The following is a 55749-nucleotide window of genomic DNA, read 5'->3' as shown; positions in this document are numbered from 1 at the left end:
ATCGCAACCGCCGGGCGGATTTTCTCGGGCTGATAGCGAAAACGCGCGATGAGTTGCGGCAGGTCTATGGAAGTCCCCGCGCACGTGAGCAGATGGCGATTGCCAAGGCCGCCACGATCGACAGGCTGCGGATGCGCTATCGGCAGATGCGCGACAAAAGCTGGGCCGGATACCGGGGATACGATGCCTGGTTCGATGCCCCTATCAACAATGCAAAGCTCGCCGCGACTGCCGTCTACGGTGAACAGGTTCCAGCGTTCCTTCATTTGTTCGATTTGTGTTCCGGCGATTATCCAAGGTTCTACGCTGCTGTTCGCCGGATCGCGGATTTGCGCGAACCTTCCCGTGCCGAAGCGCTCAAGGCCGCGGATACGTGCAATTGATTGAGCAAGCTCGGGACCTAGCGGTCTGGCGTCGCCTTGCTCGTCAACAGTGATGATCCAATGTCTGCGTCGAGCGCGAAGCGCTCGCAGCGCTCGCCGTCGAACACATCGATGAAGCTCTCGATGTGCTTGAAGCCGAGCTTCGCCAATATCCGCAGCGACGCGAAATTGCGCGCCGCTGCCTCGGCCGTCACCTGTTCAAGCGCCAGGGTTTCAAAGGCGTAGCGCAGGACTTCGCGCGCCGCCTCGCTGCCCATTCCGTGCCCCCAATGCGCGCGCGCCAGCACAAATCCCAATGCGGCTGCCTTGGCGTCGGTTGTGCCGAAGGACAGGGTTATCGTCCCGATCGCGTCCGATACTCCCGCCTGGTCTATGGACCACTGGATCGCCCTACCGTCGGCGAACCGCTGACGCGAGCGGGCCAACCATCGCTCGCCCGCTCCTATGTCGCTGGGAATGTGATCACCGGCAAGGGAGGCGGATTCGACATCCGTCGCGCGCGCAAACCATGCCGGGATATCCCGTTCGCTGGGCGCCCGAAGCATGAGCCTTGGTGTCATGAGTTTGGGAAATCGGACTGCTTCCATGAGGGCATTTTCGACCCGAGGCGGCGCCAATGCAACGGCGCGGGCAGGCCGCGTCCGCCAGCTGGAAATGACGGCCCCGCTTGCGTCCGGAACCAGCCATTCAGCCGCAACCAGCATGGTCGCGAAAGCGTACCGTTCCTATGGGACTTCGTAGAGTTCCAGCGGCAATCCATCTGGGTCGTTGAAGAAGGTAAACCGTTGATCTGTATATGGGTCGATGCGGATTGGCTCAACGGCGACGCCGGCGGCTTCCAGGCGCATGATCACGGGATCAAGATTGGCCACGGCAAATGCCAGATGCCTCAGGCCTGTCGCCTCTGGATAGGACGGCCTCGTCGCTGGGGCGGGGAAGGAGAACAATTCCAGCTGGACGGACCCGATCCGCAGATCGGCCTTCCATGACTGTCGCTCCTCCCGATAGACCTCCCGGATCAGATCGAGGCCGAGGAGTTCGACATAGAACCATCGCGACCGGTCGTAGTCGGTGCAGATGAGCGCGACGTGGTGAATGGCGTTCAGCATGTTGTGAACTCTAGCGAAGCTTGGATTTGAGGCCAAGGTCACCAGCGGGCACGAAGCACTTTGTTATGTCGCCACTCAAAGATACAGTACGGCAGCTTCCAGGCTTGGCGGGGATCGGCGGACGGCGACCATGCGGCGCATTGCTGACCGGCAGATTTTGAGCCGTCAACTTTCCTGGCGCGCCGCGAAATTAGTAGCATTTCACGCTGGTTTCACGACACGTATGGAATACGGTCCAAGGGACGGGGAGAACCGGAATGAACGCTCATCGCGGCACGACTACCGCCGGGCTGGCCGTGTCGGGCGGTGTTCAAGGCATCGCCGGCATTGTCGATCCGCGTCAGGTGCAGTTTCGCAACTTTGGCAATGTTGCCGGCGCGGACGAAGCCAAGCTCTATCATGGCCTGGAGACGCCTTGGGCCACTCAGTGCCTGTTTGCCAAGCTGCTGCGCAGGATGAGTGCGGCATCCGCCGGAGGTGGCAATAAAACCAACGAGCGGATTCCGGCAGGATACACCTATCTTGCCCAGTTCGCCGCACACGACATTATCCGCAATTCCTCGCTCAGTCCCTTGTTGGCGGCCCACGAGGCAGAGCGCCGCAACGAACGCGAGGAGGCGCTCCTGCTCGACGTGCTTTACGGCGGCGGACCGTTCTCGGACCCTGGTTTGTATGTAGTGGCCAAGCCCGGTGAAGTTGTCAGGTCGCTTATGCGTACCGGGCCAATGGCACCGCCGTCACCCAACGCCATGGCGATGCCCGCGGGCGCCTGCCCCTTTGCCATACGCGACTTGCCACGCTTTCAGCAGGCCGATCTGAGCGATGGATTCGAAAGCGGTCGGACGGATGTCTTGGTCGCAGACCAGCGTAGCGACGACAACGCCAACATTGCGCAAATGACGGCGCTTTTCCTGCATCTGCACAATGCCGTGGCCGGTGCACTGAGCAGCAGCGGAATACCCAAAAAAGACGTCGAACTGCCGGCAGGTGCGTATCTTTTCGACCGGACACGCCGCGTCACGACGGCGATCTACCGGAATGTGCTGCAAAATGATTTGCTGCCGCGCCTTATCGCCAAGCCGATATGGGACCTCTACAACGCGAACGGGTTCAGACCACTGGTCGACATGCCGCAAGGTGTCCCGATTGAGTTTTCCCACGCGGCATACCGCTTGGGCCATTCCATGGTCAGGCTTTCCTATGTCTTCAATGACCAGCATCCGGAAGGCGAAGGGCTGGAAAACGTGTTGCTCAACCGCTCCTCATCACGCCCGCATAGATTCCCGGTCTCCGAACACTGGATCGCCGATTGGTCGCATTTCTTCCAGATCGCCGGCTCGACGCCGCAGTTCAGTCGGCGTATCGGACCAACGGTCAACGAAGTGCTGCTGAGTGCCTACAGCATGCCGATCCTGTGCGTCGGCCCCGATTCAAAGCCACTTGACCCCGCCACGGCGGGTCTGTTGAGCGAGGCAGACAGGGCTGCACTACCCGATCCGAATGCGTCGGGACTTTTGTTCAGCGATTTGGTCCGAGGAACCATTGGTGGCCTGCTCAGGCTCGATGCCTTGATCGAACAATTGCCTCAGGCCGCTCTCGCGACCGCGCCGTTACTCGGCGATGCCGGGAAGCGTGACCAGGCTATTCGATCCTGGCTTCAAGGTTCGACCGTTGCCTTCACCGCGGCCGAGGCGACTGAGCTGGCAGAAAATCCGCCGTTGCTGTTCTGGCTGTTGTTGGAGGCCGCGATCGAACAGGACGGGCTGTGTTTCGGTACCATCGGATCGGTGATTGTAGGGGATGTCTTCATGGCAAGGTTCGCGGCCTCGCGCGCCATGATCGAAGACGACCCAATTACGCAAGACCTCGTCGCCAGACTGTTTCCCACCGGCATCCCGCGAACAATGGCCGACCTGATCCTTTTCGTCGCCAGCGCGCTCAATCTGGGCGACGCCTGGCCCCGGTTTATCACCCCGCCTACAACTCCTGGAGCTTAACCATGGCTGACCCCGTCGACAATCTGGACGCCTTTCCCGAACCGATCCAAACCCTAAACTTCGAGGCGACCGGCCGCAAGGTGGTGCAATGGGCACAGGATCCCAGCACGCGTCCGCGCGACTTGGCCGAGTTCAAGGCGCAACTCGATGGACTCGTCGTCGTGCCGGACCGCTACAAGGAAATCCAGATCGTGCAGGGATACGACCACGTCTTCTTCCTGCGGTTACCGCCCAACAATCAAGTGACGCAATCGCAAAAGAAGCTCCAGGCCGAACAAGGTGGCATGGCCGACTATGGCATTCCGGAATTCTATTTCGATGCCATTCTCGAAAAGGTGCCGTTCAACCGCGACAGTTTCTTCTACTCACGCATTGCGGACTACACCATTCGGGGCTGCCGATAGAACGGGCTCTGGCAAAGGCATATGGCTGACGACAATGCCGGCCCCGGCCAGCCCTTGGCGCAGTGCCTCGAGGGCATCTGGACTGTAGATCGGAAAGCTGTCCATGAGCCATGTGCCGACGTTGCCCGGCTCCGGTGACTCATTTCCAAACCACGTCGTCTTCAGCTGCGCTAAAAATCGGTCGGCCTCTTCATGCGCCGCTTTCTCGTTGCCGAGCAAGGCGAGCGCCGCAGCCTTCCAGCCGCCGATGTACGACACACTATCGGCGGCGCGCTCGGCCGCTTCGACGCAACCGGCATAGTCGCCAAGCAGGAACCGCACGCCCACCTGATAGCTCCATTGCAGGCGTGAAACGCCGAGTCCGGTCTGCAGCGCCAGAGTGGCAATACGCCGCGCGTTCTCGCGATCATCGCAATAGGCAAGCCCGAGAGACGCGGAGACCAAGGTCCAGGGGTCGTTGCCATTGAGTTCGCAGGCCAGAAGGAAGCTGATGGCTGCCTGCTGCGGGATGCCGTTCATGGCGTAGGACCACGCCAGATGCAGTTGGCTTCGGGAATCGATCGGATCGATCTGGGTCGCCTGCTTGGCAAACGTCAGCGCTTCGGCGTGGCGTTCGCGTCGCCGGCCGATGCCGGGGAAGATCAAATGCCGTGAATTGATGATGCCGGCCAACCCGGCGTAGGCGGCAGCGAACCGTGGTGACTCTGCGATGATTGATCTGAACAGAGCCTCGGCCCTCTCCTCTGACTCCGGGCGCCATTGAAAGATCAGCTCCTGCGCCCTCAGCCAGCGGTCGAACTGCTCCAGCGACAGGTCCGGTATGCTGGCGATCTGAACCAGCCGTTCGGACGACATGCTGACGCCCAGCGCGACGGCGATGCGGCGGATGAGCCTCTGCTGGGTCTGGTACCACTGGCTGTTTTCGATGACAAACTGCTCACTCCAGATGTAGCGCCCCGATGCAAGCTGCTTAAGCGTCATGCTGAGACGCAATGTCGGCCCGTCGATAAATCCGGTCGCCTCGATGCAATAGGCATTCTCGGTGAAGCGGGGGGGATGCCCTTCCCATTCCATTACCGCCCAGTCGCGGAATCGCACCAGGGACGCGACCAGTTCACTGCGGAAGATTTGCACGGCGTTGCGCGCGCGGACGGAACCGCTCACCAATTCGAACTCCCGCACGAACAGCAGCACGCCGGCGGCGGGCTCTTGCAGCCGTTGCGCCTGGGACCCGAACGCCTCGGCGGCGATTGCGGTCACCGCCCCCCTGTCCGTGGCCCCGATCGTACCAAGCTTGATGTCACTGACCAGTGCCTGCGTGGCGGCTGAAGGTTCGCTGTCGAACTCTGTTTCAAGCAGGTCCCAAAGCCCCTTATAGGCCCTCAAGGCCGTTGCTTGGTCGCCCATCCGAGCCGACGCTTCCATGACTGCGCGGCACCCGATCTCGTTGGTCGGATCGAGATTGAGCAGGGCTTGTCCGGCTCGCTTTAGCGCTGGCCAGTCTGCCGCAGCCTTCGCCATCGCTTCCAGACACGAGATAAATTCATCCTGAAGGCATTGCCGCTGGACGAGGACCCAATTCCGAAACGAGGGGTCGATGTCGTCCAGGCCATTGAGAAAGCTTTCGGCGACACGCTGCCTCTCCAGAAGGATGGGCGGAATCCTTCCAGCTTTCAGATCGTGCCTGATCTCACTCACATCCACTGTGACGAGCGACTGCTTCAGCGTCACGTTGAGCCGGTCTCCGAGGAAGACCCCTTCGACTTCAGCCAGGCAGGTCTTGAGATCGACTACGGTTTGCCTGAGCGAGGCCCTCGCTCGTGCCTCGTCCGATTCACTCCAGAGCAAACCGCAGATGCGCTCGCGGGTTTCAAAACCATGAGGGCTGAGTGCAAGATAGGCAAGGACGGCACGCGATTTGCGGTTTCTCACGGCGATGTCTCGCCCAGATTGGCTCAGCGCTACCTTGTCAAGCGTCGTGACACGGATCAGCGGCGCAGTCCTCGTTGGGGAGTTGTGCCCGATCATCGTTGTCCCGCAACTGCCTCCGTCTACATAAGATCGGCGCGGCCGCTCGGGCCGGCCTGGTCAATGAGGGAACGAAGCCGACGCGACTGGAACGGCGACGGAAGAGGTTGCAGCCCTGGGACGAAGACTTTGGCGACGGGAATGTCAAACATCGGCGTGGTCAGATCTGCTGCGTATATGTGGTATTGCTTTTTAAGCATTTCGCCAACCAAGGATACGAAATTCAAGCCCTTTTCGGCATTTTTGTGCATCAGCAGGCTACTGGACAGGTGTGAGATGAGGTCCGTGTCGATTGCGCCAGGGGTCTCGGGGCGCTCCTCCTGCCGGCTGTCGACCTCGTCGAGCCTCTCAACTCCCTGTTCTGCGCGTTTCATTGCCGCCACATCGAGAGCCAATTCCATCTGGCACATTTCCAGCAGCGCCGCCCTCAGGGCGTTGCCCGCGTCCAGCCTGCAAGCCAGCCCGACTACCAGGCCGCGACCATCCGCGTCGAAGGATAGCGCCGCGATTACAGGCGCGGGAAACTCACCCGATATGTCGAGAAACTGGGTGCATCTGCCGAGCTTCTCCTGCCTTATCCGCGCAAGCAGATCGAGCACGCCCGCGCCGGCAAGCGCTTCCAGTCCAATCAACCGGCCGCCGCGCCTGCTGCGCCACCAGGCGGCAGCCGCATCTCGCTCGATTGCTTCCAGCAGCGCCGAGGTCAGGGCAGCTTCGTGGGTTATCCCTGCGGCGCATCCGCAACTGGTCACCCAGGCGCTCCGGTTGGCGCTGCGAATGAAAAGTGTCTCGGGCAAATAGCCCTGCCGACCGTCGTCCAGCCGGCGCACGGGCACCCATCGGTCACTTTCACCGAAACCGGACTGCACCCGGAAATCATCGAGGTGTTCAGCCAGCCGAACGTCCTGCCAATGGCTTACACCATCTACCATCGTGCGGTTCATCGTCCCGTGCGGCACTTGCCATTCGCTATGATATTCGATGCCCTCGCCGATGCAGGCCTCGAATGCGCGCCCCGGGGTGAGGCCGACACCACTGAAGCTGGCAGAAGCGGGTGAGGCCGAATCTCCCCAACTGCGGTGTACCTGCGCACCAAAGAAGTGCAGCCCCGGTGCGTAGCGGGCGTGCAAGCGGAACAGATTGCCAAAGTTTGCCGCAGCTGAGAGTAGTCCTTGGCGGTTATTTGTCGCTATCAAGCCGGGATCTGTATCACCAGAGTCAAGGTAGCCGAGCGCACCGAGCAACCCGCGTGCCATTGCAGCCTGTTCAGGCGCTAGATCTTGCGGCCGTGAACAAAATCGCGCTGCCAGTTCAAACGCGTTTGCGGCGGTCAATCCACAATCCTCGCTGTTGAAGAAACCCTTTCCCTATTGTCTGCCACTTTCGCCCTACGATCTTGATCGGGTCAACAAAACGTTGCGTGCGAGGCGACCCAAGCTCGGCAAAGACACGGAGCTAAAGATGGCCGTCATCTCACGCTGATTTCACGCTAGCTGGGATAATGGTTGTTTCCGAGACGTCATCTCGACTGCCCCGGAGCTGAACGACCCGAACCGGACCCATCGAGACGATGGAAGATCGGCGCCAATTCATTTTCCTCCCGGGAGCGGCGCCGCGGGGCCATGACCGGATGGGGCCGGTCTGTGCCTCGCGGCCCACTGGGAAGGGCGAAGCGGCTTCGTCGACACAAGGCCATTCTGGGTTTCCTCCCGGGAGCGGCGCCGCGGGGCCATACCGGATGGGGCCGGTCTGTGCCTCGCGGCCCACTCGGAAGGGCGAATTGGCTTCTTCGACACAAGTCCATCCTCGGATCAAGAAATTCGACAACACAGGAGATCAAAAATGGCAGCGCATGGCACCCCGCCCCGTGGCATTGATGCGACACGATCGCCGTTGTTCGAAGGCCGCTTCGGTCGCATGTTCCGAAATCTGGCACCCGCAACGTTCGGGGCAAACGACCAGGACAACCGACGCAACCTCAAGGCGCTCGGCGCCGCCATGTCTGCTGACATTGACGAGCCGAAAGATGGGCTCGATGCCGAGGAAAGCGGGATTCCTGCCCTCTATACCTATTTTGGCCAGTTCGTTGACCACGACATCACATTCGATCCCGTCAGCACCTTGCGTAAATCGCTGGATCCCGATGGGCTCGTGGATTTCCGCACGCCGAGCTTTAATCTGGATAATGTCTACGGCCGGGGTCCAGCCGACCAGCCTTACATGTATACGAAAGAAGGCCGCTTCCGCCACGGCGATGCAATGACAGGGGCCGGTGGCCAGCCCGGCCACGATCTGCCGCGCTTCGCCGGACGAGCGATCATCGGCGACCCCCGCAACGATGAAAACAGTCTGGTGTCGCAGCTGCAAGGGCTGATGCTCAACGTGCACAACCGGATGGTCGATGACAATCCGGGCCTGGGTTTTGAAGCGGTCCAGCAGCTCGTCCGCTTCCACTACCAGTATGTGGTCGTGAATGACTTCCTCTCCAGGATCGTTTCGCAACCGATCCTAGACGCACTTAAGACGGACGGCCGCTTCGATCAAAAGCGATTGCGGTACTTCCACTGGCGCAACTTGCCGTTCATGCCAGTAGAGTTTTCGGTCGCCGCCTACAGACTTGGCCATTCGATGGTAAGGCCCGGTTATCGGCTGAACGACGACAAGCTGCTGCCGATCTTCCCACGCGCCGGCAAGCCGCATGAGGAGGCGCTTACCGGCTTCCAGACGATGAAGCCGGGTCGCGCTCTGGACTGGGGTCGATTTATCGACATTGACAAGCGCGCAGGTGGATCGGATCCCGAGACTGGAGATCCTGCCAATGTGCGTCGGCTGCAATTTGCCTACAGGATCGATACATCCCTCGTCGGTTTCCTGCACGATCTGCCGAAAGCCGTGGCGGGCGACCCGCCGGCCTCCCTCGGCGAGCGCAATCTCTTGAGGGGCTGGCTTCTCGGCCTGCCGTCCGGCCAGAGCGTCGCACGTGCCATGGCCATCGAGCCCCTGGCCGATGCGGACATCATAATCGGCAAGGCTGTGGATGCTCCCGAGGATGGTGATGTCGTAGGCCCGATCATCGATGCCGTCACAGCCAAGGGTGGCGACGGCAAGGCCTTCGCCGACAACTGCCCACTTTGGACCTATGTCCTTGCCGAAGCGGCAACAAACAAGACCAACATGGCTATCCCGATTACAGGAGGCGGCACACGTTCCACGCCGCAGCTTGGACCGGTGGGCGGCCATATTGTTGCTGAGGTGTTCCTAGGATTGCTGTTCGGCGACGGCATGTCCTACCTGTCGCTCGATCCTTTGTGGAAGCCTGTGAGCGGGGCAGGCTTCAGACTGAAGGATCTGGTCTCCTACGGGCTCGGCATGGGGCCGTCGCTTCACTACCGGTGAGACAGCGCTCGTTGCAAAATAGACCGCCGTGGCCGATCTCATGCGATCGGCCCTGCGTTCAGCGGCGATATCTGCTTTTGAAGGCCGGTAATAGCCGACCAAGTGACCGAGATGCGGCACAAAGCGGCCGTTCGCGTCGTTCAGGGCGTGCGTCCGCAACGGGCGGTGACCAAATTCCCGCAGCTATTCCTCGCTCCGCTTCTGCGCGATCAGGTCCAGCCGTTCGCGGTCGGAGCGTTCGCGCTCGTCGCGGTTGCGCACGTCCTTGTAGGCGCGCTCGACCATGTTGGTGCGGGCATTTGCCGTGGCGATGAGGCCGGCCTCCTGCCTGGCGCTTTCCAGGCTCGTCTCATGGCGTACCACCGCCTGGGCGATGCGGCGGTGATAGAGATCGGGGAACAGGCCGGAGAGCGAATTGTCCTGGTCAAAATGGCCGATCAATTCCCTGGCCTCGGCTTCCGCCGCGTTAGCCGCGGCCAGGAAAGTGGCGTGACGGGTCTCGTGGAGCGCCTTCAGCTGTTCCTGCACCTTGACCAGTTTCTTCAGGCGGTCCTTGCGCGTGCTCATCTCACCTCGCCAAAGTCAGGTCGACGAAGCCGTCGACGAACAGCGACAGCATGGTGCCGATGGCGAAATAGAAGATGATCATGCCGCCGGCGATGACGAAGGGCTGGGAGATGAAATAGATCGGGATCTGCGGCGTCAGCTTGTTGACGAAGCCGATCGTCAGATTGACCAGAATGGCATAGGCGACGAACGGGCTGCCGAGGCGGATGACCAGGAAGAAGGTGTCCGACACGGTGTCGGTGATGTCGACCAGGGCGGCCTGCGGGTTGAAGAAGACGTTGACCGGCGCGACCGTGTAGGACGCCACCAAAGCGCGGACGATTTCGTGGTCGAAGTCGAAGACGAACAGCATCAACAGCGCCGAGAACGAGATGATGGCGGCGAGCGCCGCCTGCGGTTCCGGTTCCTCGATCGCCGGCCCGCCCGAGCCGCCATAGCCGATCAGCATGGCGATGGCCGAGCCCATGAAGCGCAATGCCTCCATGTAAAGCCTGGTCATGGCGCCGATCAGCCCACCGACCAGCAGTTCCGATATGATCATCGGCACCAGGATCTGCGGGCGCGGATCGACGAAGGGAATGATGCGGTCCCACAGGAACGCGAGCAGGCCGCCGGTGGCGGCGACCGCCACGAACAGCCTGACCTGCACCGGCACGCGGGCGCTGGACAGGCCCGGCATCAGCATGAAGCAGGCGCCGATGCGGCAGAAGGCGAGGAACGCCGCGATGACGACGCTCTGCGAAAGAACGCTCACGATATGGTCCCGAGCACCCTGATCTCGACGCCCTTGGCGATTTCGACATGCGAGAGCACCGGCAGCGTGGTGAACAGCCGCTCGATGATCATGCGCACATAGGGGCGGGCGTCCGGCGCGGTGACGAGAACGAAGCGCTCGCCCGCCTCGAGGAATTTCTTGATCGCCTTGGTGGCGTCCTGGCCGAATTCCTCGAGCTGGCGCGGGTCGATGTCGAACTCGCGCACCTCGCCCTTGGCGTCGCGCTTGAGGCTTTGATGGAAGGCGAGATCCCAGCGGTTGCCGAGGCGCAGCACCTTGAGCACGCCGCCTTCCGAAAGATCGCCGCAGATCTGCTGGGCCATGCGGATGCGGACGTGCTCGACGATCTGCTCGGTGCGGCGCACATGCGGCGCGATCTCGGCGATGGCCTCGATGATCAGATGCAGATTGCGGATCGAGACGCGCTCGGCTAGCAACAGCTTCAGCACCGCCTGCAGGCCGGGATAGGAGATGTGCGTGGTGCAGATTTCGTCGGCGAGCTTGCGGTATTCCTGGTCCTGGCGTTCGAGCAGCGCCTTCATGTCCTTGTAGGACAGAAGCTGCGGCAGGTTGTTGCGGATGACTTCCGAGAGATGGGTGAGCAGCACGGACATGTTGTCGGCAAAAGTGTAGTTCTCGCGCTTCAAATCCTCGGCGAAGGTTTCCATGACGGAATAGGCGCGCATGCCGAAGGCCGGTTCGCGGATCTCTTCGCCGGGGATTTCGGGTACGTCGCGGCTGCCGAGCAGAACCATGATCTCGCCGACGCGCATCGAATATTCGGCGACCACCGTGCCGTGCACCTTGATCTGATAGCTCTTCGGCGGGATGGCGAAATCGTCGGCGACACGCACTTCCGGCACGACGAAGCCGTATTGCTGGGCGAATTTCTTGCGCATCTTGGCCATGCGGAAGACCAGCTCCTGATGCGAGACCAGAAGCCGGGTCGACAGCTGCTTGCCGATCAGCAGTTCGATCTCGGCGGTGGCGAGCGAGGCCTTGACCGAGTTCTTCTCTTCCTCGGCCTTGGTCGCCTTTTCCTGCGTCTTCAGCGCCTCGGCCTCGGCGAGGACGCGGTTGGCGCGCATCGGGATGATGTAGCCGAGGCCGGCCATGCCGCCGGCCAGCGCGAAGAAGGGGAACAGCGGCAGGCCGGGCATCAGGCCGAGCAGCACCAGCAGCGCCGCCGCCACGTAAAGCGCACGCGGATGGGCGCCGAGCTGGCCGAACACGGCCTGGTTGGTCGAGCCGCGGGTGCCGCCCTTGGAAACCAGCAGGCCGGCGGCAAGCGAAACGATCAGCGCCGGGATCTGGGTGACCAGACCGTCGCCGACCGACAGCTTGATGAACACGTCGGCGGCCTGGCCCATGCCCATGCCGTGCCTGATGTAGCCAATGGCGATGCCGCCGACGATGTTGATGGCGGTGATGATGAGGCCGGCGATGGCGTCGCCGCGCACGAATTTCGAGGCGCCGTCCATCGAGCCGAAGAAGGAGCTTTCTTCTTCCAGTTCGCGGCGACGCAACTGCGCGGTCTTGTCGTCGATCATGCCGGCGGAAAGGTCGGCGTCGATCGACATCTGCTTGCCGGGGATGGCGTCGAGGGTGAAGCGGGCGCCGACTTCGGCGATACGCGTTGCGCCCTTGGTGATGACGATGAAGTTCACCACGATCAGGATCATGAAGACGATGAGGCCGATGACGAAGTCGCTGGCCATCACCAGCTTGGAGAAACCGGCGATGACATAGCCTGCGGCGTGCGTGCCCTCATTGCCATGCGACAGGATCATGCGCGTGGTGGCGATGTTGAGGGATAGTCGCAGCATCGTGGCGATGAGCAGCACGGTCGGGAACGAGGAGAAATCGAGCGGCCGCTGGATCCACAGCGCCACCATCAGGATCAGCACCGAAAGCGCGATCGAGAAGGCGAGGCCGATGTCGATGAGGAAGGCCGGGATCGGCAGGAACAGCACGGCCAGGATAATGACGATGCCGAGCGCGAAGAAGATGTCGCGGCCATTCTTGGCCACCGCGCCGGGCTGGATGCTTTCGCTGATCGCCATATAAGTCCTCGAACCATAGGCTGCCGCGCATGGGACAGCCCGGCGAGGGTAGTTGGCCAAGCTTGCGCGAGGGTGGGAGAGTGGCTAGATCGACGATCCCGCAAGAAGGAAGACCCATGCTTCTGATCATCGGCACGATCCGTTTGCCTGCCGGAAAGCTGGAGGAAGCAAGGCCGGTGATGGAGCGCATGATCTCGGGCAGCCGCGCCGAGGATGGCTGCTTGGAATATTCCTATGCGCGCGACGTGCTCGATGCGGGGCTGATCCGGGTCACCGAGGTGTGGCGCGACAGGGCCGCGCTCGATGCGCATTTCCGCTCGCCGCACATCGCCGAGTGGCGCGCGAGCTGGCCGGCGCTTGGTATCGGCGAGCGCAATCTCGTGCTGTATGAAGCCGGTGAGCCCATGCCGACCTGATCGACCGCTCTCGGCTGGACAGCAACCGGGGGCAATCAGGACTTGGCTGTGGCGGCTGTGGCGACGCCGACCAGCCAGCGCCTGACGGCGCGTTCTTCCGCTTCCGACAGCCCCTGCGTCAGCTCGCTCTCGATCGCCTGCACGCGCAGACGGCAGGCGTGCAGCAGTGCGCGACCGCTGTCGCTGAGATCGATGTGCTGGATGCGGCCATGCACGGCATGCGGCTTGCGCACCAGCGAGCCGGCCCGTTCGAGATTGGCGACGATGACGCTGAGCGTTTGCGGGGTGAGCAGCGCCATCCGGGCCAGATCGGCATTGGAGAGGCCGGGATAGGCCGCAAGCATGGTCAGCGTGGCAAATTGCGGCTGCGTCACGCCGAGATCGCCCAGTGCCCTGTCCATCCTGAGCCGATGCGCGCCGGCGGCCTGGCGCAGGAGATAGCCGAGATAGCCTTCCTCGCCGCGTTTGCCTTCGCCGGGGGCGGGTATCGATGCGTGCGGATTCGGCTTGCGCATAATGTAAGAGCTCTTATATGTTGTTCGTGCACTGATATTAGGACATTAAGGAGTCCCTGACGATGGGTCATCGGATCTTTCTTGCCGGCGCCTCCGGCGCCATCGGCCAGCGACTGATCCCGCAACTTCTGGCCGCCGGCCATCAGGTGACGGGCACGACGCGCAACGCGGACAAGGCCGCGAAATTGCGCGCCCTCGGAGTCGGGCCGGTCGTCGTGGACGTCTTCGATGCCGAGGCGCTCTCGCGCGCGATGCTCGCCGCCAAGCCTGATATCGTCGTCCATCAACTGACCGACCTGCCGCCAGGGCTGGATCCGAGCCGGATGGGCGAGGCGGTCGTGCGCAATGCCCGCATCCGCGACGAAGGCACGCGCAATCTGGTCGCGGCCGCCGTCGCGTCCGGTGTCCGGCGCATGGTGGCGCAAAGCATCGCCTGGGCCTATGCACCAGGCCCGGAACCGCATGACGAAGCCGACCCGTTGGATGGCGGCGCGAGCGGCAATCGCGGCATCAGCGTCGGTGGCGTCATTGCCCTGGAAAAAGCCGTTCTCAACGCGCCATTCGCCGGCGTCGTGCTGCGATATGGCCAGCTCTATGGGCCGGGAACAGGAACCGATACGGCCGCCGGCGCATCGCCGGTGCATGTCGATGCCGCCGCCTATGCCGCGCTGCTCGCGCTCGACAAGGGTGCGCCGGGCGCCTTCAACGTGGCGGAACCCAACCCGGCGGTCTCGACGCAGAAAGCGGTCGATGAACTCGGCTGGCGCCCGGACTTCCGTTTGCCTGCCTGAATTCGGAGACATCGATATGATCGGCAATCAAGGTCGCTTGCGCACCGGCCAATCTCTTATCGCCATCAGCGCCGTAGCGGTCCTGTTCGCGCTTGCGGCAAAGTGGGCCGGCCCGGGTTTCACAGGCGTCGTGCCTGACGGCATGGAAACGCACATACATATGGCAAACGCCGATGCGGACGACACCGCCCGGGCACGGCCGAAGACGGTCGTGACGCCGATCTCCTGCGAGAGACTGCCCAACGTGCCGGGCAAGTCGATCACCACCGCGATCGTGGCGTTTCCGCCAAACGGTTTCACGCCTCGCCACCGGCATCCGGGCTCGGTAAGCGCCTTCGTCCTGAAGGGCACGTTGCGCTCACAGCTACAAGGGAGTCCCGCCGGTACCTACAGCGCGGGGCAGACATGGTTCGAGCCGCCTGGCACCGTCCATCTCTTCGCCGAGAATGCCAGCACCACCGAGCCCGCCGAATTGCTGGCGACATTCATCGCCGACGATGATTGCGGGGCGCTGACCATACCGGACTGACGACAGAACCGATTGCCTCCCGATTATAGCGGGAAGACCTCGTCAGCCGGTTTCACGGCCATAATGGCGCCTTTGATGTCGCCATTGTGGTTGTCATGCCGTGCCACCCGGCGTATCAGGCAGGTCTGCCCTTTGATATCGGCGAGCCGCCCGAGTGCTTTCCAGAAACCAGCCACAAGTCTATGCCCGCCGGCTGCGCGCGGTGCTTCTGCGATCAATTCCGCTGCTCGAGGCGCGCGGCATCGCCGTGGTCATGCTGGCGGGCGTCGTCGGCGTCATGGCGGGCATACTGGTCACGGCGATGAGCCAGATCGTGCAGGATCTACACGGGCTGTTGTTCGGCGTTCAGCCCGGCGGCCGGCTTTCCGGCATGTTCTCGCTCGCCAATCCCATGCAGGCTCTGATCCCGGCGATCGGCGGCGCCCTGCTTGGGTTGACGGTGATATGGCTGCGGCTGCGCAAATTCCGCACCCCGGTCGATCCGATCGAGGCCAACGCGCTCTATGGCGGTCGCATGTCGCTGACCGACACCTTCATCATCGCCGGCCAGACGATGATCTCCAGCGGCTTCGGCGCTTCGGTCGGCCTGGAAGCCGGCTACACGCAGGTCGGCTCCGGCCTGGCGTCGCGGCTGGCGCGCATCTTCAGGCTGCGCCGCAACGATGTCCGCGTCCTTGTCGGCTGCGGTGCGGCCGGGGCCATCGCCGCCGCGTTCGACGCGCCGCTGACCGGCGCCTTCTACGGTTTCGAACTGGTCATCGGCATCTACTCGGTCGCCAATGTCGCACCTGTCATGACGGCCGCGATCTCCGCCTCGCTGACCGCGGAAATGTTCGGCGGCGTGCCGTTTCCGTTGGAGCTTTCTGGGCTGCCGCAACTGACCGCCAGCCAATATGTGCCGTTCCTGCTGCTCGGGCTGCTGGGCGGCGCGGCCTCGATCGCCATCATGCAACTGGTGACGCTGATCGAGCGCGGTTTCAACAGGCTGTCGGTCGATGCCTCGCTGCGCCCCGTCGTCGGCGGTGTCATCGTCGGCCTGCTGGGGCTGATCACGCCGCAGGTGCTGTCCAGCGGCCATGGCGCGCTGCACCGCGAATTCGCCATGAACTACGGGCTGACCGTGGTGGCCAGCGTCTTCGTGCTGAAATTGGCGGCGTCGGCCATCTCGCTGGGCTCCGGCTTTCGCGGCGGCCTGTTCTTCGCCTCGCTGTTCCTCGGCGCGCTGCTCGGCAAGGCATTCGCCGGGGTGATGGCGTTGGTTTCCCCGGCGACCGGTATCGACCCTTCGGTTGCCGCCGTCGTCGGCATGACCTCGCTTGCCGTCGGTGTCGTCGGCGGCCCGCTGACGATGACCTTCCTGGCGCTGGAATCGACCCGCGACCTGACGCTTACCGGGGTCGTGCTGGCCGCCTCGATCATGGCGGCGATCCTGGTGCGCGAAACCTTCGGCTATTCATTCTCGACATGGCGCTTCCATCTGCGCGGCGAGACGATCCGCAGCGCCCACGATGTCGGTTGGATGCGCAGCCTGACCGTCGGCTCGATGATGCGCAAGGACATCAAGACCATCGATGCCGCGACGACGCTGGCGGACTTCCGCAAGCAGATCCCGCTGGGTTCGGCGCAGCGCGTCATCGCCGTCGACCCGGGCGACCAGTATGTCGGCGTGCTGATCGTAGCCGAACTGCATAGCGATCCCGCCGGCGGCGAGGTGCCGGTGCGCGATCTCGCGCAGTACAAGGATGCCGTCCTGGTGCCCAGCATGAACGTGCAGACCGCCGCCGAGACGTTCCAGCGCGCCGGCGCCGAGGAACTGGCCGTCGTCGAGGATTTCACCGACCACATCGTGCTCGGTCTGCTCACCGAGGGCCACCTGATGCGGCGCTATGCCGAGGAACTCGAAAAGGCACGCCGGGACCTTTCGGGCGAAGGATAAGGCTTCTCCCTACGCGTCCCCTTGTCAATCGGCTGCGCGGCTTACTCATGCGACCTCTCCGACTTGCAGGCTGGCCCAGCTAGTGGCGCCGTGCTGGCGCCCATGGATGGCTTGTCAGTTGTACAGTGGTACTGTACATAGTGTTAAGTGCGGTGAGGAGACGGCATGAGCAAGGGGTCGGACAAGGCTTCGGCGAAAACGGGCGAGACACCGGCCGCGACGCACGCCCACCAAGTGCTGGGCATGCGCCTCAAGAGCCTTCGCCTCGCCCGCAGGCTGTCCCTGCGGGAGCTTGCGGAAGCAACCGGGACGAGCGCCAGTTTCATCAGCCAGCTCGAACGCGGCCTGACAGGGGCCAGCACCGCCTCGCTCAACCAGATGGCCTCGGCGCTCGGCGTCAGCGTCGCCATGCTGTTCGAGGAAAGCACGGCGCAAAACCATGGCGTTCTGAGACGAAGCGAGCGGCCGAGCCTGCCGCCCAGCGACGGCTGCCGCAAGATGCTGCTGTCGCGTCCGCCGCTGAGCGATATGGAGGTCTATGTCGGGGAATTCGACATTGGCGGCTCGACCGGGCCCGATCGTTACACCCACGGCGACGCGCAGGAGATGCTCGTCGTGCTGCGCGGGGTCGTCGAGGTCTCGCTCGGCGACGCCCGTCACGTCCTCGAGGAGGGCGACAGCATCGAATACACGACTTCGACACCGCATCGCTCAGAGAACATCGGCAGTGGCCGAGCCGAAGTGATGTGGATCATCGCGCCGCCGACCTCGGTGCGCGCCGAGCTTGATCAATACACGGCCTGGAAACCGCTCGCGGCCAGGTAGGTCCAATCCAATGCGGGCATCAATGGGAGAATGACAATCATGCAGAAAACGAAAGCTTTGTATCTCAGCGCCGTGATGGCGCTTGGCGTGCTGGCAACCGCAGCGTTCGCACAGGAGAAGCCGGTTGCGGGTGAGGTCAAGGAGGGGTCGCTGAAGGGCAAGACCCTGACGTTCGTCTCCTATGGCGGCATCTACCAGGACGGCCAGGCGGCCGCGCTGAAGGAGTTCGTCGACAAGTCCGGCGTCAAGCTGCTCAATGACGGTCCGACCGAGATCGCCAAGCTGCAGGCGCAGGTCGAGTCCGGCAATGTCACCTGGGATGTTGTGGATACCGACGACCTGCCGCCTTACGTCTATTGCGGCAAGCTGTTCCAGAAGCTGGATCTGACGAAGCTCGACGTCTCGAAAATCCCGGAAGGCCAGGTCGGCGAGTGCTCGGTGCCGGCGATGAACTACGGCGTCGTGCTGATGTACAACAAGGAGAAGTACAAGGATAACCCGCCCAAGAGCTGGGCAGACTTCTTCGATACGGCAAAGTTCCCGGGCGTGCGCGGGATCGACGGCTCCGGCAGCCCGACGGGCGGCTTGCTCGAACAGGCGCTTAAGGTCGCCGGCGGCGATCCGAAGGCGATGACGGTGGCCGATATCGACAAGGCCATCGATGTGGTCCGCAAGCTCGGCCCCGATACCATCTTCTGGAAGACGGGTGCTGAATCGCAGCAGCTGGCGGAGTCCGGCGAGGCCGACATGCTGATGATGTGGACCGGCCGCGCCATGACCGCGGTCAAGAACGGCGCCAAATACGCGCCGGCCTGGCAGGATTGGCTGGTGGTGATGGACCAGATGACGATCCCGGTCGGCGTCAAGGATACGGACGCATCCTACGCGCTGCTCAATGCGTATCTCGGCAAGCATGCACAGGAGGTTCTGGCGGAGCAGACGTCCTACACGCCGATCAACAGCGACGCGCAGCCCAAGGTCGACGCTTCCGTCTCCGCCTCCCTGACCAACACGCCGGAGCGCCAGAAGCAGGGCTACAAGCAGAATTTCAAGTTCTGGGTTCCGAACTTCGCGGTGGCGCAGGAAAAGTGGTCGGCGCTGATGGCCGGCAACTGACCGGCTGGCGGAGGCAAAGCCCGTGAGCGCGCTCGAACCGACAACGCCTTCCGTCCTGAAACGGGGTTGGCTATCGCGGCCGTTCGCTCTCACGCTGCCGGCGCTGATTCTGCTGGCAGCCGTCATCGGCTATCCGCTGCTCACCATCGTGTTGCGCAGCCTCTCGGAGCCGCAATGGGGCGTGCAGAATTACCTCTGGTTCTTCGGTGCGCCCGTCAATCTCACGGTGCTCCAACGCACCTTTGTCATCTCGGCATGGGTTACGATCGTCTGCGTGGTCTGCGCCTATCCTTATGCCTATCTGATGACCGCCGTCGGGCCACGTGCGCGGCTCGTCCTGGTGCTCTGCGTGCTCATCCCGTTCTGGGTGAGCGGGGTGGTTCGCACGCTCTCCTGGGTTATCCTCTTGCAGGATTCGGGTGTCATCAATTCGCTGCTGCGCGCGGCCGGGTTCGACGGCATCCGTCTGATCCGCACCCAGACCGGCGTGGTCATCGGCATGGCGCAGGTGCTGTTGCCCTTCATGATCCTGCCGCTCTATTCGGTGATGAAAGGCATCGACCTCAGGCTGATGCGGGCGGCGCAAAGCCTGGGCGCCCGGCCTTCGCGCGCGTTCTTTACGGTGTACCTGCCGCTGTCGCTGCCGGGCGTCTATGCCGGCGCGATCATCGTCTTCATCCTGGCGCTGGGCTTCTACATCACGCCGGCACTGCTCGGCGGCCCGCGCTCGACCATGCTGTCGACGCTGGTGCAGACCCAGGTGCTGAGCCTTTTGCAATGGGGCCGCGGCGGTGCCATGGGCGTGGTGCTTTTGGTCACCACCTTCGTGCTCCTGGCGCTTGCGGCGCCGGTGATGCGGTCCAGGTACCGGGAAGCGGGGCGGCGCTGATGGAAATGAAGCCGCTCACACGCGTCATCCTCGGCCTCGTCTGCCTGCTGGTGGCGATATGGCTTGTCGCGCCGACGCTGGTCGTCGTGCCGATGTCGTTCAACGAGAACAAGTCGCTCGCCTTCCCGCCGCAGGGTTTCTCCTGGCAATGGTACCAGAACTTCTTCACCAATCCGGACTGGATGTCGAGCTTCCTGAACTCGGTGAAGGTCGCCTCGATCGTGGCGGCGCTGGCGACAGTGCTCGGCACGCTTGCCGCCTTCGGCCTCGACCGCATGAAAGCGCGGCCGGCCAACCTCCTGCGCATGCTCATGCTGACGCCTATGGTGGTCCCCGGCGTTGTGCTGGCCATTGGAATCTACGCCGTTTATCTCGACGCCCATCTCGTCGGAACGCTGACTGGCTTTGTCCTCGCCCACACCATCCTTGCGCTTCCCTTCGTGCTGATCGCGGTCTCCGCCAGCCTCGAAGTGTTCGACCGGCGCCTCGAGACGGCGGCGGCGAGCCTCGGCGCGGGAGCGCTGACCGCGTTCCGCACGGTGACCTTGCCGCTGATCCTGCCGGGCATCCTGTCCGGCCTGCTCTTTGCCTTCGCCACCTCCTTCGACGAGATCGTCGTGTCGCTGTTCATCACCAACCCCTACCTCAAGACCTTGCCCGTGCAGATATTCTCTTCCATTACCCGCGACGCCGACCCGACGGTTGCCGCCGTCGGGACGATCCTGCTTTTGGCCACCACGATCCTGATCGGCGGCGGCATGCTTCTTCTTGGCCGCGAGCGGAAAGGACCCCTATGAAGCCGGGACAGGAGAGCAAGGGCGCGGCGATCGATCTCGAATCGATCAGCAAGGCGTATGGCGGCTTCAAGGCGTTGGACGGCGTGTCGCTGCGCATCGAGCCCGGCGAGTTCATGACGCTGCTCGGCCCGAGCGGTTCCGGCAAGACCACGACGCTGAATGTCGTGGCCGGCTTCACCGATCTGACGAGCGGCAAGCTGCTGGTCGGCGGCAGGAACGTCGTCGGCGTGCCGGCGCACAAGCGCAACATCGGTGTCGTCTTCCAGCACTACGCGCTGTTCCCGCATATGAGCGTCGGCCGCAACGTCGCCTATCCGCTGACGCTGCGCGGCGTCGATCAGGCAGAGCGAAAGGCGCGCGTGGCAAGGGCGCTCGACATGGTCAAGATGGGCGACTTCGCGCATCGCTATCCCAGCGAATTGTCGGGCGGACAGCAACAGCGCGTGGCGCTGGCCCGCGCCATCGTCTTCGACCCACCGCTGTTGCTGATGGACGAGCCGCTCGGCGCGCTCGACAAGAAGCTGCGCGAATGGCTGCAGCTCGAGATCAAGCGCATTCACCGCGAGCTCGGCACCACCTTCGTCTATGTGACGCACGACCAGGAGGAGGCGCTGGTTCTGTCGGACCGCATCGCCGTGTTCAATCGCGGGCGCATCGAGCAGGTCGGCACCGGCCGCGAACTCTACGACGAACCGGCGACGCTGTTCGTCGGCCGCTTCATCGGCGACTCCACGGTGCTGCGCGGAGAGGCGCGAAGCGACGGCACGAGCACGGCGCTGCGCATTGCCGGCGAGACGGTGACGGCACCGCGCCGGATCGCCGGCGAAGCCAGCCCGGTCATGTTGCTGCGCCCCGAAAAGCTCGCCATCCGCCGGTCCGGCCAGGACGCGGCAGGCACCACCAACCGGCTGCCGGGGACGATCGCGGAGGCCATCTATCTCGGCTCGGGATCGAAATACGAAGTCAGGCTCGCCGACGGCTCCGTGGCGATTGTGCGCTCACCGCTGACCGGCGACAGCTTCGGCCTTGGCGACAAGGTGGAGCTCTGCTTCGACGGTGCCGACGCCAAGCTTCTGGCCGACGACAGCTCGGCCGACGCGACGCTGACCTGATCCAATCAATTCGAAAGTCATCCCATGCAAGCCAAGCGCAACGGCGACATATCGTTCTGGTATGCGGACCTGGGAGGGGTTCCCGCGCCCCGGCCACCCTTGCCCGGTGATATCGAGGCAGATGTCGCGATCGTCGGTGCCGGCTATACCGGCCTGTGGACCGCCTATTATCTGAAGAAGGCGAGGCCCTCGCTGCGCATCGCGCTGATCGAGCGCGAGTTTGCCGGTTTCGGCGCTTCGGGCCGCAATGGCGGCTGGCTGTCGGGCGGCTTCTCCTGGTCGCGCGAAAAATATCTCAAGACCTCGACCCGGCAAGGTGTCAGCGCCATGCAGGCGGCCATGGCGGGCTGCGTCGACGAGGTGATCCGGGTGGCGAGCGCGGAAGGGATCGATGCCGATATCCGCCGCGTCGACAACCTGACGGTGGCCACCAACCCGGCGCAGCTCGAACGCGCGCGCGCGGAGTGCGAAACGATCCGCGCCTGGGATTTCGACCCGACCCGCGTCGAGATGCTGGATCAAGCGGCGACGCGGGCGCGCATCAACATCCGCAATGTCATGGGCGGCTTCGTCGTCCACGGCCAGGCGCGGGTGCAGCCGGCCAAGCTGGTGCGTGGACTTGCCGCCGCCGTCGAGCGCCTGGGCGTGGCGATCTACGAACAGACGACGGTGACGGCCATCGCCAAGGGCAGCGTGACGACGAACCGCGGCACGGTGCGGGCGGAAACCATCATCCGCGCGACAGAAGGTTTTACCGCGGGCATTCCCGGCGAAGAGCGGACCTGGCTGGCGCTCAACAGCGCGCAGATCGTCACCGAACCGCTGTCCGAGGCGCTTTGGCGCCAGATCGGCTGGGAGGGTCACGAGCTTCTCGGCAATGCCGCCCACGCCTATTGCTATGCCCAGCGCACGCGCGAGGGGCGCATCACCATGGGCGGGCGCGGCGTGCCCTATCGCTACGGCTCGCGCACCGACGTCAATGGGCAGACGCAGCAGGCTACGATCGACCAGCTGCATCAGATCCTGACGACGCTGTTGCCGCAGACGGCGAGCTGCCGCATCGAGCACGCCTGGTGCGGCGTGCTCGGCGTGCCGCGCGACTGGTGCACGACCGTCGGGCTCGATCCCGCGACCCGCATCGGCTGGGCCGGTGGCTATGTCGGGCTTGGCGTGTCGAGCTCCAATCTTTCGGGTCGCACGCTCGCCGACCTGATCCTCGGCCAGGACACCGAGCTTACAAAGCTGCCCTGGGTCAACCGCAAGGTCAGGCCATGGGAGCCGGAGCCGTTCCGCTGGCTCGGCGTGCATTCGATGTACCAGCTTTATCGCATCGCCGACGGGCGCGAGGCCGCCGGGCTTGCGCATACGTCGAAACTGGCCGCGCTCGCCGACGGCATTACCGGCCACTGACTGATGGAGACCAGTTTGATCGACCTTTCGACCTTCCACGATCTCGCCAAGGCCGACATCGGCGCGTTCTCACCCAAGCCCACCTCCATCGAGGGGGACCAGGTCGAGGCGGTGCGCTCGCTTTTCCAATCGCCGGACGGGACCGTCGACATCGGCATCTGGGAATGCACGCCCGGCCGCTTCACCGCCGACCGCACGGGTTCGTCGGAGATATGCCATATCATTTCGGGGCGGGTCGAGGTGAGCCGCGCCGACGGCGAGGCGCGTGAACTGGGGCCAGGCGACCTTCTCGTGCTGCCGCGGGGATGGAAGGGCGAATGGCGCATCCGCGAGACCACGCGCAAGCTCTACATGATCCAGTCGGCCGGCTGATCGGCTGATATCAGCTAGGCGGGGTCAGTGCTCGATCGGCCCCTTGGCCATCACCAGTGCTGTGCCGGCGGTGGTCGGACGCTCGATGACGCGACGCACGCGCGGCGGCTCGTCGCCGCTGTGCAGCGCCCGCAAGCGCTCGCCGACCATGGCGTCGGCATGGGTGATGCGGCCATTGTGGCGCACATATTCGAGCCAGGTCGGCGTGTGGTAGTGCTCGATCCATATCGAGGGATTTTCGAGATCGCGCGCCAGTGTCCAGTTGCGGGCGCCGTCGCGGCGGCGGATGCGGCCGCGTTCGGCCATGGTGGCGAGGAATTCCGCCTCGTCCTCGTGGCGGATGATGTATTCGATCATGATGGCGATGGGGCCGCTGCGCGGCTTCAGGTCGAGCGCCAGATGCGGCTCCTTGAAGCGGTTGAGCGGGTCGAGGTTCAGCACCTGCTGCTGCGGCAGCGGCAGGACAAGGCCGATGGCGCCGCCCGCCAGCATGGCGATGGCGGCGGCGATCAGCGCCGTCTCGGCGCCATGCGCATCGGCGACGACGCCCCAGATCCAGCTGCCCAGCGCGATGCCACCGAAGGTCGCGGTCTGGTAGACCGACAGCACCCGGCCGACCACCCAGCGCGGCGTCGCCATCTGCACGGTGACGTTGAAGTGCGAGAGCGCGATCACCCAGCAGGCACCGCCGACCAGCAGGCCGAGCGACGTCTGCCAGGCGTGATGGCTGAGCGCGCCATTGAAGGCGCAGACGGCGAAGCCGGCGAAGGCACAGCGCACCATCGTCTCGCTGGAGAGCAGCTGCCGCAGCCGCACGCTGATCAGCGCGCCGCCGACGGCGCCGATGCCGAAGGCGCCCAGCATGATGCCGTAGGTCAAGGCATCGCCCTTGACGACGTCGCGTGCCACCAGCGGCAAGAGTGCCAGGACGGCGCCGGCGGAGAAGCCGAAGGCTGCGCCCCTGACCAGCACCTTGCCGATATTGGGGGACATGGCGACATAGCGCAGGCCGGCACCCATGGCAGCGCCCAGCGACTCGCGCGGCAAGGTCGACACCGGCACATCCGGCTTCCAGCGGGCCATCACGATGATGAGGCCGATATAGCTCACCGCGTTCGCCGCGAAGGCGGCCGCGGCGCCGGCAGCCGCGACGATGATGCCGCCGATCGCCGGGCCGACGCTGCGTGTCAGGTTGAAGCCCATGGAGTTCAGCGCAACGGCCGCGGGCACCTTGTTGCGGGGAACCATGTCACCGACTGACGCCTGCCAGGACGGGCTGTTGAGCGCCGTGCCGCTGTCGATCAGGAAAGTGAAGGCAAGCAGCGTCCAGGGCGTGAGCAAATTGTAATAGGTGAACACCGTCAGAAGCACCGAAACGACCAGCATGAAGGTCTGCGCCACCAGCATCACCTTGCGCCGGTCGAAGCTGTCGGCGATGGCGCCGGCGACAAGCGCGAACAACATGATCGGCAAGGTCGTCGAGGCCTGGACCAGGGCGACCTGATAGGGCGAGGTGGCGATCGTGGTCATCATCCAGGCTGCGCCGACGCCCTGGATCAGGCCACCGAAATTGGAAACGAGACTTGCCGACCAGACGGCGCGGAAAATGCCATGCCGGAACGGCGCCAGCGCCGAAACGCCTTCGCTGTCCGGTTTCTCGTCAATCATGGATGGGTTCCTGCCAGAGCGTGCTGATCCTTGCGGTTTCTCCGCATCGTTTGCCGAAACTATGGCATTGCGCCGCAAAGGGCGAACGTCATGCGCGGAAGATCATGGTCCAACAAGGGGATAGAGGAGGGCCAGCTTTGCTGTGAGGGGCCGGGTTCATCCGCGCGCAGCATGCCTTGCATGCCGCGATGAAATCGGCCGATAGCTGGAGCCGTTCTTTCGCGCCTTCATGTTCTGAAGCGGAATGTGCTTTTCCGCGACTTCTTCAGAACCCGTTCTGGATGCGCTGGAAGATGACGTTGGTGAAGGCCGATATCTGGCCGCCAATGAACGGGCCTGTGAGCGCCACCACCAGCATGATGGCGACAATCTTCGGCACGAAAGTCAGGGTGATTTCCTGGATCTGGGTCAGCGCCTGGATGAGGGCGATGCCGATGCCGACCGCCATGGCGACCAGCACCACCGGAGCGGACGCGGTCAGCACCGTCCACACCGCGTACTGGACGATGTCGAGGGCGTCGGCCTCGTTCATGCGGGCGGTTGGCCTAGCTTGCCGGCTTGATCGACACGCCCGGGCCGACGGGGACCTTGGTGCCATCTTGCAGCACCGCGATCAGTCCGCTGCTGGCGAGCGTCACCGAAGCCACTGTTCCGGTGGTCTTGCCGTCGGCCGACGTGATCGAGCGGCCGATGATCGCATCGGCCTGCGACAGCGCCGAGGACTGCATGATCTGGTCGAGCTTGGTGTTGGTCTGCACCGATTGCTCGACCTGCGAGAAGGTGGCGAGCTGGGCGACGTACTGCGTCGAATCCATCGGCTTGGTCGGATCCTGGTTCTTCATCTCGGCAATCAGAAGCTTCAGGAAGGACTGGTAGTCGACCGCCGTCTTCGAGGTCGACGTGGTGGTCGAATTGGCGCCAACCGGTATCGTCGTCGTCATGTCCACGGTCATCAGTAGCGTGCTCCCACGGCCAGCGGGCGCGGTTCGCCCGGAACATCGTCATTGCCGCCAAGCGCGCGGCGTTCGAGAGGATAGAGCGAACGGATCGCCTTCAATGCCTCGTAAATATGATCCTCGCCGACCATACGGTCGATCTGCTTCAGTGCGCTGCAGATATCAGCGTCCTCGAAACTTGCGATGAGCAACGGCAGCGAGCGGCGGAACATTTCGCGGGCGTCATCAGCGCCGGCCGGGTTGATCAGCATGACCTGCACGATGAAGTAAAGCTGCCTGAGCGGCGTCGACGCCTGGTCGGCCTGGATCACATGACCTTCGAGCAGGAACTGCACGTCGTTCATCAGTTCAATGGTGACCTTACGGTCGACGCGGATGACCGCGCCGTTGATGTAGATCTTCTCGTTGGGCTTCAGCGATATCTTCAGCGTGTTGGTCATTGAATGCCGTCGCGGATGATCTGGGACACTTCGATCAGCCCTTCGAAATTGTTTGTGCGGCCCTGGCGGATGTCCTCCGCCTCGCGCAGCAGCCAAAGGCCGATGGAAATCAGGTTGGCACGCAATTCCTTGGGAAGCGCATTGTCGCTGGAGCCAAGATCCTCGACGAAGATTGTCCAGACGCGGTTGGTGAAATTCAGCGCCTCGATCGCCTCCATCGAATCCTGGCCGGCCGTGGCGGCCGCCGACAGCATGTCGATCGAGCGAGTCAGGAGTTCGCGCTCACGGTCCTTGGCGTCCGAGACGGAGGTGCTTTGGACATCGGCGTAGGAGAATTGATACATCGTCGGCTCTACCGTTCCGCTGGAAGTTGTCAGGTCAGGTAATTCAACAGGCTGAGCTGCTGCAGACGCGCTGTCAGGGCGAAGGACGTCTCGATATGCTGAGTCAGATCCGCGACTCTGGTGGCGGCCGTGGCCGGGTCGACGGCTTCGAGATCAAGGATATGGCGTTCGAACAGATCGATCTGCGTCTTCATGCGGTCGCTGGCATCGGAGACGCGCTTCTGCACGATACCGGTCTCCGACTGGACCTGGGCGATGCCGCTCAGCGCCTCGCCGACCAGTGTCTGCGAGTGGGTGACGATGCTGTCCTTCGCCGCCCGGCTGATGTTGCTGGACATCAGGCTGGAGACCATTGCCGCGGCCATGGCGAGCTTCCTGATGCCGTCACTGTTGGCGCTGGTCGAGGTCTCGGTGGTTTCGTTGAGCGCGATGCGGCTGACGATCTGCTGGTCGGTGGCGTTTGACATATTGGTCTGCCAGCCGGCGCCGAGGAACTGCGGCGCAACGTCGTTGGTGATGAAATCGTCCATCTGGGCGGCGGTGATGTTGGCCGCTGCCGGATCGTTGGGCGTGAAGCCGAATTTGGCGACGAAGGAGGCGTCGAAGGCGGCCTTGGCCGGTGAGCCGGCGGCCGTGAAATCGTTGATCGGCTTGACGTCGGTGTTGGTGCCGGCAAACAGATATTCGCCGTTGACGCTGGTGTTGAGGATCGAGGTCAGCTGCTGGAGGGTCGTCTGGCCGGTCGACTGCGTCAGGCTGTTGGAGTTGTCGCCCGATGATGCGGTGGTCAGGGCGGACAGGAAGGTCTGCGCCACGCCGGAGAGCTGGCCGAGCGACGTCTGCGTCGACGCAAGCCTTGCGGTGACCAGCCCGTTGGAATCGACGATCACGTTCAGCCGGTCGAGGTCGCGTGAAAAGGTGACGGACTGGGCGGTGCGTCCGCCCAATGCCAGGCCGACATCGGCGACCCTGCCGGTCGAGGATTCTTTCGTGGCTTTGACGAGGTCGGCCTGCATGCGCATCTGTTGATAGCGCATGGCGTTGGTGAGGGCGGCCGAAGAGACTGAAGTCATGGGTTATCCCACCGCGTTCAACAGGGCCGTCATCATGTCGTCGACGGTCTTCATCATCCGGGCCGATGCCTGATAGGTATGTTCGAGGTCGAGCATCAGCGACATTTCCTGGTCGACATTGACGCCGGTCGCATTGGATAGCGCCTCGGAGCTGCGCTGTGCCAGCGCTTCCTTCGCGTCGGCGGCGGTCGAAGCCTGCTGGCGCATGCCCTGCAGCCAGCCGATCGAATTGGCGGCGTAGTCGGAAACGCTTGATGTTGCCGAAATGCCGGCGGCGGGGTCGAACGTCATCGGCTGGTCGAGCCGGTCGCCATAGGCAATCAGAAGGCTGGAATAGGAAGCGCCGCCGCTGGTGTTGGCGACATAGGCCGCACCGTTGGCGCCGCCGTCGCGCAGCAATGTCGGATTGCCGCCGGCGCTCGGATCCATCGCCGCATTGATGCTGATCGTGCCGGCCAGGCCATTGACCAGCGTGCCCGCAGCCGGCACCGCCGGCGCGCCGGACCAGGTGAACAGGCCGGCGGCGTTGGGCATCGAGGGCGCGGTCTCGGCAAAGGCCGTGATCAGGCCGCGCGCGGTCTCGTCGAGCTGGCCCTGCATGGTCGAGGCGACGCCGTCGCGCAGCTGCAGCAGGCCGGCAAGCTTGCCGCTGGCGGTGGTGTTGCCGCCGCTTCCCGCCGAGACCGGCACATTGTCGATATAGATGGTGTTGCCGGGGGCACCGGCGGCATAGCCGGCCGCCGGCTTGAAGCTCACCGTGCGCGGTATCGTCTCGAACAGCGTGGTGCCGTCACCCGTGGTGATGACCATGTCGTTGTCGCCGCGCGTGAAGGTCGATATCGGAACATAGTCCGCGATCTTCTTCAGCAGCGCGTCGCGCTGGTCGAGCGCATCGGAAACATCGGTGCCGGAACGGGTTCCGGATATGACCGCCTGGTTGGCGTCCTGGAACTGGCCGAGCAGCGAGTTGAGGTCCTTGACCGCCGTGTCGATCTGGCCGTCGGTCTGGGTGCGGAAATCCTGAATGGCCTTGGAGCCTTCATTCAGGGAGCGCACGACCTGCTTGGCCGTGTCGATGACGCTGGAGCCGAGATTCTGGTTGGACGGCGAGGTGGCGTAGAGCTGCAGCGCCTGCTGCAGATTGGCGATGGCCGTCGAGGGCGAGGAGGCATTGTCGACGCCGTTGACCGAAACGTCCAGCTGATCCATGCCGCTGTAGAGCGCGTTCTGGCCGCTATAAGCCGACAAGGCACCGAGATTCTGCCGGAAGAGCAGGTCGTTGGCGACGCGCTGGATATCAACCGAACGCGCGCCGGGCGCCGTACTGGTGACGACGGCGATGCGGCGCGCATAATCCGGATTGGAGGCGTCCGAGACGTTGCGCGTGACAACGCTGGTCTGACGCGCGGTACTCATAAGCGCCGATTGGGCGATGCTCAATGCGGAAGATAACGACATGCTGGTCTTTCACGGGCCACGCCCGGTTTATCTCTTCAGGTTGACAAGGACGTCCATCAGGTCGGAACCGGTCTGGAAGACTTTCGAATTGGCGGTGTAGCTGCGCTGCGCCGCGATCATGTCAGTCAATTCCTCGGCGATATCGACGTTTGAATTCTCGAGCGCGCCGGAGATGATTGAACCGGCCTTGCCCTCATTGGCGAAGCCGACACGGATCGCGCCGGAATCGGTGCCTTGCGCATAGACATTGCCGGGCAGGGCCTTGAGCTGGTCCGGGCTTTGCACGTCGGCCAGAGGGATCTTGTAGAGCGGCTTGGTGGAACCGTCCTTGTACTGGGCGTAGATGGTGCCGTCCTTGCTGATCTGGACCTTGTCGATGGTGCTGGGCGCGTTGCCATTGACCTGGGCGTCGGAGACCGTGAAGCCTGTGCCGAGCTGCGTCAGCTTCGACAGGTCGAGATTGAGGCTCGCGCCACCCGGCACGGTGAATGAAACGCCGGTGGTCGCGCCGGTGAGCTTGCCGGTCGTGGTGTCGAAGGTCAGGTTGGCCGTGCCGAGGGCGCCGCCGGTGTAGGGGAACGATGTTCCTGGCGTCGCCTTCGACTGATCGAAAACCGCCACCTGCCAAGTGCCGGCACCGGTATTGGTGAAATAGACGTCGAGCAGTTTTTTGTTGCCGAGGTTGTCATAGGCGACCATCGACGATTTCGAGGTGTACTGCGCCGTGGCGGCGTTGGCGCCGGGCAGGTTGGCGGCGACGACCGGCGTCGCACCCGCTGGCAGATTGCCGCTGTAAGTACCCTGGGTGCTTGGTGTCGCGGTTAGGCCCTGGTCGGAGATGACGACCGGCTCCAGGCCTTCGAAGCCGTTCACCGTCGCCGCCGGGGTGCCATTGGCGTAGCTGTAAGCCATCAGCTGGAAGCCGGCCGCGTTGACCAGCCTGCCCTGTGCGTCGGGGACGAAGGCGCCGGCGCGGGTCAGGAAAGGCGTGCCGCTCGGATCCTGGACGACGAAGAAACCATCGCCGCTGACGGCAAGGTCGGAGACAGAGGTCGTGTACTGCAGCACGCCCGGATCGCTCACCGCCTGCCGGATCGTCGTGGTGACGCCGCCGGAATTATAGGCGCCGCCCGTCGACGGCATGATCAGGGTCGAGAATTCGGCCGAGGACCGCTTGTAGCCGGTGGTGTCGGAATTCGCGATGTTGTCGGCGGTTGTCGACAGGCGGTTGGCCTGGGCGTTCATGCCGGAAACGCCGGTCCGCATCATTCCGTAGAGGCTCATCGAGATGTCTCCGCAATATCCATGCCACTGGTGGCGAGGCTACGCGTCCTGTCTTGCGCGAGGCTGGCGCGGCGCGGCATCAGAAGACGAGCCGGTAGCCGAGGAAGCGTTTGGAATCGATCGGGTCGGTGCCCAGCTTCTCGCGCAGCTTCTTGCGTAATTTGCTGATGTGGCTTTCCACCACGTTCTCCTCGACCTCTTCGTCGAAGATGCCGTAGATGGCGTTGAAGACCTGGGTCTTGGTGACGCGGCGGCCGCGGTTGCTCGCCAGATATTCGAGGATGCGGCGTTCGCGGCGCGGCAGGGGCAGCGGCTGGCCGTCGATCTCCGGGTCGCGGCCGTCCATGAAGATGCGCATGGCGCCGATCTCGGTGTAGGCGACATCCTCATGGGCGCGCCGGCGGATGGCGGTGATGCGGGCCAGGATCTCTCTGATGTGGACGGGCTTGCGGATGACGTCGTCGACGCCGCTCTCGAACAACCGCAGCGTGTTTTCCAGGGAATGCTGCTCGCTGAGCGCAATGACCGGAGCGCCGGTGCGGTCGCGGATCTGGCGCGGAGAGATGGCGCCGTCGCGGCAGTCGCCGATCAGGAAGGCCCGCACCGATCGCAGGTCGGTGTCGGCGGCCGAGTTGACCCACTCGCCGAATTCGCCGGGCGCGAAGCCCGCGCAGGCGACGCCCTCGCGATCAAAAAGTGAATTGTATCCCTCAGTTACGAGCTCTCGCTCGTCAACGATCACGATCATCGGCCCCGCCTCCGAATCAGCACATTTGCCCCGTGGGGAAAGGCCTAACCGTTGGCGGGAATCCTGAACAACCGTCATTTCTTGTAACTAGTTTCTTGGGAGTCTGGAATCGTGCCGGTTGCATTAGCGTGCAACCAGATATGCTTGCGGGGGGAAGTTCTGGGTAAGTCAAAACGGCAAGCCCTGAGCAGTGCTACGGGCGTATTAGGGGCAGAAGATACGCTTACGGGTTGCAGAAGGTGCGGGCGTTGGTTGTCCATTTGCCGAAACCGGTGGCGACCATATTGGCGATCACCCTGCAGACATAGACCTTCTGCGCCGGGTCGTTGTCGGGGCCGGCATGGTAGCGGGCGACGGCCATCGACCAGGTCTCGTGGCGGGCATGGAGACTGGCCAGGAAACGCGCTGCATAGTCGACGTTCTGGCGCGGGTCGAGCATGTCCTCGACGCTGCGGAAGTGCGAGGAATGATAGTGGTGGTTGATCTGCATGCAGCCGAGATCGATCAGCGTCTTGCCCTCGCGCTGGGCATTGGCGAAGGTGGCAAGCGCTTCGGCCCGGCTCCTGGGGAAGATCGCTTTTCCTTCTATATTCAATGCGTTAGGCTGAAGGCTGCCTTTCTTGCCCGTCTCGGTCAAGCCGACGGCATAGAGGATGCCGGCGGGCACGCCATAGCGATCAGCGGCGCGCAGGATCTCGGGCTCGCAGGGATTGGTAGCGGCGAGGGCGGCGTTGGCGAGGCTAGATAAACATATCGCCGCCAGCGCGCTCGCGAGATGGCGAAGCGGCGCGGCCGTGGGCTTGCGCGTCATCATGATTACCCCTTGCGGACTGCTGGCCCGGTTGCTGGCCGCCGGCTCCACCGTTGCCGCCACTGGAGTTTCCGGGTTGAAAGGCGGATTGGTCGCGGCCAGGCGCGGCGGTGAGCGGGGCGGTTGCATCCGTCCGGGTCGTAGCCGGAACTGCCACCGAAGGTTGCATGATGGTGACCTTATCAACCTCGAAGCCCAGCCCGCGCAGCGACTTGACGATTGCCTCGCTGTCGCTGGAAAGCCGGCGGTAGGCGTCGTGTGTTTCGGGCTTCAATTCAATCGAGAGTTGTTCTCCCGAGAGGCGAAGATGGGCGGTGACCATGCCCAGTTCGGCCGGGTGAAGTTCGATCTTCAACACATGTGTCGGAACGGCAACAGAGCCGGCCATCTGGGTGGTCGCGGCGGCGGTCGAAAACGCCTGCTGCGGACCAACATCGGCCGCTACGGCGTTGATTACGTTGAGTGCTGCCTGGCTCATCGACGCCTGCGGCGGAGCAGGGAAGCTGCGCTCGGAAACCACGTCGACGCGCGCCTGGGCCGAGAGCTGTTTTCCTGGCTCCGACCGCAACGAGGACTGGACGTCGGCGATGGACTTCAGCTGCGGCGCCGCCTGCTTCTGTTCGACGCCTGGCACATCGGCGGTTGTGGGTCTCGGGCAGCGGGCCGGCGGCCATTGCATTGTCACGCCGTGGCGCGCCAGTGCCGGCGCTCGCGTCGCGGCCGGATTGGCCGTCGAGCTTCTTCAACGGCCCGTCCACGAGTGAGACCTGCTCGGGCTTCGGCATCGGTTCGAGGTCGTCGTGCCCGGCGGCGGATGTCGCCCGATAGGCTTTTGACAGGAGCTGCCCGTCGAGCGCCGGTTCCTGTCCGGCCTCGCTTGCGTCGGCCGACTTGGCCGATGTCGAGAAATGGCGCAGGTCATGAAATGCCATCAGCAAAGGCAGATGATCGTCGAGCGGCATTGCGCTGGCTTCGGTCGCTGGCGTTTCGGTATCGGCGTCCTTGTCCGCCTCGACGCCCTTGGCGTCCTTCACGGATTTCGCTGCCGTCGATCCGGTGGGCGTGGTCCTCGCCCTGCCGGCCGGCTTTGCCTCGTCCTCGCCTGCCTGTGCCGCAAGGCTGGCGGCAAGCTTGCTCCAGCGCGGGTCGCGCGCGCGTCCCTCGGTCGTCGGCTGCTTTTCCGCCTGGCCCGCGCTGCCATGCACCATCTTGCCGAAACCAGCATCATCCTTCGTGCCGGGGGCGGCCGGCTGCTCCGCCGTGCGCGCGGCGGTAAATCCTGGCAGGGCCGGGCCGAGACTGGGGGTCATTTCGGGGCGGCTCCAAGCATCTGGTCGATCAGGTCGAGCTGTCGACGGGTTTTCATCATGGCGGCGTCGGTCGGATCGGTCGTGTCGGGACCGGCAGAAGCTGCCGGCGCCGATGCCGGCAGGACCGTCGCCGAATCGGCTGAAGGCGCCGGCGCGCTCGCGCCGGATGGCGAGGCGGCGGGCTGTTCGGAGACGGCACCTTCGACGGGCGGCAATCCGGCCGCGTCGGTGGCCTGTGTGGCGGCGACCTCGGATTTGGGCTGCGGTGCAAGGGGTGCAGACGCCGGAGTTGCCGCCGGAAGGGAAGCAGGCGGCGCCACCACCTCACCGGCGATCGCCTGTGCGGCGTCGAGCAGGGCACGGTCACCGTCCGACAGCTTGCTGCGGTCGATCTTGCCGAGCTTGGTGCGCACATCCTCGATCGTACCGGAAGTCACAGTGGACAGGCTCGAGTAAAGCTCGGCGCGCGGATCGCCCTGATTGGTGTTGCCGTCGCGGCCCTGCTCGGCCCGCGCGGAGGCAAAGGCCGACAATTCGCTCAGGCCGTCGATCGCGGCGCGGCGGGCGATACGCAGATAGATCACCTTCTCGCGCTCGGGATCCATCATCGAGGTGATGTCGGCGAGCTTGTCCTGGCTGATCGACATGTGCAGGGTAATGACGCCGGAGACGAAGGAATCGGCGAACTGGCTGGCATAGGGCGAATAGAGATAGCGCTCGACATATTGGGTGGAGGCACGCGCGAACCGTGCTGCGTCGCCTCTGGTGACGGCGATGCCGACCGAACGCCGCAGGGCCGCTTCCTCGACCAGTGTGCCGGGGCTGAGCAGCTTGGCCTCATCGAGCAGCGTGAGCGCCATCACCGGGTCGTCCGTCGCCATCAGCGACCCTTTGACCAAGGCAAGAAAAGCACCGAGGTCGCTGGGCAGCGTCATAGGATCGATTGGCCTCAGGACTTCGATCGCACCGGTGGGTCGGCCAACCAGATAGTTTATGACGCCCTTGGCGATTGAGAGGTCTTGGGCATCGACGGCCTTGGCACGAGAAACCGCCGCCTCGACGGTCACGGGATTGCCGCCGCTCATGCCGTAGACCAGCAGAGCGCGAAAATTCTTGGGGTCCTTGAAGTCCTCCGCATCCGCTTCGCGCAGCCGGGTATCAATCATCTCGAGCAGCTTGGCCTGCATCGGCATCGCGGCGTGATCGCCGGCGGCGATGCGGTCCTGGACCAGCTGCAGCGAGCGCACCAGCTGGTAGGGCTGCAGCGTGTCCTGGGCAAAGCCGGCCGACGGATATCCGGCTGCCAGCAGCAACAGGCCCATCAGCCGGCTGGTGACGGCCGCCCGCTTCATCCTCCGGTCGCCATCAGGATCTCGATGCGGCGGTTGGCCGCCGACAGGGGATCGGCCGGATCCTTCGGCTGGCGGTCGGCGAAGCCGGCGACCTCGGTGATGCGGCGCTCGTCGACGCCGCCGCGCACGAGCATGTAGTAGGCGGAATGCGCGCGCGCCGTCGACAGCCGCCAATTGTCGTAGCTGGCGCTGCGGAAGGGGCGCGCATCGGTGTGGCCGTTGATGCTGATCGTGCCCTTCTGGCTGTTGACGATGCGGCCGATCTTTTCCATCGCCAGCACCAGTTCGCGGCTCGGCACCGCCGATCCGACTTCGAACATGCCGAAGTCGAGCTGGTCGGTGATCGAGATGACGACGCCCTTGTCGGTGGCTTCGACCGAGACGCCGTCGTGCAGCTTGTCGCCAGGCTTGAAGGCTTCGGCCAGCTGTTGCTTGACGTCGGCCGCGGCCTTCACGGCAGCGGCGGTCGGCTGCTTCTCCCCGGCTTCAGGCGCGGTCGTCTCTTGCACGGCGGCTGCACTATCCGCCTTGGCGGCAGCCACGGCCTTGCTGTCGCCCGCCTTGGCATCACCGGCATTGGCACCGCCGGCCTTGGTTTCGCCAGCCTTGGTTTCGCCAGCCTTGGCCATCGTCGCGGCGGCGTCCTTGCCATCCTCGGCCAGGGGCTCGAGCGGGGCATCCTTGACGGGCGGCGCCGGCAGCACGGCCTTGACCTTGGCGACCTGCGTTTCGGCGGCCTTGTCGCCTGGCTTGAGCGGATCGCCCTCGATCTTGGGGCGTTGGGCGCTCGCCTCGGCGGCGGGTGTGGCCACCTGCTGCGACCAGAAGTCCGGCTCGAAGGGATCGCGGTAGGATGCGCCGCCCGAGGCGCCCGTCGCCGGCCCGGCGCTTTGCGCGCCGCCGTCGCCCTTCTGGCTGACATTCTGCATGACGCCGGTGTCGGTGGCGATTTCGGAGAGCACCGCATAGGGGTCGGCGAAGAGGTGATCGTCGGTTTGTTGCGGCTGTTGCTTGTCCTTCTTGGCGTCGGATGAGCCCGCGTCACCGCTGCCAGCCTGGCCGGGTTTGGCTTTCGTCTGCTGCGGTTTGTCGGCCGTCGAGCCAATGGCGCTTGGCCCGTCGCCCAGATCCTCCAGCCCCTTGCGACTCGAATTGCGGTCGACCAGCTTGACCGGGTTGAAGTAGCTGGCGACGGCCGCCTTGGTCTGTTCATTGGCGGCGTTGATGAGCCACATGACCAGGAAGAAGCACATCATGGCGGTCATGAAGTCGGCGAAGGCGATCTTCCAGACGCCGCCATGATGGGCCTCATCGTGGTCGTCATGACCCCGCCGCACGATGATGATCTCGTGCCTGCCGTGATCGGCCTCGGCGACACTCATGACAAGACCTCGGAAAGGGTTGTCGACCATTCGGCCATGCGTGTCTCGAACACGGCCTCGTCAATGGTCACGGTCAGGTCGAAACCTGGCGCCTCGACGAAGTCGAGATTTGCAGCGCGTGGTCCAAGAGATGCCTTCAGCGTTTCGAACAGCGACAGTGGCCCGCGGACGGCGATGCGCACCGCTTCGCCATCGCCGACGGCTTCGCGAACCGCGCCGGCGAGCGCTTCAAGCGAGCGCTTCTGCAGATCGTCGCTGACAATGGCGCCGATGATGCGGGCGACCGTGGCGGTGACAAGATCCGTTACGCGTGCCTCCATGGCGTCGATGCGCAGCGAGACCGCCTTGCCGATATCGCCGCCGAAGCTTTCGAGGAAAACCCTCGCTTCCTCGGCATGCGCCTGGCGCTCCGCTTCCAGCGCCGCGTCATTGGCAGCGACAAGCCGTTCCGCCAGCGTTGCCTCCGCCTGGGCAACCGCCTCGGCGATCAGCGTGCCGATATCGGCCTGCGGTGCGGATGCTTCCGGCCTGTGCTCGGATGCGGCCTGGGGCTGGCTGACGCGCGGCGTGCGCGTACCGAAATCAGGGAGAAGATCGAAAAGGGCTGCGGAGGCCATGGTTTACGCCGCGACTTCCTGGGCCGCCCATTTGCGCAGGATCTGCGCTGTGCGCTCCTCGTTAAGATCGACCATGCGGGCAAGCCGTTCCTGAGGCGCCGGCCTGATCTTCTGGCGAAGATCATCGAGTGGATTGGTGCCCGGCCGCGAGCTAGGCAAGGCGCCGATGGCGGCACCCGCATCGGCGGAAGCAGCCGCCTCGGGTGTCGGCAGCGACCGCTGGACTTCATCGAAGTTCGGGCCCGACAAAGCGGGCGCCGCTTTTGCCGTCAGCGCTGCCGCCATCGGCCGCAGACCGAAGAAGGCCACCAGGAACACCACGACGATGAAAGCGCCGGCGTTGATCAGCGTGCCGGCGTGCTGGCCGATGGAATCCAGCATTCCAGCCTGCGGGATCGCTTCGCCGTCGAGCCCGTCGATGAATTCGACCGCCGAGACGTCGATGACGTCGCCACGCTTGTCGTCGAGGCCGGTGGCCGACGTCACCCATCTTCTGGATCTCGGCGACGCGCTTGGCGATCTGCTCCGGGGTCGCGTCCTTGCCCAGGATCGCCTTCAGCCGGTCCTGGTTGACGACGACGGCGATCGACATCTTGGTGACGGTGTAGCCGTTGGAGACGGTGGCAATCTTCTTGGAGTTGATCTCGTAATTGGTGATCTCTTCCTTGCGGTCGTTCGCCGAGGTCGTTTGCGGACCCTCGGTGCTGGCCGCCTGGGTCTCCGGCAGGTTCTGTTCGACGCTCGCCGGGGTCGAAGCCTGCTTCTGATTGCTGTTCTCATTGGCGCGCACCGACTGCACCGAGCGCTCGACACGCGAATTCGGATCGAAAATGGTTTCTTCCGTCTGGCGGGTGTCGGTGTTGACCTCGGCCTTGACGCTGGCGCGGAAATTGTCAGGGCCGAGGTATGGCGCCAGCGCGCGGCGGATGTTGTCGCCGATCTGCGCCTCGACCGTCTGCTCGACGCCGAGTGTGCGCGCCGCACTGGTGTTGGAGGGATCATCGCCGGCGGCCAGCAGATTGCCGTTGGAATCGAGCACCGTCACCTTGTCGGCCGACAGGCCAGGCACGGCGGCGGCGACGAGATGGCGGATCGACTGGGCGCTTTTCTCTGCGTCGATGCCGGCATAGCGGATGACCACCGATGCCGAGGGCTGCTGTTCGTCGCGGCGGAAGTTGGCGCGCTCGGACATGACAATGTGGACGCGAGCCGCCTTGATGCCTGATATGGACTGGATGGTGCGGGCGATCTCGCCTTCCAGCGCACGCACGCGGGTGATCTGCTGCATGAACGAGGTCAGGCCCATCGCACCGACATTATCGAACAGCTCGTAGCCGGCATTGGCGCTGGTCGGCAGACCCTTTTCGGCAAGCAGCATGCGCGCCTGCGCCGTGGTGCCGGCCGGCACCAGAACCGAGGTTCCGTCGGCGCCGACGTCGAAGCCGATGCCCGCCTCGCCCAGCACCAGGCCGATCTGGTTCACGTCGGAGCGGTCGAGCCCGACATAGAGCGTGTCGTAGGCCGGGCGGTTGAGGTAGACCGAGGCGATGCCGATGACGCCCATCACCAGAACGGCGATGCCCGCCAGCATGGCGAGGCGCTTCACACCAAAACCACGGAGATTCGAGATGATGCTCTGGATCTGTTCCGGCACGATAGAGCGACTCCCAGCATGATTGTCCGCCGGAACACTAACCCTCGAAGCTTGTGCGAAAATGAAATCGGGCCGCGCTTGCGGCGCGGCCCGTGAATTGGAGGGAGCAGTGTCTGCCAGCTACGGCCGGATCAGCCGTTCTTGAACAGCGACAGGATCGACTGCGAGGAGCTGTTGGCGATCGACAGCGACTGGATGCCGAGCTGCTGCTGGACCTGCAGGGCCTGCAGGCGGGTCGATTCCTTGTTCATGTCGGCATCGACGAGCTGGCCGACGCCGCGGTCGATGGAGTCCATCAGGCTCTGCGTGAAGGTTTTCTGCAGGTCGATGGAGCTCTTGGCGGCGCCAAGGATGGTGGCCTGGTCGGTCAGCTGGCTCATGACCTTGTCGATCTTGCCGATCATCTGGGTGATGATGTCGTCGGTCACGCCTGCTGCCGTGATGTCGAGATTGAAGGCGGAAACGTTGTCGATCCTGGGGACCACCGCGCCCGCAGCCGTCTGGCCAGCGGTGTTGGCGGCGATGTCCGTGCCACCGCCGGCGATCGCAGCCGCGTAGGCGGTGTCGTACAGGTTCTGGGCGGCCGCTGTCGCGTATACGGAAGTCTTGCGGTCGAGCGTGCCCTGGTTCTTGACGGCGGTGGAAAGACCGCTGTCGAACAGTTTCGTGCTCTCGACATTGATGTCGATCGTTCCGAGCGAGATGGCGCCGGAGGAGGAGCGATTGAAGGACGCGACGATTTTGGCGTCGGGTTGGACGCCGTCATTGGGGGCCGCGACCTGCGTCGATGTCACCGAAAGGAAATTCGAACCCGAGAAGGTGGCGGCATCGGCAAAGGACTTCATCTGCGCCTGGAGCGTGGTGATTTCCGTCTGCGTCTTTGCCTTTGCGGCATCCGTCTGGCCGACGGTGGAAAGCAGCTTGGTCTTGAGCTGGCCGATCGACGTCAGGACATTGTTCATGCCGGTGTAGGCGGTGTCGACCTTCGAGGCGCCGAGGCCGAGCGCATCCTGCACCGTCGACAGCGCCTGGTTGTCCGAACGCATCGTCGTGGCGATCGACCAGTAGGCGGCGTTGTCGGAGGCCTCGGAGACCCTGTAGCCCGTCGAGATTCGCGACTGTGTATGCTCAAGCGATTTGTTGGTGGCGTTGAGGCTTTGAAGTGCGGTCAACGCCGCAGCGTTTGTCATGATGCTCGCCAAGAAACTCGCTCCTTTTTCCCAGGCCGGTCTTTCTCAAAAAACCGGCATTGCCCTCGCGAGCCGGTGGCCCGCCCGTCGATTGCCGTCGCCCCGACCGGGCCGATTCGCCAATCCGTTGTAAGCTATGGTTAACCATGACTAACGCGTTATGGTTAACGGCCTGTTAAAGGCCCGCTTTCGAGGGTTAAGAAACGAGGGTTGTGCGGGGCTGGAGCAAACGCAAAACGGGCCGCGCTTTTGGCGCGGCCCGTTTGCCTGGTTTGGTCTGCTGCTAGAGCGATCAGCCGCGGAAGAGCGACAGGATCGACTGCGACGAGCCGTTGGCGATCGACAGCGCCTGGACGCCGAGCTGCTGCTGGACCTGCAGCGCCTGGAGGCGGGTCGATTCCTTGTTCATGTCGGCATCGACGAGCTGGCCGACACCGCGGTCGATGGAGTCCATCAGGCTCTGCGTGAAGGTCTTCTGCAGGTCGATCGAGCTCTTGGCGGCGCCGAGCTTGGTGGCGGCGGTCGTCATATCCTTGAGCGCGGCGTCGACAACGGTCATCATCTGCGAGATCTGACTGTCGCTGGCGGCCGTGGTACCAGAGAAGATGGCCAGGCTGGCGACCGAATAGGTATCGGTGGCCGCAGCCGCAGCGCCCAGCGTCGGGGCCGAAGCCGTGGCAGTCTCGGCGCCAGAGACGCCGAGACGATTGGCGTCCAGGATGCCCTTCGACGTAGCAGCGGTGCCGGCTTCATACAGCTTGATGCTTTCCACGTTGACGTCGATCGTCGAGATCGAAACCGCGCCAGCGGAGGTGCGGTTGAAAGCCGAAACGACCTTGACGTCAGCGGCGGTGGTGGCCGTCGCGCCGCTGTTCACCGACAGCATGTTGGTGCCGGAGAAGGTGGCGGAGTCGGCGTAACCCTTCAGCTGTGCCTGAAGAGCGGCAATTTCGACCTGGGTCTTTTCCTTGGCGGCGTCGGTCTGACCGTAGGACGCGGTCAGCTTCTGCTGGATCGCGTTGATGGTGGTGATCGCGCTGCTCATGCCGGTGTAGGCGGTGTCAACCTTGGAGGCGCCGAGGCCGAGCGAGTCCGAAACGGTGGACATGGCCTGGTTGTCGGAGCGCATCGTGGTCGCGATCGACCAGTAGGCGGCGTTGTCCGAAGCCTGGGAGACACGATAGCCCGTCGAGATGCGGGACTGGGTGGTGTCGAGGCTCTTTTGGGTGGCGTTAAGGCTCTGCAGCGCCGTCAATGCAGCGCTGTTCGTCATGATACTGGCCATGGCTACTCGTACCTTGTTTTTACAGGTGTTTTTTTGACATACCGGCTTTTCCGGTATGACGGAGCGGCATCATGCCAATGATCGTCGAGAGATCACCCGCCATCTGCGAGCGACTATGGCGGCGAGTTCCTACCAAAGGGCTAAATCGGACGGTTAATCGAAAATAATTCGAGAAGAAAACGACGATGTCCGGCGCACTGCGCGGTCCTGTCGGCGGATGCGGCTTCGGGCCGGGATCGTGACGTCAGGTGAAGGAGCGCACCAGGCTGCCGACGAGCAGGTTCCAGCCATCGATCAGGACGAAGAACAGGATCTTGAACGGCAGCGACACCACAGTGGGGGGCAGCATCATCATGCCCATCGCCATGGTGATGGTGGCGACGATCAGGTCGATGACCAGGAATGGCAGCACGATCAGGAAGCCGATCTCGAAGCCGCGGCGGATCTCGGAGATCATGAAGGCGGGCACCAGGATGCGCAGGTCGACCGTCTCCTTGGCAACGACCTGGCCGCGCTCGCGGGCGAGGTCGGCGAAAAGGTCGAAATCCTTGTCGCGCACATTGTGCAGCATGAAGGTGCGGAACGGATCCGAAATCTTCTCGAAGGCCTCCGTCTGGCTGATCTGGTTGTCCATCAACGGCTTGACGCCGGTGTTCCAGGCCTGATCGAAGGTCGGCGCCATGACATAGAAGGTCATGAACAGCGACAGTGAAATGAGGATCAGGTTCGCTGGCGTCGACTGCAGGCCGATGCCGGCGCGCAGGATCGAGAAGGCGATGACGAAACGGGTGAAGCTCGTCACCATGATCAGCAGCCCGGGCGCCACCGACAGCACCGTCAGCAGGCCGAACATCTGGATGATGTAGCCGACGGTGGTGCCGTCGGCCTTGCCGATGCCGCCCAGGTCCAGCTGTTGCGCCGCCGCGACGGAGGTGGCGGCGCCGATCAGCGCCGCGGCGAGAAGGAACTTCTTCATTCGAGCAGCAATGTCCTGATGAGAACCTGTTTGGCGTGCCCCTGGCTGCGGATCGAGGCACGTTCCTCGATATCGGCTTTCAGGTGCTGGTAACCGCTGGCGCCCTCGACCTGATGCATCTTCAGCGTGCGCACGAAGGCCAGAAGGTCCTGATGGATGTCCTCCGTTATCGCCGGCGGCTGCGGCGCGTCGTAGACCACGGATACTTCCATCCTGATCCAGGTGTCGGCGGGGGAGGCGATATTGGTGGTGATCGGCGCCAGCGCGACAAGCGTCAGTCCCGTGCCAGGCTGTTGCGCGGCAGCGGGTTCGGCGATCTTGCCCTCATTTTCAGGTGCAGCCGGCACCGATGATGGTGCGCCGGCACCCTTGAGATAGCCGCCGGACATCCAGCCCATACCGATGGCTGCGACCGTCACCACCAGCAGCATGGCGCCCTGAACCACAAGGGATGGGCCCTTGCGAGACTGGAGTTGTTCGACATTGGCCACGGCGCTTTGTTCTCCAATCCCTAGAACGGAAGAACCTGGTCGAGAACCTGCTGGCCATAGGCCGGCTGCTGGATCTCGGTGATGCGGCCGCGCCCACCATAAGAAATGCGCGCCTCGGCGATGCGTTCGTAGGGTATCGTGTTCTCGGCGCCGATATCGGCCGGCCGCACGATGCCGGCGATGGTCAGCACCCTCAGCTCGGCGTTGACGCGCACTTCCTGCGACCCCGTGATCATCAGATTGCCGTTCGGCAAGACATCGGTGACGATCGCCGCGACATTGAGTTCAAGCGTTTCCGATCGCTTGATCTCGCCATCGGCCGTCGTGTCCGTGGCGGAGTTGAGCGTGCCAGCACCCTTGCCGGCGGTGCTCCACTTATCCCATTGCGCGCTGAGGTCGAAGCCGAGCTTGCGGTTGGCGGTGCGGCTTCTGTCGTTCTGGTTCTTGAAATTGGCGCGGTCGTTGATCTTGATCTTGACGGTCAGGATGTCGCCCTGCGAGAGCGCCCGGGGATCGGTGAAGAGGCGGCTCTGGCGATCGTCCCACAGCGAGAACTTCTTCACCGGTGCCCGAGGTGGCTCGGGGTATTTATACAGGGAAGACGTGTTGCCGCCGTCAATGCCCGAGCCGACCGGCGACAGTGACGGTTCCTTGCCGACTTCCCTGAGGTTGGTGCCGCAGCCGGACAACACTGCTACCGCGCACAGGATGAGCGTTCTGCGGATCATGACGGATCTACCCTTCGGGCTGCGCTGGCCATGATGCCGGTGAGCGTCGCCGCCGCCTTCTGGTCCATTTCGTTGAGAATGACGCCGGCCTTGCGTGAATCGAGCTTCATCAGGATAGCCGCGGCCAGGTCGGCGTTGACAATCGCCAGGCGTTCGGCCGCCGCATCGGGCTTCATGCCGGCATAGATCTTGACGACGCCGTCCTCGGCCCGGGCCAGGAACACTTCACGCCGCTTCAGCCAGGTCTCGTATTCGGCTTTCTTGGCGTCCAGCGCTTTCATGCGCTCGTCGATGCCGGCCTGCAGCTGCTTCAATTCCTCGGCCTGCAAGGCATAGCGGCGGTCGCGGGCGGCGTCGGCGATGTTGGAGCAGAAGCGCTCGATCTCGCTCTGGTCGGGCGCCTTCTCCCGCGCCAGTTGCTGCGGCGCCACCGCGGGCTGCGCTCCGGGCAGAACCTGGCGAACGACATCCTCGCCATGCGCGCCGCCACTGGCAACGGCCATGGCCGCGAGAGCCGCGGCCGCGAACAGGATTGCGCGGGAGGAGCGTCTTTCGTGGGATGGGAGGGAGGGGATCATCGGCATCGCCTATTGAAGAACCAGATCGGCTTGCAGGGCGCCGGCCGACTTGATGCCTTGCAGGATGGCAATGATGCCGTCCGGCTTGACGCCGAGGCGGTTGAGGCCGGAAACGAGGGTTTGCAGGTCGGGTCCATCGAGCACCGCGACGCGGGCATCGGGCCGGCTGGCGTCGATGGCGGTGAACGGCTCGACAGCGGTTTCGCCCTTGGAGAAGGGTTCGGGCTGCACGACGCGCGGCGCTTCGGTGATGCGCACCGTCAGCGTGCCGTGGCTGATGGCGACGCGCGAGATCTTGACGTCGTTGCCAATGACGATGGTGCCGGTGCGCTCGTCGATGACGACGCGGGCCGGGGTATCGGATTCGACCACGAGGTTTTCGATCTCGGCATAGAAGCGCGCGGCCGAAACGCCCTTTGGCCTTCTGATCTGCACGGTGCGGGAATCGCGCTCACCCGCGACGCGCATGCCGAAGCGCTGGCTGGTATAGTCGTTGATCGCGTCGGCGATGCGGATGGCGGTCGAGAAATCGGGATTGCGCAATTGCAGCGTCAGCGTCGACTGGTCGTCGAATTCGGCCTTCACCGAACGCTCGACGATGGCGCCGTTCGGCACCCGGCCGGCGGTCGGCACGCCTTGCGTCAATTGTTCGGCCTGGCCCTGGGCGGTGAAGCCCGAAACGATGACCGCGCCCTGGCCAACGGCGTAGATCTCGCCATCCGCCGCCTTCAGGGGCGTCATGATCAGCGTGCCGCCGGCCAGCGAGGTGGCGTCACCCATCGAGGAGACGTCGATGTCGATGCGGGCGCCCGATTGCACATAGGGGGGCATGTTGGCGGTGACGATGACGGCGGCGACGTTCTTGGCGCGCGCGCTGCCGCCTTCGGTGGCGATGCCGAGATTTTCCAGCATGGCGCGGATCGACTGCTCGGTGAACGGCGAATTGCGCAGGCTGTCGCCCGAGCCGGCGAGGCCGATGACCAGGCCGTAGCCGACCAGCTGGTTGTCGCGCGAACTCTGCAACTGGGCGATGTCCTTGATGCGCGAGGCGACCTGGCCGGGCGGCAGCGAGCTTGGCCCGGGCGAGAAACGCGGAACATGCGGGTAGTGGTCGCCGGATCATATTCCGGATCGTCGTAGACGCCGCCGTTCTTGGCGGCGAGTTCGCGCTTGGCCTTGGGCGTCAGGCCGTCGGCCAGCGCCGGCTGCAGGCCGAGCGTGGCAGCGAGCAGAAGGGCAAACGGGCGCATCATGAAGCGCTGACCTGGATGGTTCCGTCGGCCATCACCGTGCCGGAGAGGATCTTGCCGCTATCGCTGTTGCGAACCTTGATGAGGTCGCCGGCCGAACCTGGTTGCAAGGTTACCGCGGTGGCCGATATCGTCAGTCCGCCGGCGATGAAGAAGACCTGCACGGCAGCACCCTGTTCGACCAGCCAGGCCTCGCGGATGGCGGCGGTCGGGATGTAGCGACCGGGCAGCAGCGTGCGCTTGGCGATCTTGCCTTGAAGCTCCTCGGCGCGGGTCGCCATCGCATCGGGCTTGTGCTTGCCGGGGATGAGGGTCACCTGTTTCAGGGCGGCGAGTACGATGGTCTCGCCGGGGTAGATGACGCGGCTGGGGATCAGCACGACCTCGCCGGCAGGCTGATTGCTGGCGATCTGCGTTGCCGATTGATTTGTCGATTGATTTGTCGATTGATTTGTCGATTCCTGGGCGAAAGCCGGCAAGCCGCCGGCCACCAGCGCAAGGACCAGCGCGGTGCGGCGGAATGCGGAGCAGGAGATCGGCATGGCCATCATCCCTACCTGATGTTCTTGGAGACGACCGAGGCCATGTCGTCGGCGGCCTGGATCACCTTGGAATTCATCTCATAGGCGCGCTGCGCCGAGATCAGCTCGGTGATTTCCTTGACCGGGTCGACGTTGGAGGCCTCGAGATAGCCCTGCTGGATGGTGGCGAAGCCGGGATCGCCGGGCACGCCGGCATTGGCCGGGCCGGAGGCCGTCGTTTCCTGGAACAGATTGTCGCCCAGCGGCGCGAGGCCCGCCTCGTTGGCGAAGTTGACGATCTGGAGCTGGCCGAGATTCTGCAGGTCGGTCTGGCCGTCGATGCGGGCAAAGACCTGACCGGTCTTGTTGACGATCACCTCGACCGCATCGGTCGGCACGGTGATGGCCGGAATGACATTGGCGCCATCCACCGTCACCAGCTGGCCGGTGGCGTTGGTGTTGAAGGCGCCGGCGCGGGTGTAGAGCGTGCCGCCATCGGCGCCCTCGATCTGGAACCAGCCCCTGCCGGTCAGCGCCATGTCGAAACTGTTGCCGGTGCTGGTCAGTTCGCCCTGGGTGTGCACGTTGCGCACGGCCGTCGTCTTGACGCCGAGACCGATCGAAACGCCTTCCGGCACCAGCGAGGCGTTGGAGCGATTGGGTACGCCTTGCGTGCGGTCGACCTGATAGAGCAGGTCGGAGAATTCGGCGCGCGCCCGCTTGTAGCCGGTGGTGTTGATGTTGGCGATGTTGTTGGCGATGACTTCCAGATTTGTCTGCTGGGCATTCATGCCGGTGGCGGCGATGGAAAGTGCTTTCATGACCTGCTCCTCAGATACCCATGCGACTGACTTCGAGGTAGGCCGAAACGACCTTGTCGCGGATGGCGACGGCGGTCTGAAGCGCCTGCTGCGCGCTCATCACGGCATCGACGACCTGGCGGGTGTCGGCATCGCCCTTGAGCGCCTGGAGCGACACCTGTTCGGCATTCTGCAGCGTGTTGACGGTCTTGGAGGCTGCCTGGCTCACCGCTTCGGCAAAGGAGGTGCCAAGGTTGCCCGAAGTCGCCGGCGCGACACCGCCCTGAAGCAGGTCGGTCGCCGTATCGCCCAGCCCGGGCTTCAGGTTGAGCGCGCCGATGCCGTTCACGATCATTGGTTCCTCATCAGGTCGATGGTCATTGAAATGAGGTCGCGCGCCTGCTTCACGACTTGCAGGTTGGCCTCGTAGGAGCGGTTGGCCTCGGTCATGTCGGCCATTTCGATCAGCACGTTGACATTGGGCATCTTGACGTAGCCCTTCTCGTCGGCGGCCTCGTTGCCGGGCTGGAATTCAACGGGGAAGACACTCGGATCGCGGTCGATCGAGTTCACTTCAACCGTCGAGGCGCCGGAAGCCCGGTCAAGCTCGGAGACGAAGCTGATGGTCTTGCGGCGATAGGGGTCGGCGCCGGGCGTGGTGCCGGTCGACTGGGCATTGGCGAGGTTTTCAGAAACCACGCGCAGGCGCTCGGACTGGGCGCCGAGGCCGGATGCTGCGACTTTCAGGGCTGCGGTCAGTGCGTCCATGGTCAGCTCTTCACCGCCATCATCATCATCGAGTGGAAAGCCTTGACGATCGCCGTGTTGAGCTCGAAGGAACGGCGCACCTCGCCGGCCTTGAGGAGCTGGTCCTCAAGCACGACGGTGTTCTTGGACGGCATGACCACGCCGTCATCCTCCTGCGGCTTGATGGTGAAGCCGGCATTGGTCGCCGCGCTGCCGAGATGGCCGGCCTCGGTGGTCTGCAGCGACACAGCCGTGCGGTCGAGCACCTTCTCGAAGGGCTCGACATCGTTTGCCGTGTAGCCCGGCGTGTTGGCGTTGGCGATGTTGCCGGCGATCGCCGACTGGCGCACGGAAAGCCACTGCGCTTGCTTGGCAGCGAGATCGAAAAGGGAAACGGGCTCCATGGGAATCTCCGGGCATGTGCCCAAAGACTAGGCCGCCAGTCTTGCGCGGACCTTGCGGGCAGCCGCTACCTGGAAAGCTGGATCAACTGGTTGGTGCTGGTCAGCATGACCCATTTGCCGTTGCGCTGCTCGATCGACGAGACCGTGCTGGAGTCCGGCAGTATCGAGCCGCGCTGGACGATCCACAGGCCGGTGTCGTCCTCGATCATGGCGCGGCCGTTGGCGACATGAACCATGCGGAATTTCGCGACATCGGCCGGGAAGGGCTGGTCGCCGGGCGGCTGCGCCGGGGTGGCCTCATCCTGCACCGTCCCGGTGGCGAGCAGGTCGATGCTGGTGTTGGGAAGGTCCTTGGCCGTCAGCGGCGCGCTGCGCGAGGTAACCACGCCGCCACCCTCGCGTCCCGAATTGGTGCCGGTGCCGCCAAACTTGATCGCCTGAACGCCGAACTGCTCCTGATTGAAGAAGATATACCAGGGAAACAGGGCGCAGATCAGGCCGAGCGTGACGCCGAGCGCGGCGATGACGAAGTCGCTGCGCCGGTCCGCCTTCTTGCTCAATTTTGGAAATTGCGCCTTTGGCGGCTGCGGCCATTCGGTGACGGGAAACAGGCCGTCGATCAGCGATTCGCGGCTAGCCTGCGTCATCTCGGCAGGCTCGACGAGGGAAACCACAGGCGCGACGGACGCGGCAGCCCGTGCCACGGGTTCGGATCGGGGTAGGACCGGCTTGACGGCTCTGGCCAGAACAGCCGTGGTCTTGGCTGCGATGGCGCTGGCGGCCTTTGCCTTGGCCCTCCTCTCCTCCTCGGCTCGAGCTACCTCGGCGGCGTTCGCCGCGGCGATCATCTCATTCAGGATGCGCTCGGTGTACTGGCGTTCAGTCTCCTGATTCGGCATTCAGCTTTCCCTTGAGATGGCGGGCGAGATCGGAGAACGGATCGGCGGATGGGCGGTCCCTGGGTGATTGCGTCAGCGCCTCGTAGATCAGCGGCACCTGGCGCACGGCGATGTCGAGCTCGGCGTCGGCGCCACCCTGATAGGCCCCGAGCAGGCGGATGTCGCGCGTGTCCTCGAAGCGGGCGATCATCGACTTCAGCCGCGTCACCAAAGCGCGCTGTTCGACGCTCCAGGCCTTGCCGGCCAGGCGCGATATGGACGACAGCGGATTGACCGGCGGATAGCGACCCTGTTCGGCGATCGCGCGGTCGAGCACGACATGGCCGTCGAGGATGCCGCGCACGGAATCGGCGACCGGATCATTGTGGTCGTCGCCGTCGACCAGCACGGAAATGATGGCGGTAATCGACCCCTTGCCTTCGGCCCCCGGTCCGGCGCGCTCAAGCAATTTGGGAAGTTCGGTGAAAACCGAGGCGGGATAGCCGCGGGCAACCGGCGGCTCGCCGGTTCCCGTCGCCACCTCGCGCAACGCATGGGCGAAGCGGGTGATCGAATCCAGCACCAGGAGCACACGCTGGCCCTGGTCGCGAAAGTGCTCGGCGACGCGCATGGCGGTGTCGGGCGCGCGCCGGCGCATCATGGCGCTCTCGTCGCTTGTGGCGACGACGGCCACGGTCTTGGCCATGCTGTCGCCGATCGTGTCCTCGAGGAATTCGCGAACCTCGCGGCCGCGTTCGCCGATCAGCGCCACGACGACGGTGTCGAACGCGTCGGCGCCGGCGAGCATGGCGAGCAGCGTCGACTTGCCGACGCCCGAACCCGCGAAGACGCCCATGCGCTGGCCGAAGCACAGCGGCGTGAAGATGTCGATGACCTTGACGCCGGTCATGAAGGCGGTACCGACGCGCTGCCGCGCCATTGCGCCTGGCGTCGTGGCGCCGCCCGACAGGTCTGCGCCCCTGATCAGCGGCGGACCGCCATCGATCACCCGGGTGAGCGCGTCGATGGTGCGGCCGCGCCATGAATCATGCGGCGCCACCGCCAGCTGACCCCTGCGGAACACCGCATCGCCGATGCCGGCATCGGCGCTGCGTTCGAAGGGAGCAACGACCACTTCGTCGCGGCTGATCTTGACGATCTCGCCGCGGCGCGCGCCGGACTGGCCGCGCTGCTCGACGATGTCGCCCAGCCTGGCGAAATCGGAAAGGCCGCGCACCTTGTAGTGCGTGGACGTGACTTCGGTGACGAGACCGCCACGCTTGACCAGCCCGTCGGCGTTGCCGAAACGCCTGATAACCCGTTCCAGTGCGGCGAGCCGATCTTCGGGCGCCGGCTGCAACTGCCTTTCGGGTGCGCGGATGGAGGACCGGTCGAGCGACATACTATGACTTCGAGCCGAGCGTCTTGATCGCCTCGTCAGTGGAAGAATCCGTCTGCCGCATCAGGGCGGCAGTGTTCTCGAAGGCGCGCTGGACCATGATCAGGCGGGTCATCTCCAGCACCGGATTGACGTTGGATTCTTCGACGAAGCCCTGGGCGATGCCGACATCGGAGCGGTCGGTGACCGGCTCGGGGGTGCGCGCCGGCACGATGCCGGAATTGCCGTAGCGCACGAAATTCTCGCCCGGGTCGAAATTGTAGAGGCCTATCGAGCCGACAAGCTGGTCGTTCTGGCGCAGCGAGCCGTCGGCGCCGGCCTTGGGGGGACCGTTGCGGGGGTCGAGCTGGATCGGCGCGCCGCCGGCGTCGAGCACCGGATGGCCTTCGATCGACATCAGCTCGCCATTCTCGTTCATCGAGAAGCGGCCGTCGCGGGTCATGACGGTGCCGGCCGGTGTGTCGATGGCGAACCAGGCGTCGCCCTGGATGGCGAAATCGAACGGATTGCCGGTCTCGGTCAGCGAACCGTGGGCGCCCGAAAGATAGGTCTTGCCCGACGAGGCGAAGGACACTGATTTCTGCCCGGTGCCCGACACCATGTCCTCGAATTTCACGCCGGTGGCGCGAAAGCCGACAGTGTTGGCGTTGGCGACATTGTCGGCGATGGTGTCGAGCCGGCGCTCGAGCGCCATCTGCGCGGAAAGGGCGACGTAGAGACTATCCTGCATGATCAGAACTTCAACTTCTGCATGGCCATCATCAGGTCGGTGGAGATGCCCGCCGTGACTGGTTGGGCAAAGAGCACGCTGACTGACGTCACGGCCGTCGAGGTCGGATTGTTGATCTCGTACATGCTGGTGAAGCGGGTCAGGAACTTGCCGAGTTTCACGGGGTCGGTGAAATCCGAGATGTCGAGCTTCTGTTCGAAGAGCTGCGCCTGCTTGTCGATGTCGGCAGTGGCGAAGGAATCGGGGAGCCCCAGCGCAGTGCGCACGACGCTCGCAAGGGCGGTGTCGGCGAGCACATCGTACCAGCTGGTGATGTCGGGCGCCTTGCGCTGGAAATAAAGCGCCAGCCGCACGCCCTCATTGGTCTTGCCGGCATCCTCCTCGAGCGTCTGGCGCATATACTTGTCGACAGTCGGCTGCTGCGCCGGATTGATGGTGGTGGCGGCTTCGCCGTACTGCTCGAAGTTGAAGGCCGAGGCCAATGCCGCGTAGGCCGGGTTTTTCTGTTTGTTGGCGACGCTGTTGGGGTCGCGCACGCCACCCTGCAGGACCTGTTTGATGAGGTCCTTGTTCTCCGTCGCCGAATCGAGACCGAACGCGGCCAGCGCGTAAGTGTAGAGCCGGCTGTTCGACATCAGGTCGTCGACCGATTTCACCTTGGTGATGTTGGCGAGATAGTAGGTCGTCTCGCCCTTCACGTAGTCCGAATTCGGATCCAGGCCGGCGATCTGCGCCTGCGTGGCGTAATTCTTCGTCACCAGCTGCTGCGCCTTGTTGTAGATGGTGGCGTCGGCGCCATTGGCGGCGAAGTTGAAGGCGCTGACGAATTGGGCATAGCGCTTGTCGGTCAGCTTGTTGGCGAAACTGTTAGGGTCGGTGACGCCTTCCTTGAGCGCCTTGACCATGAAGGCCTTGGCATAGTCCATGTCCTCCAGCCCGTAGGCCTTCATGGCAAATTTGAAAAGCCGGTCATTGTTGACGAAATCGTCGATCGATTTCACCTTGGTTATGTTGGCCAGGTAATATTTGGTATCGCGGTCGACAGTCGGCTGCTGCTCGATGCGGTCGATCGACTTGTTTATGTCCTTGGTGATCAACTGGTAGCTGGTAAAGGTATTGAGCAACGTCATGCCTCCGGCCGAAGCTTAATGTCGCGACAATAACCTCACTTCCTTGCGCGAAACTGAATCCCAACATTCGGTTCCGTGGCAGCCCGGATTCAAGCCTCACACAAGGCACGGGGACTATCCCTTGGACCTGTTGTGAAATGCGGAAGGACCTGTCGTGGGCATTCTGATTGGACTTGTGGTGACGCTCGGCTGCGTCCTTGGCGGCTTCATGGCCATGGGCGGGCATCTGCACGTGCTGGTCCAGCCGTGGGAAGCCGTGGTCATCTGTGGCGCCGCACTGGGGACTTTCCTGGTCGCCAACCCGATGAAGACGGTCAAGGATACCGGCAGGGGCATTCTCGAGGCGTTCAAGCAGGCGGTGCCGAAAGAACAGGACTATCTGGAAACGCTCGGCGTCCTGCACAGCCTGATGCGCGAATTGCGCTCGAAGTCGCGCAGCGAGGTCGAGGCGCATATCGACAATCCGGAAGAATCAGCGATCTTCCAGGCCTTTCCGACGGTGCTCAAGAATCACGATCTGATGAATTTCATCTGCGACTACTGCCGCATCATCATCATCGGCAATGCCCGCTCGCACGAGATCGAGGCGCTGATGGACGAGGAGATCCAGACCATCAAGTCCGACAAGATGAAGGCCTATCACGCGCTGGTCGCTGTCGGCGACGGCCTGCCGGCGCTGGGCATCGTCGCCGCCGTGCTTGGCGTGGTCAAGGCGATGGGCGCACTCGACCAGTCGCCGGAAATCCTCGGCGGCCTGATCGGCGCCGCGCTTGTCGGCACATTCCTCGGCATCTTCCTGTCCTATGCCGTGGTCGGGCCCGTCGCCACCAAGATCAAGACGGTGCGCGAGAAGAAGAACCGCCTCTACATCATCGTCAAGCAGACGCTGCTCGCCTACATGAACGGCGCGCTGCCGCAGGTGGCGATCGAATTCGGCCGCAAGACGATCTCGTCCTATGAGCGGCCGACCATCGACGCCGTCGAGCAGAGCACGATGAACACCGGCGGCGCCGAGAAGAAGGCCGCTTGAGCAATGCACGACAGATCGGTGCCGACACGGTCATGACCAGCCCAGGCAGCCCCGCGCAAGCGCGCTCGCTGATCATCGAGCGCCTGGTCGGCGACAGCGGCGAGGCCGATCAGGTCATCGACGCCGGCCGCGCCATGGCCGAACGCGCCGTGCCGCTGCTGCAGAAGGGCCTTTCGGACGAGCTCGGCGTTCCCGTCATCGTCGACCTCAAGGCCGTCGAGGTCAGCCGCGTCCCCGAGGCGCGCTCGCGCGCCGGCGACAATTTCGCCATGACAGTCGTCGGTTCGCCGGCATCCTCTGATGCGATGACGCTCGTCATCGACGCTGCCGCGATCGCGATCATGGTCTCGACGCTGTTTGGCGGCGATCCGGATATGCCGGCGTCGCCGATCGAGCGCGATCTGTCGCCGATCGAGGCCGATGTCTCGACCATGGTGTTCCAGGAGGTGGCGCAGGCGCTGAACGGATCCGGGCGGCGCTCGCTCGACCTGCGTCTGCCCGTGCCGCGGGCGATGTCGGGTACCGAGGCGAAACGGCATGTGCTGCGCGACGGCGCTGCCATCCGCATCGTCCTTGGCATCTCGACGCCGGTCGACAGCGGCTCCATCACGGTGACCATGCCGCAGCGTGTCGTCCTTGCCGGCCGCGACGGCACCGCCGGCCTCAGCGAAGACGATCATGGCAGCAGTTGGCGCGCACGCTTTTCGGAAGAGGTGATGCGCTCGACGGTGGCGCTCGAAGCCACCATGCCGCTGACGCGGCTGACGCTTGGCGACCTCGCCAATCTCCAAGTGGGCCAGGTCATCGACTTCGACGAAACGGCGCAATCACGAGCTCGCCTCAGCGCGCGCGGCCAGACGCTGTTCGTATGCGAGTTCGGCAAACTGGGGCAGAATTACACCGTCCGAATCAAGCATCCCTTCGATGCCGGGCAGGATTTCATCGATGGGCTCATGCCGGCCGGTGCCGGGCGCGCCTGAGCTTTTGGAGACAACGCATGGCCAAGACCAAAGTGGAAGCAGAACTCGACCAGCCGGACGAGCAGCTAGACCGCGCCATCGAGGAATTGCGCGGGGTCCTGCATGAAGAGGAGCAACGCCCAGATGCGGCTTTCAGGGCCGCCGCGGGCGCCAATTCGAACGTCATCATGAACATCCCCGTCGATGTCCAGATCATCCTCGGCAGCACCGAGATGGCGGTGGCCGACCTGATGGCGCTGCAGAAGGGTTCGACGGTGGCGCTCAACCGCCGCATCGGCGAACCGGTCGACGTCGTGGTCAACGGCCGCAAGATCGCCCGCGGCGAGATCACGGTGCTCGAAAGCGATCCCTCGCGCTTCGGCATCAGGCTGACCGAAATCATCGCCGTCACGAAGGGCGCCTAGACATGGCTGGTGGGGCTTGCCGGTTGCAGCGGAGGCGAGAGGCAGCATGACGCCGCTGACGACCTTGACGCGCGCGCAGAAGGCGGCCGCCATATTGGTGGCGATGGGCAAGCCGTCCGCCAGCCGCCTGTTGAAATTCTTCAAGCAGGAAGAGCTCAAGGCGCTGATCGAGGGCGCGCGGCTGCTCAGGACCATTCCGCAGAGCGATCTCGAGCGCATCGTCGCCGAGTTCGAGGCCGAATTCACCGAGGGTGCCGGCCTGCTCGATTCCGCCGACAGGATGGACACCATCCTCAACGAATCGCTGTCGCCCGAAGAAATGAACGCCATCATGGGCAACAAGAAGCCGGAGGCGGCGCCCGAAGGGCCGCCACCGATCTGGCCCGATCTCGAAAAACTCGAACCTTCGCGGCTGGGCACCTTCCTGGCCGGCGAACATCCGCAGACGGCGGCCATGGTGCTGTCGAAGCTGGCGCCGCAGGCGGCGGCGAGCGTGCTTTTGACGCTGACGAAGGAGATGCGCGGCGAAATCATCAAGCGCATGGTGACGATGGCCAATGTTCCGGCGGCCGCCACCAGGATCGTCGAAAACCGGTTGCGCACCAGCGTGCTGTCGGAAACCTCGACCAAGGACACTTCGGCCGGACAGGCGCGCGTCGCCAGCGTGCTCAACGAGCTGGACAAGCCGCTGCTCGAGGAGGTCATGCAGGACCTGGAAGCCGCCGGCACGCCCGACCTCGACGGTGTGAGGGCAAGGCTCTTTGCCTTCGACGACCTGCCGCTGCTCACCCAGAAGGCGCGCGTGCTTCTGTTCGACGGACTGTCGACCGAGCTTGTCACGCTGGCGCTGTGCGGTACATCGGCGGCACTCGCCGAAGCGGTACTCTCGGCAATCGGCGCACGGTCACGGCGCATGATCGAAGCCGAACTTGGACAAGGGTCGGAGGGAGTTCCGGCTGCCGACATACTGGCGGCGCGCAAGACCATCGTGACGACGACCATCCGGCTGTCGCGCGAGGGCGCATTCGAACTTCCCGCGACGCAGAACGCCGCCTAAGGCATGTCCGACGCCGCCGACAAGGACTCCAAAACCGAAGAGGCGACGGAAAAGAAAGTCCGCGACACCATCGAACAGGGCAAGCTGCCCCATTCGAGGGAAACCGCGATCCTCGCCTCCTTCGTCGCCATACTGGTGTTCACCGTCTTCTATGCCAAGGACGCGGTCATTAACCTCGGCATGTTCCTGTCGATGTTCCTCGAGAAGCCCGAGGCCTGGCCGATGAACACCGAGACCGATGTCATCGATCTCTACAAGATCGTCATGCTGGAAGTGGGCCGCGCCGTCGTCAGCCTGCTGGTGCTTTTGACCGTCGCCGGCATCGGCGCCTCGGTGCTCCAGAACATGCCGCAATTCGTCGGCGAGCGGATCAGGCCGCAGCTGTCGCGCATTTCGATCACCAAGGGCTGGAACCGGATGTTCGGTGCCCAGGGCTGGGTCGAGTTCCTGAAATCCCTGGCAAAGGTCGGCTTCGCCATTGCCGTGCTCACCTTCACGCTGTCGGAGGATCACCGCAAGCTGCTTGCCGGGATGATCACCAATCCGGTCGCTTTCGGCCTCGTCATCCGCGGCATCGCGGTCGACATATTGGTGGCGATCGTCTTCGTCATGGGGCTGATCGCGGCGATCGATATCGTCTGGTC

58 protein-coding genes and 1 pseudogene (2 of these 59 only partly in view) are annotated in these 55749 nt (G+C 64.0%); 20 read left to right on the top strand and 39 right to left on the bottom strand.

Annotated features, from left to right (window positions below):
* Positions 1–383: the 3' end of an aminopeptidase gene (locus tag ACVILI_RS30180; protein ID WP_051726865.1), read on the top strand. Its footprint begins 658 nt before the window's first position; only the last 383 of its 1041 coding nucleotides appear in the window; the start codon falls outside the window, past its left edge; the stop codon is at positions 381–383.
* 17 nt (positions 384–400) lie between these two features.
* On the opposite strand, the gene ACVILI_RS30175 is transcribed toward ACVILI_RS30180, so the two are convergent.
* Positions 401–1087: a GNAT family N-acetyltransferase gene (locus ACVILI_RS30175; protein WP_240564539.1), complete on the bottom strand. Its 687-nt coding sequence runs from the start codon at positions 1085–1087 to the stop codon at positions 401–403.
* A gap of 21 nt (positions 1088–1108) precedes the next feature.
* Positions 1109–1492 carry an SMU1112c/YaeR family gloxylase I-like metalloprotein gene (gene gloA2 / locus ACVILI_RS30170; RefSeq protein WP_084791672.1) on the bottom strand — a complete coding sequence of 128 codons (384 nt, stop codon included), beginning with the start codon at positions 1490–1492 and terminating at the stop codon, positions 1109–1111.
* A gap of 257 nt (positions 1493–1749) precedes the next feature.
* On the opposite strand from gloA2, the gene ACVILI_RS30165 reads away from it, so the two are divergent.
* Together ACVILI_RS30165 and ACVILI_RS30160 are read left to right on the top strand one after the other, a co-directional pair.
* A complete protein-coding gene (locus ACVILI_RS30165) occupies positions 1750–3489 on the top strand; it encodes a peroxidase family protein (RefSeq protein ID WP_038649367.1) in 1740 nt (579 codons plus the stop codon).
* Between the two features lie 2 nt (positions 3490–3491).
* The gene (locus ACVILI_RS30160; RefSeq protein WP_038649365.1) at positions 3492–3893 is read left to right on the top strand and encodes a hypothetical protein; all 402 of its coding nucleotides are present in this window, start codon (positions 3492–3494) and stop codon (positions 3891–3893) included.
* Here ACVILI_RS30160 and ACVILI_RS30155 read toward each other — a convergent pair.
* On the bottom strand, positions 3855–5921 hold the full coding sequence (locus tag ACVILI_RS30155) for a BTAD domain-containing putative transcriptional regulator (RefSeq protein ID WP_457102720.1): 2067 nt from the start codon (positions 5919–5921) through the stop codon (positions 3855–3857). The two genes, ACVILI_RS30160 and ACVILI_RS30155, sit on opposite strands and share 39 nt — an antisense overlap.
* A gap of 23 nt (positions 5922–5944) precedes the next feature.
* Positions 5945–7255 (bottom strand): YcaO-like family protein, encoded by a 1311-nt coding sequence (locus ACVILI_RS30150; RefSeq protein ID WP_457102719.1) that lies wholly within the window; start codon positions 7253–7255, stop codon positions 5945–5947.
* A 508-nt stretch (positions 7256–7763) separates the two neighbouring features.
* Here ACVILI_RS30150 and ACVILI_RS30145 point away from each other — a divergent pair.
* Positions 7764–9317, top strand: coding sequence for a peroxidase family protein (locus tag ACVILI_RS30145; RefSeq protein ID WP_032920738.1), 1554 nt, complete (start codon positions 7764–7766; stop codon positions 9315–9317).
* 183 nt (positions 9318–9500) lie between these two features.
* Here ACVILI_RS30145 and ACVILI_RS30140 read toward each other — a convergent pair whose 3' ends face one another.
* From ACVILI_RS30140 to flhA, 3 genes are read right to left on the bottom strand one after another with little or no spacing between them, the layout of a single operon-like run.
* Complete coding sequence (locus tag ACVILI_RS30140) at positions 9501–9884, bottom strand: hypothetical protein (protein WP_038649356.1); 384 nt, start codon at positions 9882–9884, stop codon at positions 9501–9503.
* Between the two features lies 1 nt (position 9885).
* Positions 9886–10638 (bottom strand): flagellar biosynthetic protein FliR, encoded by a 753-nt coding sequence (gene fliR, locus ACVILI_RS30135; RefSeq protein ID WP_038649353.1) that lies wholly within the window; start codon positions 10636–10638, stop codon positions 9886–9888.
* Positions 10635–12722: a flagellar biosynthesis protein FlhA gene (gene flhA, locus ACVILI_RS30130; protein WP_019860996.1), complete on the bottom strand. Its 2088-nt coding sequence runs from the start codon at positions 12720–12722 to the stop codon at positions 10635–10637. The genes fliR and flhA overlap by 4 nt, the downstream gene beginning before the upstream one ends.
* 116 nt (positions 12723–12838) lie before the next feature.
* On the opposite strand from flhA, the gene ACVILI_RS30125 reads away from it, so the two are divergent.
* Positions 12839–13138 (top strand): putative quinol monooxygenase, encoded by a 300-nt coding sequence (locus ACVILI_RS30125; RefSeq protein WP_019860995.1) that lies wholly within the window; start codon positions 12839–12841, stop codon positions 13136–13138.
* A 35-nt stretch (positions 13139–13173) separates the two neighbouring features.
* Here the strand turns inward: ACVILI_RS30125 and ACVILI_RS30120 are convergent, their stop codons facing one another.
* On the bottom strand, positions 13174–13653 hold the full coding sequence (locus ACVILI_RS30120) for a MarR family winged helix-turn-helix transcriptional regulator (protein WP_019860993.1): 480 nt from the start codon (positions 13651–13653) through the stop codon (positions 13174–13176).
* A gap of 62 nt (positions 13654–13715) precedes the next feature.
* Between ACVILI_RS30120 and ACVILI_RS30115 the strand changes: the two genes are divergently transcribed.
* From ACVILI_RS30115 to ACVILI_RS30070, 10 genes are all read left to right on the top strand, one after another.
* On the top strand, positions 13716–14444 hold the full coding sequence (locus ACVILI_RS30115) for an NAD-dependent epimerase/dehydratase family protein (RefSeq protein WP_038649347.1): 729 nt from the start codon (positions 13716–13718) through the stop codon (positions 14442–14444).
* 16 nt (positions 14445–14460) lie between these two features.
* On the top strand, positions 14461–14973 hold the full coding sequence (locus ACVILI_RS30110) for a cupin domain-containing protein (protein WP_019860991.1): 513 nt from the start codon (positions 14461–14463) through the stop codon (positions 14971–14973).
* 154 nt (positions 14974–15127) lie between these two features.
* Positions 15128–16909 carry a chloride channel protein gene (locus ACVILI_RS30105; RefSeq protein WP_019860990.1) on the top strand — a complete coding sequence of 594 codons (1782 nt, stop codon included), beginning with the start codon at positions 15128–15130 and terminating at the stop codon, positions 16907–16909.
* Between the two features lie 165 nt (positions 16910–17074).
* Positions 17075–17734: a helix-turn-helix domain-containing protein gene (locus ACVILI_RS30100; RefSeq protein ID WP_019860989.1), complete on the top strand. Its 660-nt coding sequence runs from the start codon at positions 17075–17077 to the stop codon at positions 17732–17734.
* A gap of 39 nt (positions 17735–17773) precedes the next feature.
* Positions 17774–18850 carry an extracellular solute-binding protein gene (locus ACVILI_RS30095; RefSeq protein ID WP_457102718.1) on the top strand — a complete coding sequence of 359 codons (1077 nt, stop codon included), beginning with the start codon at positions 17774–17776 and terminating at the stop codon, positions 18848–18850.
* A 22-nt stretch (positions 18851–18872) separates the two neighbouring features.
* Positions 18873–19739, top strand: a complete 867-nt coding sequence (locus ACVILI_RS30090; protein WP_038649343.1) for an ABC transporter permease — start codon at positions 18873–18875, stop codon at positions 19737–19739.
* On the top strand, positions 19739–20536 hold the full coding sequence (locus ACVILI_RS30085; protein WP_038649340.1) for an ABC transporter permease: 798 nt from the start codon (positions 19739–19741) through the stop codon (positions 20534–20536). The genes ACVILI_RS30090 and ACVILI_RS30085 overlap by 1 nt, the downstream gene beginning before the upstream one ends.
* Entirely contained in the window at positions 20533–21648 is a 1116-nt protein-coding gene (locus ACVILI_RS30080) for an ABC transporter ATP-binding protein (RefSeq protein WP_019860981.1), read from the top strand. Before ACVILI_RS30085 ends, ACVILI_RS30080 begins: the two co-directional genes overlap by 4 nt.
* Positions 21649–21672: 24 nt before the next feature.
* The gene (locus ACVILI_RS30075; protein ID WP_038649337.1) at positions 21673–23058 is read left to right on the top strand and encodes an NAD(P)/FAD-dependent oxidoreductase; all 1386 of its coding nucleotides are present in this window, start codon (positions 21673–21675) and stop codon (positions 23056–23058) included.
* Positions 23059–23061: 3 nt separating this feature from the next.
* The gene (locus tag ACVILI_RS30070; RefSeq protein WP_019860978.1) at positions 23062–23430 is read left to right on the top strand and encodes a cupin domain-containing protein; all 369 of its coding nucleotides are present in this window, start codon (positions 23062–23064) and stop codon (positions 23428–23430) included.
* A 24-nt stretch (positions 23431–23454) separates the two neighbouring features.
* Here ACVILI_RS30070 and ACVILI_RS30065 read toward each other — a convergent pair whose 3' ends face one another.
* From ACVILI_RS30065 to ACVILI_RS29915, 31 genes and pseudogenes are all read right to left on the bottom strand, one after another.
* Positions 23455–25098: an MFS transporter gene (locus tag ACVILI_RS30065; protein WP_019860977.1), complete on the bottom strand. Its 1644-nt coding sequence runs from the start codon at positions 25096–25098 to the stop codon at positions 23455–23457.
* A 265-nt stretch (positions 25099–25363) separates the two neighbouring features.
* The gene (gene fliQ, locus ACVILI_RS30060; protein ID WP_010911298.1) at positions 25364–25630 is read right to left on the bottom strand and encodes a flagellar biosynthesis protein FliQ; all 267 of its coding nucleotides are present in this window, start codon (positions 25628–25630) and stop codon (positions 25364–25366) included.
* 13 nt (positions 25631–25643) lie between these two features.
* Positions 25644–26051, bottom strand: coding sequence for a flagellar hook assembly protein FlgD (gene flgD / locus ACVILI_RS30055; RefSeq protein WP_019860975.1), 408 nt, complete (start codon positions 26049–26051; stop codon positions 25644–25646).
* On the bottom strand, positions 26051–26494 hold the full coding sequence (flbT, locus tag ACVILI_RS30050; RefSeq protein WP_038649334.1) for a flagellar biosynthesis repressor FlbT: 444 nt from the start codon (positions 26492–26494) through the stop codon (positions 26051–26053). Before flbT ends, flgD begins: the two co-directional genes overlap by 1 nt.
* Positions 26491–26838: a flagellar biosynthesis regulator FlaF gene (flaF, locus tag ACVILI_RS30045; protein WP_019860973.1), complete on the bottom strand. Its 348-nt coding sequence runs from the start codon at positions 26836–26838 to the stop codon at positions 26491–26493. The genes flbT and flaF overlap by 4 nt, the downstream gene beginning before the upstream one ends.
* Before the next feature lie 29 nt (positions 26839–26867).
* Positions 26868–27911: a flagellar hook-associated family protein gene (locus tag ACVILI_RS30040; protein ID WP_019860972.1), complete on the bottom strand. Its 1044-nt coding sequence runs from the start codon at positions 27909–27911 to the stop codon at positions 26868–26870.
* Positions 27912–27914: 3 nt separating this feature from the next.
* Entirely contained in the window at positions 27915–29369 is a 1455-nt protein-coding gene (gene flgK / locus ACVILI_RS30035) for a flagellar hook-associated protein FlgK (RefSeq protein ID WP_038649330.1), read from the bottom strand.
* A 27-nt stretch (positions 29370–29396) separates the two neighbouring features.
* Positions 29397–30653 (bottom strand): flagellar hook protein FlgE, encoded by a 1257-nt coding sequence (locus tag ACVILI_RS30030; RefSeq protein WP_019860969.1) that lies wholly within the window; start codon positions 30651–30653, stop codon positions 29397–29399.
* A gap of 79 nt (positions 30654–30732) precedes the next feature.
* Complete coding sequence (locus tag ACVILI_RS30025) at positions 30733–31401, bottom strand: response regulator transcription factor (RefSeq protein ID WP_010911291.1); 669 nt, start codon at positions 31399–31401, stop codon at positions 30733–30735.
* Positions 31402–31624: 223 nt separating this feature from the next.
* A complete protein-coding gene (locus tag ACVILI_RS30020) occupies positions 31625–32212 on the bottom strand; it encodes a transglycosylase SLT domain-containing protein (protein ID WP_019860966.1) in 588 nt (195 codons plus the stop codon).
* Positions 32142–32846: a flagellar hook-length control protein FliK gene (fliK, locus tag ACVILI_RS30015; protein WP_457102717.1), complete on the bottom strand. Its 705-nt coding sequence runs from the start codon at positions 32844–32846 to the stop codon at positions 32142–32144. Before fliK ends, ACVILI_RS30020 begins: the two co-directional genes overlap by 71 nt.
* Positions 32847–33518: 672 nt before the next feature.
* Positions 33519–34874, bottom strand: coding sequence for a chemotaxis protein MotC (locus ACVILI_RS30010; protein WP_038649323.1), 1356 nt, complete (start codon positions 34872–34874; stop codon positions 33519–33521).
* Complete coding sequence (locus tag ACVILI_RS30005; protein ID WP_240564542.1) at positions 34871–36256, bottom strand: MotB family protein; 1386 nt, start codon at positions 36254–36256, stop codon at positions 34871–34873. The genes ACVILI_RS30010 and ACVILI_RS30005 overlap by 4 nt, the downstream gene beginning before the upstream one ends.
* Complete coding sequence (locus ACVILI_RS30000) at positions 36253–36873, bottom strand: hypothetical protein (protein WP_019860962.1); 621 nt, start codon at positions 36871–36873, stop codon at positions 36253–36255. The genes ACVILI_RS30005 and ACVILI_RS30000 overlap by 4 nt, the downstream gene beginning before the upstream one ends.
* Before the next feature lie 3 nt (positions 36874–36876).
* Positions 36877–38527: pseudogene (gene fliF / locus ACVILI_RS29995) on the bottom strand (flagellar basal-body MS-ring/collar protein FliF).
* A gap of 131 nt (positions 38528–38658) precedes the next feature.
* A complete protein-coding gene (locus ACVILI_RS29990) occupies positions 38659–39729 on the bottom strand; it encodes a flagellin N-terminal helical domain-containing protein (RefSeq protein ID WP_019860960.1) in 1071 nt (356 codons plus the stop codon).
* Between the two features lie 280 nt (positions 39730–40009).
* Positions 40010–41002 (bottom strand): flagellin N-terminal helical domain-containing protein, encoded by a 993-nt coding sequence (locus ACVILI_RS29985; RefSeq protein WP_019860958.1) that lies wholly within the window; start codon positions 41000–41002, stop codon positions 40010–40012.
* Positions 41003–41246: 244 nt separating this feature from the next.
* Positions 41247–41978 carry a flagellar type III secretion system pore protein FliP gene (gene fliP / locus ACVILI_RS29980; protein ID WP_019860957.1) on the bottom strand — a complete coding sequence of 244 codons (732 nt, stop codon included), beginning with the start codon at positions 41976–41978 and terminating at the stop codon, positions 41247–41249.
* Positions 41975–42469, bottom strand: coding sequence for a flagellar basal body-associated FliL family protein (locus ACVILI_RS29975; protein WP_038649316.1), 495 nt, complete (start codon positions 42467–42469; stop codon positions 41975–41977). The genes fliP and ACVILI_RS29975 overlap by 4 nt, the downstream gene beginning before the upstream one ends.
* Positions 42470–42489: 20 nt before the next feature.
* Entirely contained in the window at positions 42490–43197 is a 708-nt protein-coding gene (flgH, locus tag ACVILI_RS29970; RefSeq protein ID WP_038649312.1) for a flagellar basal body L-ring protein FlgH, read from the bottom strand.
* On the bottom strand, positions 43194–43775 hold the full coding sequence (locus ACVILI_RS29965) for a MotE family protein (RefSeq protein ID WP_084791788.1): 582 nt from the start codon (positions 43773–43775) through the stop codon (positions 43194–43196). The genes flgH and ACVILI_RS29965 overlap by 4 nt, the downstream gene beginning before the upstream one ends.
* Before the next feature lie 9 nt (positions 43776–43784).
* Positions 43785–44843: a flagellar basal body P-ring protein FlgI gene (locus ACVILI_RS29960; protein WP_457102748.1), complete on the bottom strand. Its 1059-nt coding sequence runs from the start codon at positions 44841–44843 to the stop codon at positions 43785–43787.
* A gap of 181 nt (positions 44844–45024) precedes the next feature.
* Positions 45025–45573: a flagellar basal body P-ring formation chaperone FlgA gene (gene flgA / locus ACVILI_RS29955; RefSeq protein WP_240564543.1), complete on the bottom strand. Its 549-nt coding sequence runs from the start codon at positions 45571–45573 to the stop codon at positions 45025–45027.
* Positions 45574–45578: 5 nt separating this feature from the next.
* Entirely contained in the window at positions 45579–46367 is a 789-nt protein-coding gene (flgG, locus tag ACVILI_RS29950; RefSeq protein WP_019860950.1) for a flagellar basal-body rod protein FlgG, read from the bottom strand.
* 10 nt (positions 46368–46377) lie between these two features.
* Complete coding sequence (locus tag ACVILI_RS29945) at positions 46378–46701, bottom strand: flagellar hook-basal body complex protein FliE (RefSeq protein WP_019860949.1); 324 nt, start codon at positions 46699–46701, stop codon at positions 46378–46380.
* Complete coding sequence (gene flgC / locus ACVILI_RS29940) at positions 46698–47114, bottom strand: flagellar basal body rod protein FlgC (protein ID WP_010911274.1); 417 nt, start codon at positions 47112–47114, stop codon at positions 46698–46700. Before flgC ends, ACVILI_RS29945 begins: the two co-directional genes overlap by 4 nt.
* A 2-nt stretch (positions 47115–47116) precedes the next feature.
* The gene (gene flgB, locus ACVILI_RS29935) at positions 47117–47497 is read right to left on the bottom strand and encodes a flagellar basal body rod protein FlgB (protein ID WP_019860948.1); all 381 of its coding nucleotides are present in this window, start codon (positions 47495–47497) and stop codon (positions 47117–47119) included.
* Positions 47498–47562: 65 nt separating this feature from the next.
* Positions 47563–48396 (bottom strand): hypothetical protein, encoded by an 834-nt coding sequence (locus tag ACVILI_RS29930; protein WP_038649303.1) that lies wholly within the window; start codon positions 48394–48396, stop codon positions 47563–47565.
* On the bottom strand, positions 48377–49777 hold the full coding sequence (gene fliI / locus ACVILI_RS29925; RefSeq protein ID WP_457102716.1) for a flagellar protein export ATPase FliI: 1401 nt from the start codon (positions 49775–49777) through the stop codon (positions 48377–48379). Before fliI ends, ACVILI_RS29930 begins: the two co-directional genes overlap by 20 nt.
* A gap of 1 nt (position 49778) precedes the next feature.
* Entirely contained in the window at positions 49779–50504 is a 726-nt protein-coding gene (flgF, locus tag ACVILI_RS29920; protein ID WP_019860945.1) for a flagellar basal-body rod protein FlgF, read from the bottom strand.
* A 2-nt stretch (positions 50505–50506) separates the two neighbouring features.
* A complete protein-coding gene (locus ACVILI_RS29915) occupies positions 50507–51628 on the bottom strand; it encodes a DUF1217 domain-containing protein (RefSeq protein WP_038653309.1) in 1122 nt (373 codons plus the stop codon).
* Between the two features lie 160 nt (positions 51629–51788).
* On the opposite strand from ACVILI_RS29915, the gene motA reads away from it, so the two are divergent.
* The 5 genes in view from motA to flhB are tightly spaced (at most 46 nt apart) and all read left to right on the top strand, a layout consistent with a single transcriptional unit that may run on beyond the window.
* Positions 51789–52664, top strand: coding sequence for a flagellar motor stator protein MotA (motA, locus tag ACVILI_RS29910; protein ID WP_019860941.1), 876 nt, complete (start codon positions 51789–51791; stop codon positions 52662–52664).
* A 32-nt stretch (positions 52665–52696) separates the two neighbouring features.
* Positions 52697–53644 carry a FliM/FliN family flagellar motor switch protein gene (locus tag ACVILI_RS29905; RefSeq protein WP_020629030.1) on the top strand — a complete coding sequence of 316 codons (948 nt, stop codon included), beginning with the start codon at positions 52697–52699 and terminating at the stop codon, positions 53642–53644.
* A 17-nt stretch (positions 53645–53661) separates the two neighbouring features.
* Positions 53662–54048 carry a flagellar motor switch protein FliN gene (gene fliN / locus ACVILI_RS29900; protein ID WP_457102715.1) on the top strand — a complete coding sequence of 129 codons (387 nt, stop codon included), beginning with the start codon at positions 53662–53664 and terminating at the stop codon, positions 54046–54048.
* Between the two features lie 46 nt (positions 54049–54094).
* A complete protein-coding gene (locus ACVILI_RS29895; protein WP_457102714.1) occupies positions 54095–55105 on the top strand; it encodes a flagellar motor switch protein FliG in 1011 nt (336 codons plus the stop codon).
* Positions 55106–55108: 3 nt separating this feature from the next.
* Positions 55109–55749, top strand: partial view of a flagellar biosynthesis protein FlhB gene (gene flhB, locus ACVILI_RS29890; protein WP_019860936.1) — the 5' portion only. The gene runs 442 nt beyond the window's last position; only the first 641 of its 1083 coding nucleotides appear in the window; its start codon is at positions 55109–55111; its stop codon lies beyond the right edge, outside the window.

This window comes from Mesorhizobium sp. USDA 4775, from assembly GCF_054062655.1.
The sequence above is the reverse complement of the archived record's forward strand: the minus strand, read 5'-3'. Positions and strand labels throughout refer to the sequence as shown.

What these genes read in the sequence shown, in the direction of transcription:
- ACVILI_RS30175 (WP_240564539.1), bottom strand. Translation starts at nt 1,087, where the DNA reads ATGCTGGTTGCGGCTGAATGGCTGGTTCCGGACGCAAGCGGGGCCGTC.
- gloA2 (WP_084791672.1), bottom strand. Translation starts at nt 1,492, where the DNA reads ATGCTGAACGCCATTCACCACGTCGCGCTCATCTGCACCGACTACGAC.
- ACVILI_RS30165 (WP_038649367.1), top strand. Translation starts at nt 1,750, where the DNA reads ATGAACGCTCATCGCGGCACGACTACCGCCGGGCTGGCCGTGTCGGGC.
- ACVILI_RS30160 (WP_038649365.1), top strand. Translation starts at nt 3,492, where the DNA reads ATGGCTGACCCCGTCGACAATCTGGACGCCTTTCCCGAACCGATCCAA.
- ACVILI_RS30155 (WP_457102720.1), bottom strand. Translation starts at nt 5,921, where the DNA reads ATGATCGGGCACAACTCCCCAACGAGGACTGCGCCGCTGATCCGTGTC.
- ACVILI_RS30145 (WP_032920738.1), top strand. Translation starts at nt 7,764, where the DNA reads ATGGCAGCGCATGGCACCCCGCCCCGTGGCATTGATGCGACACGATCG.
- ACVILI_RS30140 (WP_038649356.1), bottom strand. Translation starts at nt 9,884, where the DNA reads ATGAGCACGCGCAAGGACCGCCTGAAGAAACTGGTCAAGGTGCAGGAA.
- flhA (WP_019860996.1), bottom strand. Translation starts at nt 12,722, where the DNA reads ATGGCGATCAGCGAAAGCATCCAGCCCGGCGCGGTGGCCAAGAATGGC.
- ACVILI_RS30125 (WP_019860995.1), top strand. Translation starts at nt 12,839, where the DNA reads ATGCTTCTGATCATCGGCACGATCCGTTTGCCTGCCGGAAAGCTGGAG.
- ACVILI_RS30120 (WP_019860993.1), bottom strand. Translation starts at nt 13,653, where the DNA reads ATGCGCAAGCCGAATCCGCACGCATCGATACCCGCCCCCGGCGAAGGC.
- ACVILI_RS30115 (WP_038649347.1), top strand. Translation starts at nt 13,716, where the DNA reads ATGGGTCATCGGATCTTTCTTGCCGGCGCCTCCGGCGCCATCGGCCAG.
- ACVILI_RS30110 (WP_019860991.1), top strand. Translation starts at nt 14,461, where the DNA reads ATGATCGGCAATCAAGGTCGCTTGCGCACCGGCCAATCTCTTATCGCC.
- ACVILI_RS30100 (WP_019860989.1), top strand. Translation starts at nt 17,075, where the DNA reads ATGAGCAAGGGGTCGGACAAGGCTTCGGCGAAAACGGGCGAGACACCG.
- ACVILI_RS30095 (WP_457102718.1), top strand. Translation starts at nt 17,774, where the DNA reads ATGCAGAAAACGAAAGCTTTGTATCTCAGCGCCGTGATGGCGCTTGGC.
- ACVILI_RS30085 (WP_038649340.1), top strand. Translation starts at nt 19,739, where the DNA reads ATGGAAATGAAGCCGCTCACACGCGTCATCCTCGGCCTCGTCTGCCTG.
- ACVILI_RS30080 (WP_019860981.1), top strand. Translation starts at nt 20,533, where the DNA reads ATGAAGCCGGGACAGGAGAGCAAGGGCGCGGCGATCGATCTCGAATCG.
- ACVILI_RS30075 (WP_038649337.1), top strand. Translation starts at nt 21,673, where the DNA reads ATGCAAGCCAAGCGCAACGGCGACATATCGTTCTGGTATGCGGACCTG.
- ACVILI_RS30070 (WP_019860978.1), top strand. Translation starts at nt 23,062, where the DNA reads ATGGAGACCAGTTTGATCGACCTTTCGACCTTCCACGATCTCGCCAAG.
- ACVILI_RS30065 (WP_019860977.1), bottom strand. Translation starts at nt 25,098, where the DNA reads ATGATTGACGAGAAACCGGACAGCGAAGGCGTTTCGGCGCTGGCGCCG.
- fliQ (WP_010911298.1), bottom strand. Translation starts at nt 25,630, where the DNA reads ATGAACGAGGCCGACGCCCTCGACATCGTCCAGTACGCGGTGTGGACG.
- flgD (WP_019860975.1), bottom strand. Translation starts at nt 26,051, where the DNA reads ATGACCGTGGACATGACGACGACGATACCGGTTGGCGCCAATTCGACC.
- flbT (WP_038649334.1), bottom strand. Translation starts at nt 26,494, where the DNA reads ATGACCAACACGCTGAAGATATCGCTGAAGCCCAACGAGAAGATCTAC.
- flaF (WP_019860973.1), bottom strand. Translation starts at nt 26,838, where the DNA reads ATGTATCAATTCTCCTACGCCGATGTCCAAAGCACCTCCGTCTCGGAC.
- ACVILI_RS30040 (WP_019860972.1), bottom strand. Translation starts at nt 27,911, where the DNA reads ATGACTTCAGTCTCTTCGGCCGCCCTCACCAACGCCATGCGCTATCAA.
- flgK (WP_038649330.1), bottom strand. Translation starts at nt 29,369, where the DNA reads ATGTCGTTATCTTCCGCATTGAGCATCGCCCAATCGGCGCTTATGAGT.
- ACVILI_RS30030 (WP_019860969.1), bottom strand. Translation starts at nt 30,653, where the DNA reads ATGAGCCTCTACGGAATGATGCGGACCGGCGTTTCCGGCATGAACGCC.
- ACVILI_RS30025 (WP_010911291.1), bottom strand. Translation starts at nt 31,401, where the DNA reads ATGATCGTGATCGTTGACGAGCGAGAGCTCGTAACTGAGGGATACAAT.
- ACVILI_RS30020 (WP_019860966.1), bottom strand. Translation starts at nt 32,212, where the DNA reads ATGACGCGCAAGCCCACGGCCGCGCCGCTTCGCCATCTCGCGAGCGCG.
- ACVILI_RS30010 (WP_038649323.1), bottom strand. Translation starts at nt 34,874, where the DNA reads ATGAAGCGGGCGGCCGTCACCAGCCGGCTGATGGGCCTGTTGCTGCTG.
- ACVILI_RS30005 (WP_240564542.1), bottom strand. Translation starts at nt 36,256, where the DNA reads ATGAGTGTCGCCGAGGCCGATCACGGCAGGCACGAGATCATCATCGTG.
- ACVILI_RS30000 (WP_019860962.1), bottom strand. Translation starts at nt 36,873, where the DNA reads ATGGCCTCCGCAGCCCTTTTCGATCTTCTCCCTGATTTCGGTACGCGC.
- ACVILI_RS29985 (WP_019860958.1), bottom strand. Translation starts at nt 41,002, where the DNA reads ATGGCCAGTATCATGACGAACAGCGCTGCATTGACGGCGCTGCAGAGC.
- fliP (WP_019860957.1), bottom strand. Translation starts at nt 41,978, where the DNA reads ATGAAGAAGTTCCTTCTCGCCGCGGCGCTGATCGGCGCCGCCACCTCC.
- flgH (WP_038649312.1), bottom strand. Translation starts at nt 43,197, where the DNA reads ATGATCCGCAGAACGCTCATCCTGTGCGCGGTAGCAGTGTTGTCCGGC.
- ACVILI_RS29965 (WP_084791788.1), bottom strand. Translation starts at nt 43,775, where the DNA reads ATGATCCCCTCCCTCCCATCCCACGAAAGACGCTCCTCCCGCGCAATC.
- flgA (WP_240564543.1), bottom strand. Translation starts at nt 45,573, where the DNA reads ATGGCCATGCCGATCTCCTGCTCCGCATTCCGCCGCACCGCGCTGGTC.
- flgG (WP_019860950.1), bottom strand. Translation starts at nt 46,367, where the DNA reads ATGAAAGCACTTTCCATCGCCGCCACCGGCATGAATGCCCAGCAGACA.
- ACVILI_RS29945 (WP_019860949.1), bottom strand. Translation starts at nt 46,701, where the DNA reads ATGATCGTGAACGGCATCGGCGCGCTCAACCTGAAGCCCGGGCTGGGC.
- flgC (WP_010911274.1), bottom strand. Translation starts at nt 47,114, where the DNA reads ATGGACGCACTGACCGCAGCCCTGAAAGTCGCAGCATCCGGCCTCGGC.
- flgB (WP_019860948.1), bottom strand. Translation starts at nt 47,497, where the DNA reads ATGGAGCCCGTTTCCCTTTTCGATCTCGCTGCCAAGCAAGCGCAGTGG.
- ACVILI_RS29930 (WP_038649303.1), bottom strand. Translation starts at nt 48,396, where the DNA reads ATGCCGAATCAGGAGACTGAACGCCAGTACACCGAGCGCATCCTGAAT.
- fliI (WP_457102716.1), bottom strand. Translation starts at nt 49,777, where the DNA reads ATGTCGCTCGACCGGTCCTCCATCCGCGCACCCGAAAGGCAGTTGCAG.
- flgF (WP_019860945.1), bottom strand. Translation starts at nt 50,504, where the DNA reads ATGCAGGATAGTCTCTACGTCGCCCTTTCCGCGCAGATGGCGCTCGAG.
- ACVILI_RS29905 (WP_020629030.1), top strand. Translation starts at nt 52,697, where the DNA reads ATGACCAGCCCAGGCAGCCCCGCGCAAGCGCGCTCGCTGATCATCGAG.
- fliN (WP_457102715.1), top strand. Translation starts at nt 53,662, where the DNA reads ATGGCCAAGACCAAAGTGGAAGCAGAACTCGACCAGCCGGACGAGCAG.
- ACVILI_RS29895 (WP_457102714.1), top strand. Translation starts at nt 54,095, where the DNA reads ATGACGCCGCTGACGACCTTGACGCGCGCGCAGAAGGCGGCCGCCATA.